This is a genomic window from Winogradskyella maritima (assembly GCF_042650215.1).
GTDB classification, from domain to species: Bacteria; Bacteroidota; Bacteroidia; order Flavobacteriales; family Flavobacteriaceae; genus Winogradskyella; species Winogradskyella maritima.
The window spans coordinates 57,672-109,285 of the sequence record NZ_JBHSAT010000002.1 but is presented as its reverse complement, the minus strand read 5'-3'; the positions used below and the strand labels follow the sequence as shown (position 1 = coordinate 109,285).

The following is a 51,614-nucleotide window of genomic DNA, read 5'->3' as shown; positions in this document are numbered from 1 at the left end:
CACAAGATGAGATTTCTTTAAAGGGTCGTGGAAGATGACCACGTCGATAGGCTACAGGTGTAAAGGCAGCAATGTCATAGCCGAGTAGTACTAATAACCCATAGGCTTATTGTACGGCCGTTTTTTTTATAGGTTACGCAACAGATCATGTATAGTTTTCAATATGTTAAGATATTAGCGCGAATGCGCGGTATTTAGATGTTTTTATAGTAGTCAGTGTATACTGAATACTATTTACTAAACACTATTTACCAACCTTTTAAGGTGGTTATAGCGACGGGGCTCACCTCTTACCTTTCCGAACAGAGAAGTTAAGCCCGTTAGCGCCGATGGTACTGCTTACTGTGGGAGAGTAGGTCGCCGCCTTTTTCAAGGACTCAATCTAAAGATTGGGTCCTTTTTTGTTTTAGGCTTTTTTTGTATAAATTTTATGTGAGAAAAAGTAATTCTGTGGAGCCGATTAAACCCTATTACTTCCCAAATAGACTTTTCATTATAGTATTGATACCTTTAAAGAGAAGAAAAATAGCCATAATGCTTAACAGGCCACCAAGTATTAATAAAGGAATGCAAAGGGGTTTGTCGTTATTGGCAAAGGCTGTATGTAACAGAAACGGTCCTGCAAACATACAAAGCAAACAGCCGAGCATTACTTTTAAGCCTTTAACGAGTATATCTTTATCTGTCCGTTTCGTTTCCATGAGTTTTGTAATTATCTACAGCGAGTCTTACACTGCCATAGGATTCTAATAGGTTAGAGGCTTCTTCATAAGAAACGTTTAAGGCTTCAACAATCATACGAATGCCACGGTTCACCAATTTATCGTTACTCAATTGCATATCCACCATTTTATTGCCCTTAATTCGGCCTAATTGTATCATGGAAGTTGTAGTAATCATATTTAAAACGAGTTTTTGAGCTGTACCGGCTTTCATGCGTGAACTGCCAGTGACGAATTCTGGACCGACAATGACTTCTATGGGATATTGCGCTTCTAAACTTAATGGACTTCCAGCATTACAGGTTATACAACCCGTTGGAATATTATTGTCGTTACAAGCTCTTAACGCATGAATCACATAAGGTGTTGTTCCCGAAGCGGCGATGCCGATTACGATATCTTTTTCTGAAATATGATGCGCTTCCAAATCTTTCCAACCTTGAGTTGTAGAATCCTCAGCATTTTCTACTGCTTTTCTAATGGCAGTATCACCACCTGCAATCAAACCGATAACCATATCATGAGAAACACCGAATGTCGGTGGACATTCCGATGCATCCAAAATACCCAAACGACCACTTGTACCAGCACCCATATAAAATAAGCGTCCCCCTTGTTTAAATGCTTTAACGACTTGTTCTGTTAAAGCTTCAATTTGTGGCAAGGCTTTTTCAACAGCATTTGGAACGGTTTTATCCTCTGAATTGATATTAGTCAATAAGTCATTAAGAGACATCGACTCTAATTCATCATAATTAGAATCTTGCTCTGTGGTTTTAATAAAATCCATGCTTAAATGTAATGATTATTCCACAGTATAAATAACCTCGTCAACTTCAGACAGTCTAAAATAACCGAATGGAAAATTATCCGAATCAGTTGTGTTTACCACATTACCACGTACCGTTGCTGGTTGAGTTTCGAAGGGACCACCACCATCATCACTGCCTTGTTGTAGAAGGATGAACATAAACTCGTAAAACCGTTCTGAAACCCCATGGTTTCTAATGGTAACGATGTCTCCTGACTCTAAATCTTCTTCGGTATAAAACCCAAAAATTTGATTACCATCTGTAAAACGATCTTCATAAACTTCTAGAGTAGGGACAACAGGTATATCACTGATAAATTCAAAAAAATAGTAATTTTCTTCGTTTGGTGGGTCTGTATAAAAAGCTTTCAATTCTATATCCTCTCCAGTAAATCCACCATCATTTTTCTGTTCAATAAAATCAATAGATGATACGGGAAGTAGGCTTTCTGTCGCGGTGTAGGTTTGCGACTCGTAGATTATTTCGAGCGAATAGGTTTCATTCAATTCGGGTTGGAAAGTGTCCGTTGAATAAATACCTATTCCGGATTCTTCAGAAAAAATAAAGACATCATTCAAACTATTTCTAACAATAACACTGGCTCCTGTTGCAACTTGCACATTATCTTCAAAAAAAGGCGAGGTCAAAGTTAATTTTATGGATTGCTCATTTCCCGTTGTGCCTTTTACCCAGTTTATGGAAGCATCCACCACAAGTCGAGGAGGTGCCGTATTTAAATCCACGTCAATGGGGTCTTCGCATTGAAACAAAAAACTACTTAGGATAAATACTAAAACTATCTTTTTCATTTTTTCTACCATTTAAAATTATAAGCAACCGACGGAACTATTCCAAAAATGGCCAATCGGGAGGCTTCGTTTCGGCCAGTCATTCTATTCTCCCTAAAGGTAATACTTGTGGCATTCCTACGATTATAAACATTATAGATTCCAAATACCCATTCGCCTTTAAAGCGTTTTTCGCTGTTTGGATTTGGGTTATAATTTGCCGAAATATCCAAGCGGTGATAGGTGGGTAATCTACTTGAATTTCGAGCTTCAAATACTGGCACCGTAATACCGTTGTATTGATATTGACCATTTGGAAAGGTCGCTGGCAAGCCCGACTGTAAAAGGAAATTGGCATTAAATGTCCATTTATCGTTTAAATCATACGTTCCAGTAAAACTGATGTCATGCGTTTTGTCGTAAGGCGTACGGTACCATTCGCCATTATTGATACCTATTTCTTCGGCTGTTCGTCCAGGTGTGCGTTGTTCGGATTTTGACAAGGTATAAGCCAGCCAACCCTTAAATCGACCTTCATTTTTTCTTAATAAAACCTCTAATCCATAGGCGCGTGCTTCGCCATTCAGAATAACTTGTTCTATGGCGTTGTTAGCAATAAGGTTGGCGCCGTCGATATAATCGATTCTGTTCTCAATAGTTTTATAGAAGGTTTCCACTTCCAAACTGTAGTTGTCATCGGCGATGGTTCTAAAATAACCCAATGCCACTTGGTCCAATAACTGTGGTTTTACAAAGAGGCCACTCGGCGTCCAAACATCCAATGGTGTTGGGGAACTTGTGTTTGAGAGCAAATGTAAATACTGGCTCATCCTATTATAACTTGCCTTTACGGACGATTTTTCGTTGAGTTGGTAGGCTAAAGATAGTCTCGGTTCTATATTTGAGAACGATGCCAAAACATCACTGCGTTTAAACGTTTCTGTCCCAATAGGGTCCGCTTTTTCGTAGACTTGAAGGTCTTCATTAAATTGAACAGGATTATTATCTTCGTAGACATTTAATTCGTCTTGCCCCAAACGATGAAATAGGCTAAACCGCGCACCATAAGACACGGTCAGCTTATCGGATAACTTATGTTCAGCATCGACATATATGGCATTTTCAAAGGCATATTTATCGGTCAATTTGAAGAAATTTATACCAGACGTCTCCGTCGTTGGACTGATTTCACCCGGATTGAATTTATAGTAAATACTGTTTAATCCATATTCGAGCTTGAAGTCCGAACTGATGTAATGCTTCAAATCGTATTTAATATTGAAATTTCTTATGCCCGATGTCCAATCAAACTCCACAAAATTCAATTTTAAATCATAGTCGTAGTCTGAAAATATTAAAGACAAGTTAGAAAACAGCTTATCACTAAAGAGGTGATTCCAACGGAAATTAAATACCGCATTGCCGTAAGTGTTTTCAAAACTATCGGCAATTTCAAAAACATCACGGCCGAAATAGCCCGATAAATAAATACTGTTATTTGCATTGAGTTTGTAACTCAATTTGGTATTTAAGTCGTAGAAATATGCGACGTTATCTAAATCAAACAACGGTAAAAACAAATGCGCATAACTGCTACGACCTCCAAATAGAAAAGAACCTTTTCCCTTAGTTATAGGGCCTTCGAGCAATAAACGACTTGAAATTAATCCTATTCCACCATTGACTTTAAAGCGGTCGTTATTTCCTTCTTTCTGATAAATATCCAAAACGGAAGATACACGTCCACCGTACTTTGCGGGAATCCCACCTTTGTACAGTTTAAGGTCCTTGATAGCATCTGGATTGAAAACCGAGAATAATCCAAACAAATGCGACGAATTAAAAATCGTTGCCTCATCTAAAAGAATCAAATTCTGGTCAACGGCACCACCACGAACGTTAAAACCTGATGAGCCTTCGCCAGCATTAGTGACGCCAGGCAAAAGTGTTATGGATTTTATAACATCCACTTCACCCAAAACCACGGGCATTTGCTTAATGGTTTTTATAGACAGTGCATTGACACTCATCTGTGGTTTCTTAATATCTAATTTTTCGACATTTTCAGTGATGACAACTTCATTCAGGGTTTCGGCAGATTCAGAAAGTTTGAAGTTTTTGGTTTGGTCTGTTGTTAGAACAATGGTTTCTGAAATGGTTTTGTAACCGAGGTAGGAAATCTGAAATTTGTAAGTACCCGAGGGAACGGTCAAAGAATAGAAACCATATTCGTTGGTCACTGCTCCTGCGCTAATACTTGGTATAATAATGTTTACCCCAATAAGGGTTTCGGTGCTTTCAGAATCACTGACCACACCACTAAGAGTGACTTTGTCTTGAGCTAAGAGCGACTGGGTTAAGGCAATGAATAATAAAAGTGGAGCAAATCTAAATTGCCTCATGCAATGCTTTTTTTAGTAAAATTAAAAAAAGCTCCAGAATTCTGAAGCTTTATAAAATCATTATTTGACGATATCGTTGAACGTTGGACTTGGTCGCATGGCATTGCTGACCAAGATTTCTACAGGCTTGTAGTAGCCTCCGATATCTACAGATACACCTTGAATAGTGTTTAATTCGTCAACGATGTCGGTTTCCTTAGCTTGAAGGTTTTTGAAGACTTGAGCAAATTCATGCTTTAAATCCAAGTCACTTTCCTGATTTGCCAAAGCTTCCGCCCAATAAAGTGCTAAGTAGAAATGACTGCCTCGGTTATCGAGTTCATTGACTTTTCGGGATGGGCCTTTATTGTTGGCCAATAATTTTTCTGTGGCATCGTCTAAGGTTTCACCCAAGACTTTAGCTTTTGAATTTCCTGTATATTCAGAATAATGTTCCAATGATACAGCCAAGGCTAAAAACTCGCCTAAAGAGTCCCAACGTAAGTGGTTTTCCTCTACAAATTGCTGTACGTGTTTCGGCGCTGAACCTCCCGCACCAGTTTCAAACAAACCACCACCATTCATTAATGGTACAATGGATAACATTTTGGCACTGGTTCCCAATTCTAAAATAGGGAAGAGGTCGGTTAAGTAATCACGTAATACATTTCCGGTAACCGAAATGGTATCTTGTCCTGCCTTAACGCGTTCTAATGTAAACTCCGTTGCTTTTATAGGAGATAAAATTCTAATATCCAAACCATCAGTATCGTGGTTTGGTAAATAAGCATTGACTTTTTTGATTAATTCAGAATCGTGGGCTCTGTTCTCGTCTAACCAAAATACAGCCGGAGTTTTAGACGCTCTTGCACGAGTCACGGCTAATTTTACCCAATCTTGTATTGGCGCATCTTTTACCTGGCACATTCTCCAAATATCACCTTGCTCTACATCATGACTTAATAAAATCTGACCATCAGAATCAATGACTTCCACTTTTCCAGCAGACGCCATTTCGTAGGTTTTATCATGTGAGCCGTATTCTTCAGCTTTCTGAGCCATCAATCCGACGTTTGGTACAGTTCCCATAGTCGTTGGGTCGAAGGCACCGTGCTTTTTACAGAAATTAATGGTAGCAATATAAACTCCAGCATAACTGCTATCTGGAATAATCGCTTTGGTGTCTTGTTGCTCACCTTTCGCATTCCACATTTGTCCAGACGTACGAATCATCGCTGGCATTGACGCATCAATAATCACATCACTAGGCACATGAAGGTTGGTAATTCCTTTATCTGAATTTACCATTGCCAAATCAGGACCATTTTCCATAGCTGTTTTTAAATCGGCTTCGATTTCAGAACGCTTGTCGGCTGGTAATTCTTCAAGTTTTTCAATTAAGTTTCCTAGTCCGTTATTCACATCTACACCAAGTTCTTCAAAAGTGTCATTATGCTTTTCGAATAGGGATTTAAAGTAAGTACGCACAGCATGACCGAAAATGATAGGGTCTGAAACCTTCATCATCGTGGCTTTCATGTGTAATGACATCAAAACATCTCGGTCTTTTGCATCAGCAATTTCACGCTCAAAAAAGGCCAATAACTTTTTACGATTCATCACCGTCGCATCAATGATTTCATCCTTTTGCAAGACAAGGCCGTCCTTAAGAGTCGTTGCATGACCATTCATATCTGTGTGAACTATTTTCACAGTGGTGGCTTCAGCTATGGTTGTTGACTTTTCATTATGGGCAAAGTCGCCTTCGCTCATCGTGGCCACGTGTGTTTTGGAATCGCTAGACCAAGCACCCATACGGTGTGGGTTGTTCTTGGCGTAATTCTTTACGGCCTTTGGTGCGCGACGGTCAGAGTTGCCTTCTCGCAACACAGGGTTTACAGCCGAACCCTTGATTTTATCGTAACGTGATTTTATGTTTTCATCTTCGTCGGTTTGTGGTTCTTCCGGATAATCTGGAAGCGCATAACCTTGAGACTGTAATTCTTCAATAGCGTTGGTTAACTGAGGAATCGACGCTGAGATATTTGGCAACTTAATAATGTTGGCTTCTGGCTTTTTGGCCAATTCGCCTAATTCTGCCAAAGCGTCTGGAACACGTTGCTCCTCGGTTAAAAACTCTGGAAAGGCAGACAGGATTCGCCCCGCCAAAGAGATATCCTTAGTTTCTACATTGATACCAGATGATTTTGTAAAGGCCTGAACTATAGGAAAAAAAGAGCGTGTAGCCAACGCTGGCGCTTCATCTGTCTTGGTGTAAAATATCGTTGAAGAATTTGTCATTTATGGTCTAGTTATTACGTTAAACGTTGCTTTTAAGGAGTGCAAATATACAAAAAAGTCAGGCTGTAAACAGCCCAAAGCGTAAAGTGATTGACTCAATTCAGGGCTTAATGTCTAACTGAAAATGGCGCAATAAACCGTCTAAGGTGTGTTTGGAAAATTTGGCTCCTTTCATAGAATTCTTAGCTGGATTTATTAAAAAATCCTTGGCTGATGTAAAGTCTGAATGCTGTAAGTCAGTATGTTCGAAAATTGCGTTGGATAAGATGCAATCTTGAAACTTTACATATTGTAGAATGGCATCTGTAAAGTCTGAATGTTTCATTTGACAGTTTGAAAACACAAAGCCTTTTAAATTCAAACCTGAAAAGTTAGCATAGTCCAAGACGCAGTTGTCGCAAGAAAAATCCATGAGCATGGTATTGCATCTTGAAACATCCACACCGAGCATTTTACAATCATTAAACGTCACTGCGTTAAACGTGCAGTGTGTTACATTGGCGTTGGACATGTTACAGTCGATAAATTCACATTCTAGAAATGATGCGTTGGAGATATCGCCTTGTTCAAAGTTGCAATTTACAAAGGTACAATTATCATATTCTGCTTTTTGGAGTCGGGTAGAGGTGTAGTCTTTTTGGGTAAAGGTTTGGTCGGAGATAAATGGAAGATTCATAGGTGCAATTTATGAAATCTTGGGGTTTTCGTCATTGCGAATCATGCCCAAGCGTGGTGCGGCAATCTGTTGGTTTGTAATTCTTAATTATGAGATTACCGCGTCGCTCCTTGCTGTCGCTCCTCGTAATGACGTTGTAATGTATAATTTTGAATTCATTTAGTAATGCATCGTCATTGCGAATCACGCCAAAGCGTGATGTGGCAATCTCATGATGTGAAGTTCTAATTATGAGATTACCACGTCGCTCCTTGCTGTCGCTCCTCGTAATGACGTTGTAATTTATGTTTTTGAATATAATTAATATATACCGTCATTGCGAATCACGCCCGAGCGTGATGTGGCAATCTTTTGGTATGTAGTTCTCATCATGAGATTACCACGTCGCTCCTTGCTGTCGCTCCTCGTAATGACGTTTCTATTTGTTGATTTCAGTCGAAATAAAACAGCCAACCTTCAGATAAATCATTCCATTCTGGATTATCCTTATTAATCAAATTTTCCTTACGTTTTCGGTTACCTTTTTTTATTTGTTTTTCTCTTGAAATAGCGTCTTCAATGGAGTCGAACTCTTCAAAGTAAACAAGTTTGTCACAATTATACTTTGCCGTAAAACCTTTGAATACTTTCGTTTTATGCTGATAAACTCTTTTAACTAGGTTAGATGTGGCACCAACATAAATTGTCGTATTATTTTTATTGGCCATGAAGTACATGTAAGATTTATTCATTCCAAGAGTTTTACATCATGAGATTACCACGTCGCTCCTTGCTGTCGCTTCTCGTAATGACGATGTTATAAATGCAAACGTATAAAAATCAAAAAGCCATATCCTTCAGCAATTAACTGAATTGACATGGCTTTTTTTTGAAATCGTTCTACTCGACCTAGTTAGCTTGCACCAACACTGTTTAGACTTTAACCAAAACATATTCGGACTAAGCGATTACAGATTTCAACGAAATGCTAGTACCTTTCAAAATGTATTGACCTGATACTTCCACATTTCTCAGACTTGTCATTTTTGATAATTCCCTTTCAGTTACCTCGTTGAAAAACTAACCTGCAGAGCCTCATTGTTCATCCTTTTCGTGTTCCCTTTCGTTCCCACTACTTTTTCAAAACTTTCAACTTAAATCAGTGCTACCTACTTGCGTATTTAACGCCTCACCTAAGTCTCATGGTTATTATACTTCACTTGCCTACACAAGTAGCTCCTAACCTCAAATCACAAATCTTATATAAAGAACGTTACTTTATTACAATTTAACACAAATCTGAAGAAAACTTCAAAACCAAACGAGGTTTGTTGTTAATTGTTATGTAAATATAGGTTGGTTATTGAGAAATCCAAAAAATATTGGCAATTAGATACTCACAGTCTGTCCACAAGGGTTATTAACAATTGTTGATAAGGTGGGGGACGGTTCTCGATACTCCTGACGCTTCGGGACTTCATACTTCGGAATCACTCTCCCGAAGCGTCGGGACTGACGTCCATTTCAAATGAAAGCATTAAAAAAGCCTTTTGTATCACTACAAAAGGCTTTGTTACTTTATCAGAGGTTAGTTTATTTTCTAACTTCCTTGATTCTAGCTTTCTTACCAGTAAGACCTCTAAAGTAGAATATACGTGCTCTACGTACTTTACCTCTTTTGTTAACTTCAATTTTTTGAAGGGCTGGCAAATTCACTGGGAAGATACGCTCTACACCAACGGTTCCAGACATTTTACGGATGGTGAATGTTTCACTGCTACCGCTTCCTTTACGTTGTAATACAACACCTTTAAAGAACTGCGTACGTGTTTTGTTACCTTCCTTAATTTCATAGTATACAGTGATGGTATCACCAGCACCGAATTCTGGGAAGTCCTTACGGGTTACAAATTCGTCTTGTACAAATTTTACTAAAGAATTCATTTTGTTTTGTTTATGGTTATTCCAAATCAACATTCACGTACTTCGCCAGAGGTTAATCCAAAATTGGGTGCAAAGATAATTAAAACTTTGTGTTTGCAAAGTTTTAAATCCAAAGTTTATAGTTTTTAGTTCCAAGTTTTTTCAATTAAAATTTGAAGAACCCATTGAAAGCTATTGGTCTTTGGAATTTAGAGTTTGAAAATTACGAGAGGTTACTCGAGTAAATCCGGTCGTCGTTCCTTAGTGCGTTTGTAGGCTTGTTCTTCGCGCCATTGTTCTATTGCGCCGAAGTTACCACTGAACAAGACTTCTGGAACTTTCATACCGTCGTACTCCCGCGGGCGTGTGTAAATGGGTGGTGCCAACAGATTATCCTGAAAGCTATCCGTCAAGGCCGAGGTCTCATTGCCCAAAACGCCAGGAATCAACCGAATCACGGCATCACATAACACCGCAGCTCCCAATTCGCCACCAGACAGTACATAATCGCCGATGGAAATTTCACGGGTGATGAATTTATCACGCACGCGCTGGTCCACGCCTTTGTAATGGCCACAAAGGATAATGATGTTTTCTTTTAGAGAGACTTGGTTAGCGATACTTTGGTTAAGGCGCTCACCATCTGGCGTCATATAAATAATCTCGTCATAGTTGCGCTCGGCTTGTAGCCCTGTAATACATTTATCAATCGGTTCTATAAGCATCACCATACCGGCGCCACCTCCAAATTGGTAGTCGTCCACCGACTTGTAATTATCCGTGGTGTAATCTCGTAAATTATGAAAATGAACCTCCACCAAATTAGCCTCAATGGCGCGCTTTAAAATAGACGCCTCAAAAGGGCTTTGTAATAATTCTGGAAGGACGGTGATGATGTCTATACGCATTTTGCAAAGATGCGATTATTCTTTGGGAATTGAAATAGGTGGCTGTTTAATGGGGAAATTGAGAAAGTATGTTTTTACAGCGTATAGGGAATCATTTCTGTTTATGGTTACTCATAAAATTGTGGTTTACTATAAAAATAATTTTTTAATTGAACACTGAAGAATTAAAAATGCTACGCAACAAAAATTTAAACCGTTATTAATTAAATACATTAATAGTTGTAGGCATTACTCAATACTAATTACATTTTCATTTCCGAACCATTCTTTTGCCTTATTTATAACTTGATCACTTGGGCTATGAAAATAGACTGCTAAATTCTCTTTTGCCCTCGTACAACAAACATAGAATATCTTTTGTGTTCTATTCTTTACAGATTCTGAGGCTGTACCTAAAAACATTTTCTCAAAATTGTAATTATTCCAACCGCCATTATCCAGAATTACAAGGATATTATCAAACTCAGCTCCTTTGGTTTTATGTTGAGTTGAAAACGGTGTTTGACCTTCTAAGTATTCATATAGCTTTTGAAATTCTGTAAACTTTACGTCTTTAACACGATTATATATATATTCTTTTTTCTCTTTAAATTCAATTAGCTTATCATCAATTATGCAAATGCCCTTTTCATTGGCATCAGTAATTACTTCCTCAATAGTTTTCTCGCCAACTTCAATAAGGCTTTCAATATTTTCTTTTAAAGTTCTTTTGCTTGCTATGGTTGTAATTTTATAACGAAAGTCTACGGCTCTCAAAAATACATTGTATTTTTTATTCTGATAAAGAGAGATATTAGTTTGGATTTTGAACAAATGCTTGATAAGATTATCTCTTTTTGAGTCCTTTTTATTGTCGTCATCTTCATCCTTTTTTTTATCATCAAGTAATTGATCTTTATCTACGTATGCTTTAGAGAATGACGAGTAATTTAAGGATTTAGCATAATTGTATAATTCTTCATTTTCATCAATGAAGTTCTGCATTCCATTGGTTGGACTCACTTTGTTCAAATCCTGTCCACTTTTTCCTTTTTGTAAAGATTCAATTACTTCACCAAATGTATTTTCTGAAAAATCAGTAGTAATGTTATTATCTTTTATATACTTCTTAATTCTATCCCTAAAACTTAATATGTTGTCTTTATCGTAAATATTCATTAGTGTCCTAAACCCTGCTTTATCTGCGATTAAATTATGAGTAAGGTTCAGCTCCTTTGTTTCTTTTGAATTATTAAAGTCCCAATCATAATTATCCTCCAGATATTTTTCAACCTTAATTATATCATCATCATTAGAATGCAAAAACAGTAATTTACCTTGCTTTATTACACCTTCTTCCATATTGGGTGCATTGGGGTCATTAGAAGATTCCTGAATGATACCGTCAGTACGAAGTTTATTTGCCAAATCAATAATAAGTTGGGGATTTCTTCTATTCTGTTTTTTTGTAATTTTTTTCACGTCATTTTCATCATATGCATCTAAATTACCAACAGTGTTAGGATAAATATTTTGCATAGCGTCGCCAAAAAAACCTATTATATTTTTTCTTTCACTTGTTTTAAAATGAGTAAGGAATGTTTCTACAACCATCTTACTAGTATCTTGATACTCATCTATAAAAATGAATTTGTATTTATCTTTTACGATACTATTAAGCTTAGGGTATTTTTGAAAAAGATAATGTGCAACAATAATTAATTCGTCATGAGAGATTATCCCTTCTCTTATCCGAACAAATTCTTTATATTTTATTTTTTCTTCTAGGTCATCGAAAAAATTATCTGGCACAGGACTTAAATCATTAATTTTTATTTTAGTAACATTTTCATCGTTTGCTAGTATTATTATTGCCTTTTTAAGCTCTTTTTGAAAGTGCTTAATATTGTCCCATAGGAAATCATGGATAGTTGAGACATTAAGATTATTATGATTTACTCTTTCCTCAATTTCCTTTACTGCAGCATTGGTGTATGTCATACAGGCAACTTTAGCAGTTGGATTTTCAGCTATTACCTGACGGATAACGCTTACCAAAGAATAGGTCTTACCACTTCCTGCACCACCACTTAAAAGAAAGTTTTTTTCCTCATCAATTGATTTAAAAATTTCCTGTACTTCGGGCTCTAATTCTAATCTTCCTTCAACCATAATAAGCCATTTTTTATGTACTCTGGAATATTCCAATTACTAAAATTCTCATTGCTGTGATATAGAATATCTAATGCAAAATGAGTTTTCTTTTTAATACATGAATCAGCTAACACATAGGCATTATTTGTACCATCATCAAATAACTTTCTGTGTTGTAAACCTTGAAATTCGTCTTTCTTACCAGCTATATATGCTCGATTTATATGAATGAATGCATCTTCAAAGCTCCTCGCATGATATGCGTCTTCTTCTTGTTGATAACATAAACATAGTTTTGCACTCCCTAGTTTGATTGTTCTATCTTTAGCTGTTAAATTCTTTAAATCCTTCCAATCTACAGTTCCTAAAAAGTGTTTAATTGCAGAATTACTTGTCGCTGTTCCTTTAACGACCTCACAAGCCTCAATTATTGGTTTCCCTTTCTTGTCTTTATTTCCTAAATCACCAACAGAATCTATATCAGTAAGAACTAAAGATTTAATACCTAAAAACTCTATAAACTTCTTGAAAATTTGAGAATAAGCACCAACTTCAATCGTAGATATATTTTGTGACAACAGTGGCAGAAAGTCATCAACTTTACCTTCTGCTTCTAATCGAGTAGCTTCCTCAATGTCAACTTTTCGCATAAAAGTCGGTATCAGTATTCTTTCCGTATCTCCTTCAATAAGAACCGCTTTATCTGCAAAAAATATTTCTGCTCTACTTATTGTCAAATATTGTTTAAGAAATTGATATTGGTTTGTGTCAGTATCATACTCTTTCTTTAAATCGATGAGATTTTTTGATACGACATTATTTTTATCTTCAATCTTTAAGTACTTAATATCATTGAAATCACTATCGGCAACTATATGAGATGAATGAGTGGTAATTATGTATTGCAGAGGTTTATTTATTCCATCCTCACGCATGATACCTTCTGCAAGCAAGCTTTTGATGTTTTTAATAAAAACGTATTGCATTTGAGGATGTGTATGAGCTTCTGGCTCTTCAATTACTAATAAATTAATATCAGCTGGTTTTTCTTCCTTTTTTCTTTTGAATTCTTGTCTAAGTATTTCAATTTCAAAAATCATACTTATCAAATTCATATAACCAAGTCCATTGTATTGTTCAGGCAGTTTGTCAATATCGTGAGTGTAAACTACTGTGGTGTTGCCCTCAAGTAAATCTCGATGTTGAAGTGTCGAGATTATATCTATGGTAGTTTCATTAAGTTTTACACCTCCAAAAGTGCTCACGTTTTTTAAAACATCTTTAAATAAGTCAGAATAAATACCACTCAATGTTCGATCAGTTTCAGAAAGTTGATCGATAAAATCTTCTGTTGCTTGTGCTTTTTCTTCACTGTCTTCATTTTTACTGTATAAACTTGAAGTTTGTTTAGAAAGAGTATTGTCTTTATCCTTGTTTGTTACGTCTCTTCTAGCAGGAATATATTTGAAAGATATAATGTCTTTTATGCTAATTTTTTCCGAGTCTAAATTGATGTAATTAAATTCATTGACTTTTTCTGTAGTTAAATCATATTCAAATGATAATCTTTGTGTAGTAAAATATTTATCCAAGCCTTGTTTTAAAAATTCTTTAAGACTTCTAACTTCTTTTATCTTTTTTTCTGCAACTTTTTGCTTTTCCTTTTTATCAAAGGCATTGTAATCATTTCTCAATTTTAAAAATTCTGTATAAGTAAGAATATACTCAAAACCTAATACGATTTTGTTATTGGCTGGATCAAGATCCATTAATACTCTACTTACATTTGATAAATTATCTTTATCATCATAATCAATAAAGATTTTCAATTTTATTCCTTTAGGAAGAAATTCTTCTGGAACATCAGCCAACTTTATTAATCCTTCTAATTCTTTTTTGAAGTCAATGTTGAAATCATCGTAGGAGAACTTGTTTTTTTCGTTTAAGAATTTATTAAGAACCGAAAGAATAGACGTTTTACCAGTATTGTTTTTTCCTATGACTAGAGAAAGTTCCTTTTCCAAATCCATTGAAAATTCTTTCAGTAATCTAAAATTCTCAACTTCTAATTTTGTTATTTGCATAATTTTAAAAAATCCTAGATGATTGTAGGTTTAAAGTTGGCGTGAATATATAATTCTATTTTAATGAATTATATCTTGTCAAGGCAAGTTATGCTTTCTAAATAGCATTATCAATACGTAGTCCTACGTATATTTACCTCACGCACAGATCCAAAAAAAATGCAAATCCCCATCCGGCTCAAACCCTAAACGCTGGTATAAGTGTTGCGCACGGTTATCACTTTCGGTTTGTATGGCTAGGCCTTTTTGGCCTTCGGTTTTACATAGGGCTTTGGCTTTGTTGATTAAGGCTTCGCCGATACCTTGGCTTCTATAGTCGGGATGGATGTATAAGTCGTTAAGCAAATACATGGGTTGCATGGAGACGCTGGAAAATAGCGGGTATAATTGTGTAAAGCCAACAGGCGTTTCGTTTTTATAGGCGATAAAGATGACGGCATCCTTTTTTGCGAGACGCTCTTGTAAAAAGATTTTGGCGCCGTCTAGGTCTGAGGCTTGGCGGTAGAAGCTGCGGTAGCCGTCGAATAGGGGCGTTAGGTCGTGGAGGTGGGTTGTGGTGGCGTGGGTTATGGTTAGCATTGTATATTGTTTGTCGTTAAGTCGGTTCGTCGTTAAGTCGTTTGTTGTTTGGTTGTCCTCCTTCGCTGAAGCTTCGGAGGGTGTGGATTTGTTTATTCGTTTATCTGCGGGTATAAAAAAATCCGTAATGTTTTAAAATTACGGATTTACTTTTTAGTGCCCTTCTCCCGACGTTTCGGGAAAGCTCAGGGTGACATCGTGTATGATTTACACTTTCTAAGACTTCTGCTTATTGAGTTCGTCTTGCAGTTGGCGACGAACTTTTTGTTCGCGCTCAAGGGCCACACGGCGGTGTTCGTCAAACTCGTGTTCTACTTCGGCGAGTTTACGTTTAGCGTCTTGCGTTGAAGAGTTAGAATTTTTAAACTTATACATAAAGAATAGGAGTAAGGCTAATAATCCGCCTGCGATACTCCACATTAATATATTATAACTGGTCTTACTCATTTGTAAACCAAAAAGGGACATGCTATCTTTTTCGAGATTGGTTTCGTCTAGCGTCGATTGCGTGCTTCCTAAATTGGATTTTAATGTTGTGATTTCTTCGGCTTGGTTAGAGACATTGGCTTCGAGCTCATCAATACGCGAGTAGCTCTTTTTCAAGGAATCGGCTACGTTGGCTCTAACTTTTAAAATGTCACTTTGCTTTACAGCTTCGTACATAGAACCGTTGGTGCCTCTAAAGTTTCCGGATTTCTTCAAAATGTATTCAAACTGACTATCTAGCGTCCCTTCATTAAGGGATAATTGTTCGGTTTCGGTCTCTTGCTCTTGGGCTATTCCGAAGTTAAAGGTCAAAAACAATAAAGCGAATAAAGCTAAGGCTGTGTTTTTCATGTTGAAATTCATAGGTTTTTTAAGTCTGTTCGAAGATAGGAATATTTTCATTTTTATAATTCTCCCACAAATGTTGTTTTTAACATGTTATGAAGGATAATCGATATTGTATAAACAAATAGCCCTGCAAATTATTGCAAGGCTATTGATATACGTTGGGATTTTACGTTTGGATGTTCCTAATAGTAAGAATAGCGTCTTACTTTAGAAATGTACTTCGCCAAGCGGATGACTTGGTGGCTGTAACCATATTCATTATCATACCAAATGTAGAGCACAGCATTTTTTCCGTCAGCTCTAACTATTGTTGCTTTACTGTCATAGATGGATGGTGCAGAACTTCCAACGATGTCACTAGATACCAATTCGTCGCTCATTTCATACTTAATCTGCTCCACCAAATCACCTTCTAAAGCGTACTTTTTTATGATGGTGTTCATGGCCTCTACGGAGGTTTCTTTTTCCAACTCTAAATTCAAAATGGCTAATGACCCATTTGGTACAGGAACACGAATGGCGTTAGACGTCAACTTTCCTTCTAAAGACGGTAAGGCTTTGCTCACTGCTTTACCAGCACCAGTTTCTGTAATGACCATATTTAAGGCTGCCGCTCTTCCACGACGGTATTTACTATGGAAATTATCCACCAAATTTTGGTCGTTGGTGTAGGCATGAATGGTTTCCAAATGCCCAGAAACCACACCGTACGAATCATCCACAGCTTTTAATATCGGGGTAATGGCATTGGTGGTACAAGACGCTGCTGAGAAAATATCAATCTTATCCGGATTATTTTCCATGTGGTTCACACCATGTACAATATTTGGAATGCCTTTTCCTGGCGCAGTCAATAATACTTTATGTGCACCTTTGCTGTTTAACAGTCTGGTTAAGGCTTCCTTATCTCTAAAGGCACCAGTGTTATCAATAATCAAAGCATCATTGATACCATATTTGGTATAATCAATATCTTCTGGAGCGTTGGCCGAAATCATTTTTACGGTCGTCCCGTTAATGATTAGTGCTTCGTTTTTAATATCTACAGTAACGATACCTCCAAAATCACCATGAACAGAATCGTTACGTAATAAGGACGCACGCTTTTCTAAAACTGTTTCGTTTATAGCACCTCGGGTAACGATAGCACGTAAACGCATCTGATTGCCTTTTCCGGCCTTAGTCATCAACTCTCTGGCTAATAAACGTCCGATTCTACCAAAACCATAAAGAACAACGTCTTTTGGTTTTATGGATTTATAGGCTTTAGCGTCTTTTAATTTGTTGGATACAAATGCTAGGGCGTTGCCATACTTTTGGTCTTCCAAATGGTACTCGTAGGTCAATTTCCCGATGTCTAATTTGGCTGGTGGTAAATATAATTGGCTGATCGCTTTGGCGATTTCCACAGAATCAAAAATGGAGATTGGTTTTTGGACAAATTCCCCAGCATATTCGTGCAGATTTAAAATGTCGCTGACGGTACGGTCGATAAGAGGATTTCTAAAAATGACCAGTTCAATGGCTTTGTCATACCAAAGGTCGCTGACAATTTTAATAAATTCAACCGTAGCTCGGCGTCTGTCTGCTTGGAATGCTAATTCCTTTTCATAAGTTCCGTTAAAACTCATTGTGTTGTGTTTTTGTTTTTAGTGATTTGAAGGACTGTTTACCTTCAAAATTTGCGGCAAAAATAATATATTTCAAACGTTTTCGTAGTGGATTTTGAAAAAGAATTACAGTCTTTTTTTTCTCAATCCAATCCCTATTCCAGCATTAAGAATCGTAAAAGAAAAACCCTCCAAATCCTTAGATGTTGGAGGGCATTGCTCTTAGTAAAGAACAAAATCGGCATTTTTAGCGGAAGATGACTTCTTTGCGCTCTAATCTTCCGTTGAGGTATTCAATTTTATTAAGGTTATCGATAAAATCATCACCATATTTTGCTTTTAAGGCGCGGATGTCCTCAACGCTTTCAATTTTCACATCGTTGATTCCCGTAATAATGTAACCACGACCAATGCCAACTTTATTACGTAACCACGAGTTATTGTTTTCTTGAATCAGCACCCCATTATTAATGTCGTATTTCTTTTTAACGGAAGGTGCAATGTCCCGAAGCGTCATATCCATAAAGGTCTCCGTTAAATCTTCTTTTTTGGTTAATCTAACAGGTACCACACGCAAATCATCATCCCTTAAAATGGTGACATTGACCACTTCGTCTGGACTTTTAGATTTTAAATAGCCCGTCAGTTCGGTAAACTTATTGACTTCTATATTATCTAAACCTTTGATGATATCACCACTTCTAATTCCTGCTACAGCTGCACCAGAATCCGGACTAACATCACTTACGTAGACGCCTTCAATTTGATCCAAGCCTTGCTTTTTAGCTTCCGCAGCGTTTAGGGATACAATACCCAGCATCACATCTTGTACATCGCCAAACTCCATAATGTCTTCCACAATCTTGCGCGCAATATTACTCGGTACGGCAAAAGAATATCCGACATACGATCCCGTACGTGAGGAGATTGCCGTGTTTATACCTATCAGCTGCCCTTGGGTATTCACCAAAGCGCCACCTGAGTTTCCTGGATTTACAGCGGCATCAGTCTGAATAAACGACTGCTCTGCCCGGCCAGATAAATCCCTGGATTTTGCAGAAATAATACCTGCTGTAACGGTAGAAGTTAAATTAAAGGGATTACCCACAGCTAAAACCCACTCGCCAATCTGTGCATTGTCCGAATCGCCAAATGTGACAAACGGCAAATCATAATCCGCATCGATTTTTAGTAAGGCAATGTCTGTTCTTGGGTCTGTCCCCACAACATCTGCTGTATAAGTTTTATTATCGTTAAGTGTTATGGATAATTCCGTTGCGCCTTTAATCACATGGTTATTAGTGATGATATGACCGTCTGATGAAATAATAACACCAGAGCCTGCACCAACAATCTGCTTGCGTTCTTGGCTACGGCCATAAATGAGGTCTTCAAAGCTCGACGGTCCTTTACTCACCTGTGCATTCTTAACGTGTACAACGGCGTCAATGGTTTTATTGGCGGCCTCTATAAAGTCGGGCTTTTCCATAGCCAAAGCCGAGTTCGAAACGGTACTTGTTGGAATAAAGAATGAATTATCGGTTGTGTTGCTTAGTTCAGTGTTTGCTGTCGTCGGTTCCTCTATAAAAAGTTTATAACCGCCTAGGGTTAAAAGACCTCCTAAAGCCGAGACAAACATCAGGGTTAACATCTTTCTCATAGTGTTCAGTTTAAGTTTTCTTTTTAACGTTGAATTTAATTGTTTTATTGAGGGCGATTTTCAACTTTAACGACGATTTAACAGCGCGTATTCCTTAGGAATAATGTTATATTTGCTTCGGTTTATGACACACACCTTTTACAAATACCAAGGCACCGGAAACGACTTTGTTATCATTGACAATCGCTCACTTAAATTCGACAAGAATAATGCCAAAATGATTGCGCATTTGTGTGACCGACGATTTGGCATCGGCGCTGACGGACTCATACTATTAGAAGACCATAAAACTGCTGATTTTACTATGGTCTATTATAATGCCGACGGCAATGAAAGCAGTATGTGTGGCAATGGCGGTCGCTGTATTGTGGCGTTTGCCAATTTTCTCGGATTGAATAAATCTGAAGCTAAATTTGAAGCCATTGACGGTATGCATAAAGCCATTATTAGAGATGGGTTAGTACATCTTCAAATGCAAAATGTGTCAGTTATTGAAACGTTTGACAACCATCAGTTTTTAGATACAGGTTCTCCACATCATGTGGAGCTCGTCAGCGAGATTCAGAATTGTGATGTAAAAGGCAAAGGCCGAAGCATCCGTTATGGCGAACCATATAATGAGGCTGGAGCCAACGTGAATTTTGTAGAACAGGTTTCCGAAGATACTTTCGCCGTACGGACTTATGAACGTGGTGTTGAAGATGAAACTCTGTCATGCGGTACAGGCGTTACAGCTGTTGCTTTGGCCATGCATGCTTCAAATAAGTTTAATGGTGACGCTGTTAATTTGAAGGTGCAAGGAGGCGAACTAAAAGTATCTTTTACAAAAACCAAAAATGGTTATGAGAATATTTGGCTAATTGGTCCAGCGACTCAAGTGTTTAAAGGCGAAATAGCATGGTAACTCTTAAAGGAAAACAAGTTTATTTAAGAGCTTTAGAGCCTGAGGATTTAGAATTTATTCATGCTATTGAAAATGACGAATCCCTTTGGGAACTTAGTCATACGCAAACGCCGTATTCAAAATATCTTATTAAGCAATATCTGGAAAATGCCCATCAAGATATTTACGAGGCCAAGCAATTGCGCTTAGTCATTTGTTCTAAAGATGATGAGGCGTTAGGGCTTATCGACTTATTTAATTTCGATTTTAAAAATAAGCGTGCTGGTATTGGTATTCTTATTCAAAATAAAGCCAATAGAGGTAAAGGATATGGTAAAGAAGCCCTATCCTTACTGGTTGATTACTGTTTTTTGCAGTTGCAGTTACACCAATTATACTGTAATATCAGTGAAACAAATACAACGAGTTTGCGTTTGTTCAAAAACGAAGGCTTTGTTGAAATTGGCGTTAAAAAGGAATGGAACCATACGCCAAATGGTTTCGTAAATGAAGTATTATTACAATTGATTTCAGACTAATATGTACATTAAAAAAATACTTTGGGCTACTGCCTTGATTGGACTGCTCATTTTTGCCTATGTTGCCTACTATATCTATGGTGCTATGTTCGCACCGAATACGGCTTTTGAAAAAGAAATTGCTTATATCACAATACCTTCGGATGCAAATTACCTACAGGTTCGTCAGCAACTCGAACCGCTTTTAGAGGATATCGATAAATTTGATGCCCTGGCAAAACAGAAAAAATACGTTTCCTATGTAAAACCAGGTCGATATGCCATTTCCAAAGGAATGAGTAATAACGACATCATCAATTCCATTCGAAGCAAGAATATACCTCTGATGGTATCTTTCAACAATCAGAATACTTTAAAGGGATTAGCGGGACGAGTGGCAGAGCAAATTGAAGCAGACAGTCTAGAGTTATTATCGGCCATGAGCGACGAGACCTTCTTAAAGGAAAATGGGTTTACTCGAGAAAGTGCTATCGGGATGTATTTACCTAACAGTTATGAGTTCTTTTGGAACAGTACGGCTGAAGATTTTAGAGACCGCATGCTCAAAGAATACAAACGTTTTTGGACTCAAGAAAGATTGAAAAAAGCCGAAGCCATAGGCATGACCCCTAATGAAGTGATGACCATGGCTTCAATTGTATATGAAGAATCCAAGCAAAAATCAGAGCAACCTCGTGTGGCTGGCGTTTATGTCAACCGAATCAGGATTGGAATGCCTTTGCAAGCCGACCCTACCATAAAATATGCGGCCTATCAATTACCTGAATACGAAAACACCATCATCCGTCGTGTGTTGAATAAGCACATGGAGATTGATTCGCCATACAATACCTATATGTATCGAGGCTTACCTCCAGGACCTGTGGCCATGCCTGAACTTTCAGCGATTAATGCAGTCCTTAATTATGAAAAGCATGATTACCTTTATTTTGTAGTGGATGCCCGTAATGTGGGGTTCCATAAATTCGCAAAGTCGCTCAGTCAGCATAACGCCAATGCGCGGGAATATCATCGCTATTTGAATGAGCAAGGCATTCGCAAATAAGTGAAACGCGCTTGGCCCATATCGATTCTGATGTTCATAATGCTTCAAAGTGCATTTGGACAATCGGGATTGAATCATTTTCTCACACCAAGCGATACCTTAAATAAACCTCGAAGAAACGCCGTCATCATAACCGAAGCCTCTTTGGCCACGGCGACATTGCTGGCCTTGGACCAATTATGGTATGCCGATTTTGAACGCTCTAGTTTTAAAACCACCAATGATTCAGGGGAATGGCTACAACTCGATAAGATGGGACATGTGTTTTCTTCCTACCAATTAGGTCGATTAGGTGCCGATGCCTTAAACTGGGCTGGCGTTTCCAAAAAAGACCAACTCATTTACGGCGGAACTCTTGGTTTTTCGTTTTTAACTGCTGTTGAGGTATTGGATGGTTTTTCCGAAGAATGGGGCTTTAGCTGGACAGATATGTTGGCCAATGCATCGGGAACTGGATTGTTCATTGGGCAAGAATTGCTATGGGACGAACAGCGCATCACCATGAAATATTCGTTTAATAGAACCGAATTCGCTTCTCAAAATCCTTCAAAATTAGGCGATGGACTTTCTGAAGAATTTCTAAAAGATTACAATGGACAGACCTATTGGTTAAGTTTCAATTTGAATAGTTTTCTGAACACCGATTTTATCCCCAATTGGTTGAATTTGGCTGTGGGCTATGGCGGTACCGGAATGCTCACCGGAAATGAGAATAATCCGCTCTTTCCAAACCAGAATCACAGACGTCAGTATTACCTTAGTTTGGACGTTGATTTAACCCGGATTAAGACCAATTCTGCATTTCTAAAATCGGTGTTTAGCGTTTTTAACACGATTAAAGTACCATTTCCTACTTTGGAGTACACCGATAAAAGTGGTTTCAGACTGCATTATATCTACTTTTAAGAGCGTTTTAACGTTTCAAGGGCTATATCCTTTTTTATGTCGTATATTTGCACCCGAATTTTACGAGGTCATTCTAATTGATTGATTTTGAACAAAATTTAAGGTTATGAGAACAAATTTTTTAAAGAATTTAATCCTGCCTTTTGCAATATGTTTTTGCATTGCATTAGCCCTTTATCCTACACCAGAATTAGACCCAGAATCCTACTCTGTCGATGGTCTAGAATTAAACTACAATTTGGACCAAGATTTGGCAATGGCTTCACAGCCGAAACCAAAGCAAGAGACTAAGCCATTTACACCTTATTTAGGTAAGTCGTTTGAAGGTTTTAAGGAAGCCTTGGCTTTTAAAGAATCGCAAGGGAATTATTTTAGGGTAAACACTTTTGGTTATTTAGGAAAATACCAATTTGGTGCTGAGACCCTGAAAATGATTGGTATTTATAATCCAACATTCTTTTTACAGACGCCAGCTTTACAGGAAAAAGCTTTTATAGCAAACGCTAAGCGTAACAAGTGGATTTTACGACGTGAGTTTAAAAAATACGTCGGAAAAACCATTGGGGGCGTTAAAATCACAGAATCAGGAATTTTGGCATCTGCCCATTTAGCTGGGGCAGGTAGCGTGAAAAAATTCTTAAGAAGTGGTGGCGGTAACAACTTTGCGGATGGGTATGGTACTACGGTAAAGTGTTATATGAAGAAATTTGCAGGATATGACGTGTCTTTCATCACTGCCGATAGGAAAGCCAAAGCAAAACTTCGCGCTTAATCCTTTTTAATGATAAAAATTGCCGGTCGTTTATGGAGGTCTTCTTTATTGGATTTCCATTCCGAAGCATTTTTAGTGCGAATGAACTCCGTAGGTAAGGTTAAATCACAGGCCACACAAACTTTGGTATTGGCTTGAAGCGTACTCGCCAAATCCTTAAGCATCTTCATGTTCCTATACGGCGTTTCAATAAACAATTGCGATTGGTCTAAATCTGAAGACCGACGTTCCAAGGTTTTTATAGCCTGTTTGCGCTCTTGTTTGTCAATCGGTAAGTAACCATTAAATGCAAAGTTCTGGCCATTCATTCCTGAGCCCATCAAAGCCAATAGAATAGAAGAAGGACCAACCATAGGTACAACCCGAATGCCTTTTTCGTGCGCCATGGCAACGATTTCAGCACCAGGGTCTGCGATAGCTGGACAACCAGCTTCAGACAAAAGCCCGATGGATGCACCAGCGACGCACTGGTCTAAAAAACGTTGTTTTTGTTCTTCGGTGGTATATTTATTCAGGGTTTTAAAATGTAAAACCTTTTGCGATTTTTTTGGAGAAACACGTTTAATAAAGCGTCGCGCCGTCTTTTCATTTTCTACGATATAATTATCCAGTCGCTCAACAATTTTGGTCACGGACATCGGAAGGACTTCCAATGGAGGATTATCGCCTAGTCGTGTAGGTATAAGGTATAATTTGCCTTTTGCATTCATGTCTTAAAGGTACGTGATGTATTTCAAATTTATGAATTCAAGTTTTCCGCAATATGCTCGCAGGTATCATTTAATATTCGATATACGTAATCAAAACCATCGTCGCCACCGTAGTAAGGGTCGGGGACATCTTTATCTCGAATATCAGGATTTTCGTTCAGGATGAGTTTTACTTTGGCTTTGTCTGCTTCAGAGGTTGCTAGTTTTAGGATATTCTGATAGTTTGAAGCATCCATGGCGTAAATCAAATCAAACCTTTCGAAATCTTCACGTTTGAATTGTCGTGCGGATTGTGTAGAGATATCCAAACCGTGTTTTCGCGCTACGGCAATAGACCTTGGGTCTGGTGGGCTTCCGATGTGATATGAGGCGGTTCCGGCGGAATCAACATAGAATTTATCGGCATCTAATTTTGAAGCCAAGATACCATGTGCCAATGGCGACCTGCAGATATTTCCGAGGCAAACCATTAAAATTTTAGTCATGATAAACGGGAATTACATAGACAGCTTCTTCGCCAAATCCTCAACATACTTACGGAATTGCTTGTCCGTAGAAGACAAATTGTCTACGGTCTTACAAGCGTGTAATACCGTAGCATGGTCGCGTTGCCCGATTTGAGAACCGATACTCGCCAAAGACGCTTTGGTGTACTTTTTGGCAAAGAACATGGCCAATTGTCTGGCTTGTACAATATGACGCTTACGTGTTTTGGATTGTAACGTGCTGACATCCATCTGGAAATAGTCAGAAACTACTTTTTGAATATAATCGATAGAGACTTCACGCTTCGTATTCTTAACGAACTTCTCAACGATGTCTTTGGCTAAGCCAAGTGTGATTTCTTTTTTATTGAACGAGGATTGCGCAATTAATGAAATGATAGCACCTTCAAGCTCGCGCACATTGGTTTTAATATGCTTGGCAACGTATTCTACAATATCGTCTGGCATTTCAACACCATCACGATACAATTTGTTTTTCAAAATAGACACTCGTGTTTCAAAATCTGGACTCTGCAATTCGGCAGATAAGCCCCACTTAAAACGGGAGAGTAAACGTTGCTCAATATCTTGCATGTCTACAGGCGCTTTGTCACTGGTTAAAATGACCTGCTTTCCATTTTGGTGCAAGTGATTGAAAATATGGAAGAACACATCTTGCGTTCCTGTTTTTCCTGAGAAGAATTGAACATCATCAATAATCAATACATCGATGATTTGATAGAAATGGATAAAATCATTTCTGTTGTTCTTCTTAACCGAATCTATATACTGTTGCGTGAATTTTTCAGCAGAAATATAAAGCACGGTTTTTTCAGGATACTTGTCTTTAATATCCACACCTATAGCGTGTGCCAAGTGTGTTTTCCCTAAACCAACACCACCAAAAATCAATAATGGATTAAAGGATGTGCCACCAGGTTTGTTGGCTACAGCAATACCGGCGTTTCTGGCCAAACGGTTTGAGTCACCTTCCAAAAAGTTTTCAAAACTATAACTTGGATTCAGTTGGGATTCAATCTTAACGTTTCTAATGCCAGGAATGACAAACGGATTCTTTAATTCAGGATTCTTATTATTGAAGGGCACATCAACATCTTGGGATTTCACCGCTGTTCTGTTAGAACTTGGGATTTTCTCCGTAAACGGTTGTTTGTTCCCATAGGTGTTTTCCATCTTAATGACATAAACCAATTTGGCGTCTTCACCAAGTTGCTTGGTCAAAGCTACTTTAAGGATTTTTACGTAGTGCTCTTCTAACCACTCATAGAAAAATTTACTGGGTACTTGGATGCTCAACGCATTGTTTGAAAACTTTACGGCTTTAATGGGTTCAAACCATGTTTTATAGGCTTGGGGTTGTATATTATCTTTTATAAAAGAGAGACAATTGCTCCAGACCGATTGAGCCGTTACATCCATAGTATTTATTCCGATTTTCCTGTTAGTTGATTATGGCAAAAAATAGAGGACTGGAAATCCTCTGTGCATATCTTTTGCCTGACAAATATGTGAACAAAAAATTTAAAAAAAAAATCAAATTCAATAGAATTTTCAGAATTTTTTGTGCATGTTTAATTTTGAAATCTGTACAGTAATTTTTCTCACAAAAACCATCTAATATAATGAATATAAATGAAACCGAAATCAGGGTACGTTATGGCGAGACAGACCAGATGGGCGTTGTGTATCATGCCAATTACGCCCAGTACTTTGAAGTCGGGAGAACGGAGTGGTTACGACAGTTTGGGATGACCTACAAAAAAATGGAAGAAGATGGTATAATGCTACCTGTAATTTCATTGTCTATAAACTACAAAAATTCAGCACGTTACGATGACCTTCTTAAAGTGAAAACTAGCCTAAAAAAAATGCCAACGGCGAGTATAGAATTTGATTATGAACTGCTCAATTCTGAAAACCAAATTTTGGCAATTGGGCATACAAAATTGGCGTTTATCAATATGGCTCAGAATCGTCCTACGCGATGCCCAAAATACCTTTTAGACAAATTGCAGGATTCTTCGTTATAATTCTGTGAGTTTTATATCGTGATAAGCCTCAAATGCGGTTTTTACATCTTTGGATTTGCTTTTTCTAATACTAATTTGCATTTCGCAGGCTAATTCTAAAGTTTGGGATTCTATATGAAGTTGCTTTTCTTTTATGATGCGCATTACATTATTCATGTCCTTGTAAGCAAACTCAATTCTAAAATGTGTGTCAATGGTTTTTTCAATGATTTTAGCCTCATCCAAACTTAATTGCGCTACCGTTCTGTAAGCGTTAATAAGTCCACCGACACCCAATTTTGTACCTCCAAAATAACGAACAACGGCTACCAATACATTAGTGACATCGTAGGATTGAATTTGTCCATAAATCGGTTGCCCCGCACTATTGTTAGGTTCACCATCATCATTGGCGCGGTATTTTAAGGCGTTACCATGTCCCAGTTGATAAGCATAGCAACAATGGCCAGCTGAAGGATGTTGGCTTTTAATGAGTTCCAAAGCTTCTTTTACAGCATCTTCGGAAGTCACAGGAACGGCAAATCCATAAAACTTACTATTTCGGTCTTTAAACAGAATCGGTTCGGTGGCTTTGGCTATGGTTTTTAAAGTGTCTTTTTCCATTAAGCCAGTGTGATTAAGGTTATGGACACCAATGCCAAACCAATACCCATCCAATTGATTTTTGAAATACGTTCCTTAAAAAGTACCAATCCAACTAAGGTTGAAAAGGCTACAATCGCGACGTTGTTTACCGTGAATATGGTGGAACTTTCGAGGCCTTCAAATTGAAGGGCTTTCAAAAGGAAGTAGATGGAGCAGTAATTTATCAAGCCTAAAGCAATACCAAATGGAATGCTTTTTAGTTCGAATTTCATATTCTGAAAAAGCATCTTGTAGACAATAATTGCAATACCAATGAAACCTGCAAAACCAAAAATAGTGCCTGAAAACACCGGAATACCGTTTTCTGCAACATAGGTTGTTTCCAGATATTTTATAGAGGTATCGATAACGCCCGACCCAAAAAACAACAAAATTGGTAGCAGAAGTGCTTTGCCCAATTTGGCATCCGATTTTGGTTTTAAAGAACTCAAGTATACGGCCAAAAGTGCTAGCACAATCCCGATGAGTTTTTGAGCCCCCATACTTTCCTTGTAGACATATAGCCCGAAAATGACAGGAATCACAACGCTCATTTTACTCGCCACCGAAGCCACAGATAGTCCATTGCGTTGGGAGGTCAAAGCGATAACATTAAAAATGGCAATGAACAAAAAGCCCAAGGCAACTGCACCGTAAAACCAGCCGGAACTGGTAATGGCATTTAAACTTATCTCGCCATCATAAATCAGGAATCCCGTAAAACAAGCCGTAATGTAATTCATCACAATCACCTGAAGTGTGTTTATCTTGAACGATTTTAGCGTTCTAAACAATATAAAAATCCCAGTGGAGGAGAGGATGCTTAGAATTAGGTATATCAAAACAAGTCGGATTTAACTTTGAATACGTCTGCAACGTCTTCTAGGGTTTCATCAATATTCCATGTGTGCAAACCCAATCGCTCGGCCATATCAGTATTGTCTTTGGTATCGTCAATAAATAGGCATTCCTCAGGATTTAGGTGGTTTTCGTTCAGCACAAATTTATAGATGTCAGCATTTGGTTTCCGTAAACGAATTTCGTGCGATAGGTAGAAGACATCAAAACAGCGTTTGAACTCTTCATAAAACGGCACATTGTTCTTTATATATTGAATATGAAGTGCATTGGTATTACTCAGCAGAATCAATTGATATTGACCTGAAGCTTTTAGATTTTGAATAAACTTAAGCCGATGTTCAGGAAAATCCCTGATAATATAATTCCAAGCATATACAATCTCATCCTGATTCAAATTCGGGAATTTCTTCTGATAGAATGCCAAGAATTCCAAAGTAGAAATGGCACCAATCTCATAGGCAATGTTAGTTTTAAGCATGTCGTCTTCAAATTCTATTAAACCAAAAAGTTGAAGCGCATTGTCCATAGCGCCTTGCTTATCTAAATTGATAAACACATCGCCAAAATCGAATATGAGGGTATTAATTTGGGGCATAATAGTTTAAGGTGTCGGTTGCTACGGTAGTTGATTCGGTAAGTTGTCCGTTCAACTTTGGGGCTTGTGTGCCGTCATTCAATATCATCTTGCTTGTAAAAACACGTGCTTCATCCCAAAGTTCTTCGTCTATAAAGGTTTGAAGGGTTTTTGCGCCACCTTCTATAATCATAGAATTGATGTCGTTTTTATGCAATGTGTTGCAAATTTGTTCGGCAATGTTTGGCTTTTTCCAATCCAGCGCATTTGAATCCAAATGAATCGTTTGGGCTTCATTATTAAAAACTGCATAAGATTTATCTAAACGATTATTAGGGTCTAACACTACCCGAATCGGATTATTGCCTTTCCAATCGCGCGCAGTCAACATCGGGTTGTCTTCAATAATGGTATTTGTTCCTACTAAAATGGCCTGTTCTTCCGTACGCCATTTGTGGACGAGCTGTCGAGACACTTTACTCGTTAGCCAAACCGGCCGATTGTGGTCTTTGGTTTTTGGAGCGATGTAGCCGTCTTGGGATTGTGCCCATTTCAATATAATATAAGGACGCTTTTTATTATGAAAGGTGAAAAAGCGTTTATGATGTACTTTGCATTCTTGTTCTAATACACCAACGGTGACATCGATACCAGCATCTTTTAATTTGGCAATGCCTTTTCCAGCGACTTTTGGATTATCATCCACACAACCAATCACCACTCTTGGAATGCGATGTTGAATAATAAGGTCAGAGCAGGGCGGGGTTTTCCCAAAGTGACTGCAAGGTTCTAAAGTGGCATATAACGTCGCTTTCTCCAGAATGCTTTTGTTAGGTACATTGTTGAAGGCATTCACTTCGGCGTGAGGTCCACCATAAGGACTGGTGTAGCCTTCGGAAATAATTTTACCATCCACAACAATGACCGCACCAACCATTGGATTTGGGCGTGTAGTACCCAGGCCTAATTTGGCGATTTCTAGGCATCTAGACATATATGTGTTGTGGTTGGTCATTTTCTTAAGACACGAATTGTACTAATTTTCACTAATCCACATCGTTTTATTTGTGGGAATTCGTGCAATTCGTGTCTCACATTGTATTACTGTTTTCGTATCTTCATCCCGAATTTAAGCTGTAAAAATAAGACAATAAAGTGAGTTCAACAGACCCTATAATTCGAGAGATTCAAACCGAAGACAATCCTAAAATCGCGGAGGCCATAAGAGCTGTACTTATTGAGATGGGCGTACCCAAAGTCGGGACGGCTTATGAAGATGCATCGTTGGATATGATGACCGAAACCTATAATGCAGACCGCAAAGCTTATTTTGTGGTAGAAGAAAACGAAGCCATTTATGGTGGTGCGGGCATTTCACCTTTGGACAATTTTGAAGGCAATGTGTGTGAACTTCAAAAAATGTATTTTATGCCTCAAATTAGAGGCCGTGGTTTGGGTGCAAAAATGATGGACAAATGCTTACAGTTTGCAAAAGACGCTGGCTTTGACCAATGCTATCTAGAGACTATGCCGTATATGGACGATGCAAGAAAGCTCTACAGAAAAGTTGGCTTTACGGCCTTAGAAGCACCAATGGGCGATACTGGGCACTACAACTGTTCGGTATGGATGATAAAAAATTTGTAGGGTGCTTTTTAGTGATATCCAAAACATATTTCAGAAAGACCTTCAGAACCTTTTTCCAAAAGAAGAAATTGACCAGTTTTTCTTCATGCTGGTGGAGCATTATTTCAATATAGCGCGAATTCAACTCCACCTGGACTCTGAATTGACAAGTTCCAAAGATGAACAAGAGCAGTTATTTTCAGCCTTAGACCAATTAAAGGAAAGCGTCCCAATTCAATATATTCTTGGTGAAACTGATTTTTACGGCTTAACCTTCAAGCTGTCTGAAGCCACATTGATTCCACGGCCAGAAACTGAAGAATTAGTCGATTGGATTATAAAGGACAATACGTCGCATTCAAATCTGAAGGTTTTGGACATCGGAACGGGTTCGGGCTGTATCGCCATTGCTTTGGCAAAGCATCTCGAAAGCGCATCTGTATCAGGTGTCGACATAAGTTCGGAGGCCTTAAAATGTGCAGAGGTCAATTCAAACTTAAATAATACCAAGGTTCAATTTTCAAAATTCGACATTTTGAATGCTGAAAAAGATGCTAATTTCACTGAACAATTTGACATTATTGTGTCCAATCCTCCTTATGTTCGGGAGTTGGAAAAAGTAGAGATTCAGCCTAATGTTTTAAATCACGAACCGCATTCGGCTTTGTTTGTTTCGGACGATAATCCATTGGTGTTTTATGCGAAAATTTGCGAATTCGCTGTTGAAAACTTAAAACCAAATGGGCAATTGTATTTTGAAATTAACCAGTATCTTGGACAAGAAATGATAGCCCTTTTAGAACTTTTTGAGTTTGAAAACATTGAGCTCAGAACCGATTATTCGGGCAACGACAGAATGCTAAAAGCCATAATACCAATCCACATTTGAAACCATTAAAAAGCCTTGCCGTCTTCTGCGGTAGCAGTACCGGAAACGATGACGCCATAATTCAGCAATCCAAAGAATTAGGTCAAACCATGGCCAAACGTAATATGACTTTGGTTTACGGAGGTGCCCAGATTGGTATTATGGGAACGGTGGCAAAGGCCGTTCTAGATAACGGCGGAAAGGCCATTGGCGTGGTGCCTTATTTTTTGAGTACCAAGGAAATTGTAAATTCTAACCTCACCGAACTCATTGAAACCAAAACCATGCACGACCGTAAAGTGATAATGTACGATAAAAGTGATGGCTTTCTAATTATCCCGGGCGGTTTCGGGACGATGGATGAATTTTTTGAAATCGCGACCTGGGGCCAACTCGGCTTACATACCAAACCGATTGGCATATTGAATTCCAATGGCTATTACGATGCGCTGATTTCGCAATGCGAAACTATGGTCGCTAAAGGATTTCTGCCCGAAGCTAATTTTAAAGCCATTCAAACCGATACCACAATTGAAGGCTTATTAAATAAAATGCAGAATTTTACGCCACTACCAGCGCCAAAGTGGTTGAAAAAAGATAGATTATAAATGATTACCGAAGCATACATCAACGGTCTTAGAGACGAACTCCGCAAACACAATTATAATTATTACGTGTTGGATAAGCCGACCATAAGTGATTTTGACTTTGACAAAAAGTTGAAGGAACTTCAGGCGATTGAATCCGCGCATCCAGAGTTTTATGACCCAGATTCGCCAACCTTACGTGTTGGCGGTGCCATAACCAAGAATTTTAAAACCGTTGTGCATGATTATCGAATGTACTCGTTGGATAATTCCTATTCCAAAGACGATTTGTTAGACTGGGAAAAGCGAATCAAAAAAATGGTGGATGGGGAGGTTAGCTACACCTGTGAGTTGAAGTATGACGGTGCCTCGATAAGCCTTACCTATGAAAACGGACGATTGCTTAGAGCCGTGACTCGTGGCGATGGTGTACAAGGGGATGATGTCACGGCGAATGTAAAAACTATCAATTCTGTGCCCTTAAAGTTGAGGGGTGATTATCCACAACGCTTCGATATCCGAGGGGAAATTGTATTGCCTTTTGAAGGCTTTAATGCCATGAATGAAGCACGAATGGCCAATGGCGAAGAACCTTATCGAAACCCAAGAAATACAGCCTCTGGAAGTTTGAAACTTCAAGATAGTGCGGAGGTCGCTAACCGTCCCTTGCAGTGTTTGTTGTATAACATAAAATCGGATTACCGGTCAATTACATCGCAATTTGAAAGTTTGGAAAAAGCCAGAAGTTGGGGATTTAAAGTACCATCTGAAGCCAAATTGGCAACATCTATCGATGAAGTTTTGGAGTATGTGAATTATTGGGATGAAGAACGTCATAACCTTCCGTATGAAACTGATGGCGTAGTTATAAAAGTAAATAGCTTAGACCAACAAGCGGAACTTGGATTCACGTCTAAAGCTCCACGTTGGGCAATGGCCTATAAGTTTAAGGCAGAGCAAGTTTCTACAGTTTTAAATGAAATTACTTATCAGGTTGGGCGAACAGGAGCCATTACGCCAGTGGCCAATTTAGAACCCGTAGAATTAGCAGGGACTATCGTAAAACGTGCCTCATTGCATAACGCTGACCAGATTGAAAAACTGGACATTAGAGAGCGCGATACGGTTTATGTAGAAAAAGGCGGGGAAATCATCCCAAAGATTACTGCGGTGGATTTAAGTCAACGCCCTGCAGATTCTAAGCCAACCCAATATATTACTCACTGCCCAGAATGTGCAACGGAATTACAGCGTTTAGAGGGCGAAGCTAAGCACTATTGCCCAAATGAAGCCTCGTGTCCACCGCAGGTCATTGGACGTATTCAGCATTTTATTTCTAGAAAGGCTATGGATATTGAAGGTCTTGGCGGAGAAACGGTTGCGCTTTTGGTTAATGCCGGCTTGGTTAAAAATTACGCGGACCTCTACATCTTAAAAAAAGAAGATATTTTACCGCTAGAGCGGATGGCAGAAAAGAGTGCAGAGAATCTAATTGAAGGCGTACAGGCCTCTAAAACTATTCCTTTTGAACGTGTATTATTTGCCCTAGGTATACGTTTTGTTGGGGAGACAGTAGCAAAGAAACTTGCCAGACATTATAAATCCGTCGTGAATTTAAGTCAGGCGACAATTGAAGAATTAACGGCTGTCGATGAAATAGGTGAGCGCATTGCCCAAAGCGTTGTATCATTTTTTAATGACGAAGCTAATACAGAATTAGTGGGTCGATTAATTACTTATGGCCTTCAATTTGAAGTTGAAGAAAAAGTCGTAGAAGGGCAAACTGATAGACTTGCAGGAGAAACTTATGTGGTTTCTGGCGTATTCGAAAGCGTTTCCAGAGACGAATTGAAAGCTTTGATTGAGAAAAACGGCGGAAAAGTGGGTTCTTCTATTTCATCCAAGACGTCTTTTTTAGTTGCGGGCGATAAAATGGGCCCGAGCAAACGTACAAAAGCCGAAAAGCTTAATATTCCTATCATTTCAGAGGAGGACTTCTTATCGAAAATTCGGTAATCAGAGAAATTACTTACTAAATTTTATGTATTTCATCGATTAAACGCAATAAAATACGATTAATTGTAATTTAATTCTATATTTGTCATTGCTATTTAATTCAATATGTGATGATTATCAATAAATTACTCAAAATAATCACCTTAGCACTTGGCGTAGCTTATGTTACGGTACAAGCTATGGAGTTAGAACATATCGGTTTAGGATTGAGTTCTTTAGCCTTGATTTTAATTCTAATCTTATATTACAGGGTGGTTAAAGAGAAAAAGAAATTCTTTTTTGCCTTCTTGGTGTGTTTCACTGTTTCCCACATTTCAGGATTTATCAGTTACTTTTTTATTTTAGACTATAATGATATTGACTATATGTATTATATAGGGAATTTGCTATATATACTTTCCTATGCTTTTTTGATTTTCCAAATATTGTACCCACTGAATTTTAGAACTATTATTTCAAAATTCGCAGTATCAATTTTTATCCTTTTGGTATTGGATATATTCGCTGTGACATTGGTAACGGAAACTGCCCAAAGTGCATTGGAGATTTCAGAATATGTTATGGAATTCTTTTATAATGCCGTTATAATGGTGCTTTTGTCAGTAGCTCTTATCAATTATATGTACAGGGACGACAACAAATCCATGTTGTTTTTGGTCGGTTCTATTTTTATTTTCTTTTCCGAAATTATTATGTTGGCGGATTTTTATATTGCCCAAAGTCAATATTTAAGCGCTACATATTCTGCCTTTTTGGTTATGGCTTTTCTATTTTTATATCTCCAGTCTCGATTACAACATACTGGTCCGGTCGAGGAATACGTAGAAGAGGGTATAAGTGCCTAACTGAAAAAAGGAGACTCTTTTCTATAGTAAATAAAAGTTGCTAAACTCAGTAAAAATGTAGCTACTGCAGTGTAGAACAAGACGCCACCGTCACCTTTAACGTCTATACCTAATTGTGTGAGATGCATAAAAATGGCACCTGCCATTAATCCTGTTGCTAAAAGTGCTCCCATCCAAATGGTTCTAGGGATAAGTAATAAAATACCAGCAATCAATTCTAAAACACCAATACCTAATCTTCCGTAAGGTTCTAAGCCAACCGTTTCAAATATGTAAACAGAATCTGGATGTGCTGTAAATTTGAATCGCAACGTTTGAATTAATATCACTGCAATTGCAATACGTAGGATAAGAAAAATGGTTTTAGTTTTCATGATGTTTTGATTTAAGTTAGTAGTTGAACTAATGGTCGTATTAATTCAAATAGCATTACACAGATGTTTAAACCAAAATCGTTCGGCTATGGCATTCTGGTGCTTTGCCCTCTTCAAAATAAAAGTCGAGTCGTCCGAGATATAAACCGTAACATCCCACTTGATTCACTAAAACATTCTTTCCAACGCTGTTTTTTTCAATCGTTGGTTTTGGTAAAAAGGTGTGGGTGTGACCACCGATAATTAGGTCTATATCTTTTGTGGCTCTCGCTAAATTAAGGTCACTCACACGGTCTGGACTACTTTTGTAATAATAGCCGATATGTGAAAGACAAATCACTAAATCGCACTGCTCGGTTTCTTTGAGCTCGCGAGACATGTCTTGGGCAATTTCAATAGGGCTGTGGTATACAGTTTCCTTATACATGTTTTTATCTACCAAGCCTTCAAGCTCAATGCCGACACCAAAAACACCAATCTTAATACCGTCCTTTACAAAGATTTTATAAGGTTTTACTTGGCCATCCATAACGGTATTGCTGAAGTCGTAATTAGCGGATACAAAATCGAATTTCGCATGTGGTAATTGGGCATAAAGTCCGTCAATGCCATTGTCGAAATCGTGATTTCCAATAGTAGCCACATCGTACTTAAGCATGCTCATTAGTTTGAACTCTAATTCGCCACCGTAATAATTAAAGTATGGTGTACCCTGAAAAATATCACCAGCATCAAGGAGTAAGGTGTTTGGATTTTCTTTTCTAATCGCTTCTACCAAACTTGCTCGTCTTGCCACTCCACCTTTGTTGGCGTTTCTGCCGTCATCTGGCCCAAAAGGGTCAATGTGACTGTGAACGTCGTTGGTATGTAAAATGGTTATGTGCTTTGGTTTCGACGCAAAGGAAAGCGTATTTAATCCACCAAGACTTGCTAGTGCCATGGCTGAGGTGGATTGTTGTATAAATTGACGTCTTTTCATGCTTAGTTGTTCAGTTTGGTAAAACGGTCGTCTCGGACAGGTTGTAGCGTATCTATCTTTTTAAAGTAGTCGATAAGGACATTTCGGATTTTATAATCCAACACATACAAACTATCGTTGGGGTGGAAGAAAGTCATTCTATCGCCACCGTTGTATAAATAGTCGTTAGTAGCGACGTGATAGGTTTTATCGAGATTAAGAGGCTCGCCACCAATCAAAACTTCATTCACAGTGCTATCTGAATTAAGCGTTAGCTTCATGCCCGAAATAGGTTGCGCTTTAGTACTTTCTCTTAAGTAATCCACCATCAATTGTACTTGTTTCCCTGGAAGCTGAACGACCACCACTGAGTTTTCAAACGGCATCACTTCATAAGCCGTTCGGGCCGTGATATCGCCTTTGGAAATGATGCTTCGTATTCCGCCATAGTTTAAAATAACCATATCAATGTCTTTTCCTGTACGTTGTTTAAACACAGGATTCGATTCTTGTAAAACCGCATCGGCCATAAAATTCCCGATGGCAGTATTGTACTCGCCGTTCGTCTTAGAATACGTTAGAGGCGCATAGGCAATAACGCTGTCTAAATCGTTGTTGACATGGTCTCTAAAGGGTTTTATAAAGGCTTCAATGTCTGGGTCGCCAACAAGACTGTCGGAAATGGATAAGCGTTCGCCCTTAATTTTATTGAGATGAACCTCTTGTTTACAAGCAAAAATGCAAAGGATAATGAATAGTGGAAATAATCGTTTAATAAGCATGGAATAACTTCTAGATTCTTAACAAAAAGTTGTGTCCCCTTTTGCTAAATTTGCACAAAGGTTAAAGATAAATGATTTTAAAAGCATTTAAGGAAAAATCCAATCAAAAATATGTTGAAGCCCTACTGAGCGCTAGGACGAACAACGTTGGCACCAATAAAGTGGTGTCTATTGGAGTGCTTTTAAATGCTGAGGAATTTGATAACCAGGAGGCATTTCAGAAATATTTTAAAGCCTTGGAGTTGCATTCACCAAAGCATAAAATCTTAACCTATTCACAAGATGATTCTGTTGTGCATTCGCAATGGGATACCTTTTACGGCCCAAAAGATTTTGGCTGGAAAGGAAAGATAAAAAGTCTCGACTTAGAGACCTTTATTGATACGGATTTTGATGTGCTGATTTGTTATTATAAAGCAAATACTATAGAATTGAATCAAGTGGCCGTAATGTCCAAAGCTGAATTGAAGGTGGGACTATCTAACAAAGACGAGCGATTATACGATTTGATTATTGATGTAAAACCATCGCAATTTGAAGTCTTTAAAACAGAATTTAAAAAATATTTAACCATACTAAATAAATTATAAATGAACCAATTCATTGGTACGGGTGTTGCCTTGATTACACCATTTAACGCAGATTTATCAATTGATTTTGAAGGCCTTTCAAAATTAGTAAATCACAATAATGAAAACGGTACAGAATACTTAGTTATTAGCGGTACAACGGGTGAAAGTGCTACGATTACGTTTGAAGAAAAACAGGACATCGTTAAGCACATTGCCAAAGTCAATAACAAGCGCGTGCCATTGGTTTTAGGGATTGGCGGTAATAATACAAGTGCGGTTATTTCAGAAATTGAAGCGACGGATTTATCAGAGATTGACGCCTTACTTTCCGTATCGCCATACTACAGTAAACCAACACAGGAAGGCATTTACCAGCATTTTAAAGCTGTATCTGAAGCCTCACCATTACCCATTATTTTGTATAACGTTCCTGGGAGAACATCGTCTAATATGCTACCCGAAACAACCTTGCGTCTAGCTCGGGATTTTGAAAATGTCATCGCAGTAAAGGAAGCTGGAAACAAAATGAGTCAATATTTTCAATTGATAAAGGACAAGCCAGAAGGATTTCATATCATATCTGGTGATGATGACCTTGCATTACCAGTGGCGCTTGGTGGAGGCTCAGGCGTGATTTCAGTGATTGGACAAGCTTTCCCAAAGTTATTTTCACAGATGATTAGAGATGGTATCGCCGGAAAAGCAAAAGAATCGTTTGATGCGCACTACAAATTGATGGAGGTGACGAGTCTTATTTTTTCTGAAAATAATCCAGCCGGAATCAAAGCAGTATTAGACAGCCTCAACATCACTAAACCACATGTGCGTTTACCCTTGGTTGAAGCGTCGGACGCGCTGAAAGCCAAAATCAAAAACGAAGCCCAAAAAATCGGCTAAAGTTAAAGTTTCTTTAAAGCGAGATGTAGTGCTGAATAAGCCCCTATTTTAGCATGCAATATTTGTTTTTAAAATCCGTTTATAATGCCTACTTTTGCATCCTGTTTAAAATTTATGAAGAAATTAATTTATAGCCTTTTAGCCTGTGCGGTTTTGGTGTCTTGCAGTGATTTTCAGAAAGCCTTAAAATCTGAAGATACGGCAATGAAATTCAAACTCGGAACAGAATATTACGATGCAGGGAAGTGGAACAAAGCACATCGCTTATTTGCACAGATTGTCCCTAACTATGCAGGGAAGCCACAAGCGGAGAAATTGATGTATATGTACGCTATGACGTCTTACAATATGGAAGACTACTTTACTTCGGGATACAGGTTAGAGCGTTTTGTAAGTTCATACCCATCAAGTGAAAAGCGCGAAGAAGCGTTGTTTTTGTCGGCAAAAAGTTATTACGAATTGTCACCAATTTTTTCAAAAGAGCAGAAAGAAACAATTGAAGCCCAAGAGAAGTTGCAATTGTTTATCAATGCCTATCCTACGTCTCAATATTTGCCTGAAGCGAATAAGATGATTAAGGAACTCGATTTTAAACTTGAAAAAAAGGCTTTCGAAATTGCAAAACAATACAACACCATTAGGGATTATAAGGCTTCTGTAAAGTCATTCAATAATTTTTTGTTGGATTTCCCTGGAGCGACTTTAAGAGAAGATGCTTTGTTTTACAGGCTTAAAGCGGAGACCAACTTGGCAACAGCGAGTATTGAAGCATTAAAAGAAGACAGAAAAGAGATAGGTATTTCCTACTACAATGCCTTGGTAAAATCCTTTCCAAATACAAAATATTTGGATGAGGCCAACGAGATGAAGGCACAGTTGGAAAACCTTCAGATTAAAGAAGATTCAAAAAAATAATTAATATAGAAATGGATTTAAAAAAGACCGATGCGCCAGTAACTACGGTTACTTACAATAGAAATGAGATTGATGCGCCAACAGATAATATCTACGAGGCAATTTCTGTAATTTCTAAACGTGCTGAACAAATCAATACAGATATTAGACGTGAGTTGATTGACAAATTGGAAGAATTTGCAACTTACAACGATAGTTTGGAAGAGATTTTTGAAAACAAGGAGCAGATTGAAGTCTCTAAGTTTTACGAAAAATTACCGAAGCCACACGCTTTAGCTGTAAAGGAGTGGTTAGACGGACGTATCTATCATAGAAATACTGAGGAGCCGACTCAGGACTAAGTTTCAATGTCTATTCTAAAAGACAAAAACATTTTACTGGGCATCACTGCGGGCATTGCCGCCTATAAGACAGCGAGCCTGGTAAGATTATTCATAAAAGCGGGTGCCAACATTAAAGTAGTGATGACACCCGCTTCTAAGGATTTTATCACCCCACTCACCTTATCCACCTTATCTAAAAACCCCGTTTATTCTTCGTTTACTAGTGAAGAGGACGAAAACGAAGTGTGGAATAATCACGTAGAATTAGGCCTTTGGGCCGACTATTTTGTTATTGCACCCGCAACGGCAAATACCTTGTCTAAAATGGCCAATGGTGTTTGCGACAATCTATTGATGGCTACGTATTTGTCAGCTAAATGCCCTGTGTATTTTGCGCCGGCGATGGATTTGGATATGTACAAGCATCCTTCAACTAAAAATTCATTTGAGAAATTACAATCTTTCGGAAATGTAATGATACCAGCTACTAGCGGTGAATTGGCTAGTGGATTAGTAGGTGAAGGACGCATGGCAGAACCTGAGGATATCATTGATTTTATTGAAAAGGATATTCTTAAGCAATTGCCCTTACGTGGCAAAAAAGTACTGATTACGGCTGGTCCAACCTATGAAGCCATTGACCCGGTGCGTTTTATCGGTAATCATAGTAGTGGTAAAATGGGTTTTAAAATTGCCAACGCCGCCGCTCAATTGGGCGCTGAGGTGATTTTAGTTTCAGGGCCTTCAAAAGAAAAGGTGTCTCACAGTTTCATAGAAGTAATTCCTGTGGTCAGTGCTCAGGATATGTATACTGCGGTTCACGAGCATTTTGCATCTTGTGATATAGCCATTATGTCGGCCGCTGTTGCAGACTATAGGCCAAAAGAAATTGCGAACCACAAAATAAAAAAGAAGGAAGAGACGTTTTCCATTCAGTTAGAAAAAACAAAGGATATCCTTAAATCGGTAGGTGAGATTAAAACAAATCATGTTTTGGTTGGTTTTGCATTAGAAACCAATAATGAATTAGAGCATGCCAAGAGAAAACTAAAATCCAAGAATTTGGATTTGATTGTACTCAATTCCCTAAGAGATAAGGGCGCTGGTTTTGGTGTATCCACAAATAAAGTTACATTTATAACCAAATCTAACGAGGTTATTGAAAACGCGCTTAAGTCCAAAGCTGAGGTCGCTAAAGATTTAATGCAACTAATACTCAAAACACACTATGCGTAAGCTAGCATTACTGCTTGTAGCCCTTTTTGCTTCAATTCAAATTTTTGCCCAAGAGCTCAACTGTACGTTAACTGTGGTTGCCCAACAAACGGGGAATGACAATAATGTTGTGTTTAGAACCTTGGAGCGTCAGTTGACAGAATTTATAAACAACACAAAATGGACTAACAAAACCTACAAACCTTTAGAGCGCATTAATTGCAGTATGGTGATTAATGTGACGTCTTACGATAATGATTCGTTTAACGCCACGTTGCAAGTCCAATCCTCAAGACCGGTTTTTAATTCGTCTTATAAAACACCATTATATTCCTATAACGATAAGGACTTTCAGTTTCAATATTTAGAATTTCAGAATTTGGTTTACAATCCTAACCAATTTGAATCTAATCTGGTGTCGGTTTTAGCCTTTCATGTCTATATGATTTTAGGAATAGATGCAGATTCTTTTAAGTTGAATGGTGGTGACGAATACTTTGTACAAGCACAAAACATTACTAATTACTCGCAATCGGGTAATGCGTCGGGTTGGAAGTTGTCAGATGGGTTACAATCGCGCTTTGTATTAATAGATAACATGCTCTCACCAACTTTTAAGGAGTACCGTCAGACGATGTACAATTACCATATCAATGGATTGGATTTAATGTCTGAAGGCGCCAAAAAAGGCAAGGAGAATATTGCCATTTCCATTAATGAATTGTCTAAAATGAATTCTAGACGGCCAAATTCATTCCTGCTTCGTGTATTCTTTGATACAAAGGCCAATGAAATTGCGGATATTTTCAAAGGAGGACCAAATGTCAATGTTACTAAATTGATTGATATTCTCAATAAGATTTCGCCATTGAACGCTTCAAAATGGCGTCAAATAAAATTCTAGAAAATTTAAATCTTTTCTTTGCATATTGTAGCTTTGTGAGACACTCATAAACAGCACTGTGCTTCATTCACTTTCCATAAAAAACTATGCCTTAATCGATGAGCTCCATGTGGAGTTTAAAGAGGGTTTGTCTATTATCACGGGTGAAACTGGTGCAGGAAAATCCATTTTGCTGGGCGGTCTGTCCTTGGTTTTAGGTAAGCGTGCAGACCTTTCGCAGGTAAAGGACAAGACCAATAAGTGTATCATTGAAGCGGTTTTTAATGTGAATGGTTATACTATTAAACCCGTTTTTGAGCAATACGATTTAGATTACGAACCTTTGACGATTATCCGTAGGGAGATATTGCCTTCAGGAAAATCTAGGGCATTTGTCAACGATTCCCCCGTGAATTTGGAAAGTTTGGGCGCTTTAAGCAGTTACCTTTTAGATATCCATTCGCAACACCAAACCATACAATTGGTGGATGATACCTATCAATTTCAGGTGATTGATGCTTTGGCAAACAATTCGGTATTATTGACTGATTTTTCAGAAAAATTAAAAAATTTAAAAGGCTTACAACAGGAATTGATTGCTCTTCAGACTGAAAAAGCCAATGCCTTAAAAGAACACGATTACAACGCGTTTTTATTGAAGGAATTGACGGAGGCCCAACTGATTCCTGGCGAGTTGGAAGATTTAGAGGAGACCTACAATCAGTTGAGTAACGTAGAAACGATTTCTGAAAAGCTAAATGAATCCCAAGATATTTTGAATGCCGATGACCTTGGCGTGACGGAACGTTTAAATACTGTGAAGCGGAACTTGGGCAGTATCAGTGGATTTAGTAAAACCTATGAATTGTTTTACCAGCGTTTAGAAAGTGTTATCATTGAACTTTACGACCTTTCTGAGGATATTAATAATGCCAATGACAGCTTGCAATTAGACCCACAAGAATTTCAGAAAGTCTCCGATAAGTTGGAAACAGTGAATGGCTTATTGAAAAAACATATTGTGTCTACAACAGATGAACTTTTAGAAATTCAGGAAGCGCTTGAGCAAAAAGTAACGGCGACGACACATCTTGATGAAAAAATTGAAGGGATATCAAAGGATATAGTGCAACTAGAAAACGAATTGAAGACGACTGGTTCTACAATAAACAAAAATCGTAAGGTTGTTGTTCCTAACTTCATTAAAGAACTTCAAACTATATTGTCCGATTTGGGAATGCCCAACGCCCGATTTGATATTAAAATTGAAAAAGCAGAAGCCTTTAAGTTTAATGGTATGGACGAGCTTCAATTTATGTTTACCGCCAATAAGGGCTCTGACTTTACCGAGTTAAAGAAAGCCGCTTCAGGTGGAGAGTTAAGCCGTATTATGTTGGCTATTAAATCTATTTTAGCCAACTATATTAAGTTACCAACCATAATGTTTGATGAAATAGACACAGGAGTTTCAGGGGCTATTTCAAACAAAATGGCGTCGATTATGAAAACCATGAGTCAAAAAATGCAAGTATTTTCTATCACGCATCTTCCTCAAATTGCCGCTAAAGGCGATTGGCATTTTAAGGTTTTTAAAACAGATGTCAATGATAAGACTGAAACCCAGATAGAACAGTTGCAATATGATCAGCGTATTGTGGAAATTGCTCAAATGTTAGCGGGAAGTAAGGTCTCGGAATCGGCTTTGGTGCATGCTAAGGAATTATTGAATTAACATGAAAAATAAAAGGAGCTGGGAAATAGTCACATGTCTAGTTTGGATGACTTTCGGAATTGTTGCGGGAATAGATTATTATTCTAGAGAATCTTACGGCATCGTCATAGTAATGGCTATAATTACTTTAGTGTACACCGTAAGGCTAATCATGCTTATCATGGCTATAAAATAGCGTATTGAATTATTGAATTAGTACTATATTTGCTCTAATTATTCATACTAACCATTAGAAAAACTCATATACATGTATAATTTATTAAAAGGAAAACGAGGCATTATTTTCGGTGCTTTAGATGAAAATTCCATCGCTTGGAAAACGGCAGAACGCGTTCATGAAGAAGGTGGAACATTTGTTTTAACCAATGCCCCAATTGCCATGAGAATGGGTCAAATCAATGAGCTTGCAGAGAAAACAGGATCACAGATTATTCCTGCTGACGCTACCTCTGAGGAAGATTTACAGAACTTGGTAGAGCAGTCTATGGAAATTCTAGGGGGTAAATTAGATTTTGTATTGCATTCTATTGGAATGTCGGTTAATGTACGTAAAGGAAGACCATACACGGATCAAAAATATGATTGGACCCAAAAAGGAACTGATGTTTCTGCCATGTCCTTTCACAAAGTAATGTCTACATTGTACAAGGCCGATGCCATGAACAAGTGGGGAAGCATTGTGGCTTTAACGTATATGGCGGCGCAACGCGTATTCCCAGATTATAATGATATGGCGGATAATAAGGCATATCTAGAAAGCATTGCGCGCAGTTTCGGTTACTTTTTCGGTAGAGATAAAAAAGTTCGCGTCAATACCATTTCTCAGTCTCCGACACCGACAACGGCGGGTCAAGGCGTAAAAGGTTTTGACGGTTTTATATCCTATGCAGAGAAGATGTCACCACTTGGTAATGCTACAGCTTTAGATTGTGCAAACTACACGGTAACACTTTTTAGCGACCTTACAAAGCGTGTGACGCTTCAAAATTTATTTAATGATGGAGGCTTTAGTAACATGGGTGTAAGTGATGCCGTGATGGAGAAATTTACCGAATCTTAGCGGTTTAGGGATAAAAGAATGAATGTTAGAAAACTGCGTTGTGATTCATCGCAGTTTTTTTATGTATTTTGTCGCAATTAACGGTCGTATATCGAAATTTGTTTTTTTTCTAAAATTTCACAAGATTTTAACGTAATTTTTTGGTTTATAATTAAAATTTAACGTTTATGAAAAAAATTACTTTTCTTCTTTTTTTATGTGGTTGTTGGTTTTACGGGTTTTCCCAATGTATAAATACGTCCAAATGGCCAACTAATGATGTGACGGCAAATAATTCTGGCAATGTGGCAAATACCACAGCTTGCGCCTATTTTGGTGATTATTCTGTACTTGTTGGTCTTAACGTAAATGACGGCTATGAGTTTTCAGTGTCAAGTGGGGGCTTTATTACTCTTGTATCCAATGCTGATGGAACAACAGTTTTGTCGAGTGGCTCAACACCTATACAATGGACAGCGACCTCAACTTCAGTTCAAATTCATGTCAACATTGATTCTTCTTGTGGTACAGATACTAGCTGTCACACTATTAGCTATCAAAATTTAACTCCACCACCGCCGCCAGATCCTCCAGCGAACGATGAATGCGTCGATGCCATTGTTTTGACGGTAAACTCAGATGATAACTGTACCAGTACTGCATCAGGAACAGTTCTGGGAGCAACAGATTCTGGAGTAACAGGTTCTGGTTGCTTTGGAACGGCTGACGACGATGTTTGGTTTAGTTTTGAAGCAACTGCAACATCTCATGACATTGCATTATTAAACATCAGCGGCGGTACTGCGGATTTATATCATGCGTTATACGATGGAGCATCTGGATGCACTAGTTTGGGAACAGCAATCAAATGCTCCGATCCTAATAGCAGTACAACGGATAATTTAGTTATTGGAAACACTTATTATCTTCAGGTTTATTCCTATACAAGTTCTGCTGGACAGACTACAGCCTTTGATGTCTGTGTATCTACAACACCGCCACCACCAGATCCACCTGCAAACGATGACTGTGGCAATGCTATTGCTTTAACTGTCAATCCAGATGTGAGTTGTTCTAATAGTACATCGGGTACAGTGGCTGGCGCAACAGATTCTGGAGTTAGTGGATCGGGTTGTTTCGGAACCGATGATGATGACGTTTGGTTTAGTTTTGTAGCAACAAACACGGAGCATACTATCAATCTTCTTAATATAACGGGGAATACTACAGATATGTATCATGCGATTTATGACGGTGTCTCGGGCTGTGCGACTTTAGGAGCGGCATTAAAGTGTTCTGATCCAAACGCAAGTGTGACCTCGGGACTCACAATTGGTAATACCTATTTGGTTCAAGTGTATTCGTATACGTCGACACCGGACCGCGATACTACCTTCGATATCTGTGTTGGAACTTTGCCCCCACCCCCGATCAATGATTTATGCGGTTCAGCAATTGCATTAACCATAGGGACTCAATTTACAGATAATGCGGTAGGAGGACAAACCAACGCTTCCGCCTCGGCTTCAGGAGAGCTTCCTGCTCCTAGTTGTGCAAGTTATAGTCCTTCAGGAACAGCAGGAGGTGACTTATGGTACTCGGTTGTTGTCCCTGCAGATGGACGTATTACCATAGAAACTCAAGCCGACCCATCTGGAAATGGAGGCGATTCTGGTATGCAAATTTATTCAGGTAGTTGTGGAAGTTTAGTAGCCGTAGAATGCGATGATGATGATAGTTCAGATGGAGCATATTCATTGGTTTCTGTTGATGACATAAGCTTGGCTGGTCAAACCATTTATATTCGTGTTTGGGAGTTTGGAGGGAACAACATTATTAATTTCCAAGTGTCTGCCTACGTTTCTCCATTAAATGATATGTGCGCTGATGCTACACCAGTAAATCTTGATGAGGATATCGTAGGCGACAATACGGCTGCTACGTATATAGCCATTACCAACGATTGTTTTAACGGTACAAAAAGTGATGTTTGGTATTCGTTCACCGCACCATCTACAGGCGAGATCTTTGCTTCCATAACATCGGGCTTTCAATATGGTTTCTATAGTGACTGCTCTGGCTCACAAGTGGGAGAATGCAATACGAGTCCTGTAACCGGATTAACGCCAGGTGTCACATATTACTTCCGAGTTAATGATGATGGTACAAGTCGCGCGCCGGGCGTCTTCACTGCTCGTCTTTCGGGAATGGCGCTCTCAACGACTGATTTCGATGTGGGCCTTAGATTGAGTTTTTATCCTAACCCTACAGCCTCTATGCTTTATATTAATGCTAATGAAAATATAGATCATTTAAAGGTTTTCAATTTGTTAGGGCAACAAGTTATGCAAATGTCCCCCAAGACAAGTGAAGTGACTTTAGATATGAGTCAACTTTCCGACGGGAATTACTTTGTAAGACTAGAAAGTGACGATCGTACCGACACCATTAAGGTCATAAAGAAATAAAAAAATCTTTTTATCAATAAATACGCCACCTCAAGGGTGGCGTATTTTATTGATTATGTCTTATATTTAAGTCATGACACGATCATTTATGTTTCTACTGTTATTGGCTGTTGCGCTAGAATCGAGCGGACAGATTTATTTTGCAAATGAAGCAACAAACATCGGTGTTACCGATCACACTGGTCTGACGGAGCTTGGTAACAGTCTTAGTGTTGCTGATTATAACAATGACGGATGGGATGATATCACCATCACTTCCGGAGAAAATGTACCCTTGAGATTCTACAAAAATTCTCAAGGGCTTTTTTTTGAAGAAGTCCTCATTGATCCACCGATACTTTACCAAACCCGTTCTGTGAATTGGGTAGATTATGACAATGATGGGGACAAAGATTTGTTTGTTACCAGTGATACTCATGGTAATCGATTGTTTCAAATGACGGACTTAGGTCTTATTGATGTGACTATTGCTTCGGGTTTAGATACATCGATTCAAGCGACATACGGAGCCTCTTGGGGCGATGTAAACAATGACGGTTGTTTGGACGTCTATATTTCCAATAGAACAGAAAATACGTCTGTCAGCAATTATTTCTATCAAAGCAACTGCGATGGTACGTTTACGGATAAAACGGTAGAAGCAGGATTGGCAAATACACCCGAATTGACTTTCTGTTCTGGTTTTTTCGATTTTAATAACGACGGTTGGCAAGACCTTTACGTTTCTAACGATAAATTCGCCCCTAATTTCATGTATCAAAATAACGGCGATGGAACGTTTACTGATGTTAGCGAAGTTTCAGGCACCAAGCTAGTTATTGATGCTATGTCAGTTACGGTAGATGATTACAATGCAGACGGATTCTTGGATATTTATGTCACCAATACTCCAGATTTTATAAGCACCATGACTAAAGGTGGTGTACTACTGAAAAATAATGGTGACGGCACTTTCACGGATGTCTCAGAGCAGGCGGGCGTTAATCTGAATAGTTTTGCTTGGGGATCTAATTTTTTAGATGCTGACAATGATGGGGATTTAGATTTATATGTAGGCTGTTCTTTTGATGGCTCCGAGGGTTACCCGTCTTTTGCATTTTATGAGCGTGTGGATCGTGATTCGTTTTCACAACCTGTAAATATTGGTTTTGCGGGCAATCAGAAACGCACGCATGGAACGGCGATTTGTGATATCAATAACGATGGTAAAGTGGATATTGTAGCAGTTAACAATAGCAATGAACCACCGTTTATCTGGAATAATCAAACCAGCAATTCAAATAATTATTTAGCAGTTCGGCTTCAGGGGACAATAAGTAATAGGGATGCTACTGGCGCACGAATTGAAATATCGTCCAATGGAAAAATCCAGTATAGAGTCCTACTGAATGGGGAAGGCTATATGTCGCAAAATTCCACTAAAGAAACCTTTGGAATAGGAGACGCCAACATAGTGGACTATATAAAAGTTACATGGCCAAATGGAATTACTCGAACCTACTTTGATATTGCCGTAAACCAAACGGTAAGTTTTGTGGAAGACCAAACATTAGATACGAATACTTTTGAAGATTTGGTTTTTAATATTTATCCCAATCCAGTAAATGAAAAATTATTTATAGTATCTAAAGAAGGCATTGACCAACTTGAAATTGTAAATATGACTGGGCAAAAGGTTCTTGATTTTAAATACTTACATAATAGAAATCAAGTTGATGTGTCTTCATTATCTTCAGGTGTTTATAGTATTAGAGCAACGCTTAGAGAGGCTTCTAAAACCATAAGATTTATAAAGGAGTAGCAAGAATTTGTGATGATATTACACAAAAAGAATACTTACATTTGCTGTGATGCAACATAGATCTTATTCTTTTGTAATTCCCGTATATAATCGCCCTAATGAGGTTTTTGAATTGCTCGAAAGCTTTCAAAACTTAGAAGGAAATTTTGATTATGAAATCGTCATTATCGAAGATGGTTCTGCAGAAAAGTCGGATGCTATCATCGCCAAGTTTCCAGAATTAAATGTATCGTATTTTTTTAAAGAAAATTCTGGTCCAGGCGATTCACGGAATTATGGTATGGCGCATGCCAAGGGCAATTACTTTATTATTTTAGATTCCGATGTGTTGTTGCCACCTCAGTACCTAAAAACTGTTGATGACTTCCTTAGTCAAAACTTTGTGCATTGCTTTGGTGGACCTGACGCAGCTCACCCATCATTCAGTAATTTACAAAAGGCTATAAATTTTGCGATGACGTCGTTTTTAACAACAGGTGGAATTCGTGGCGGTACACAGCAATTAGAAAAATTTCAACCTCGAAGTTTTAATATGGGTTTATCTAAAGAAGCATTTGAGACCACAAAAGGCTTCGGAAAGATTCATCCAGGAGAAGACCCAGATTTAACCTTGCGTCTTTGGGCATTAGGCTATAAAACAGCCTTGATTGAAAATGCTTTTGTGTATCATAAACGTCGTATTTCGTGGTCAAAGTTTAAAACTCAAGTCCATAAGTTTGGTATGACCAGACCTATTCTTAATCATTGGCATCCTAGTTCCAAAAAGTTGATTTTTTGGCTTCCGACGTGTTTTATTCTTGGATTTTTCATTTCAATATTACTCTTGGTATTCGGGTTTAAATGGCCTTTACTTGTATACGCGTTTTATAGTTTAGTAGTTCTGCTAACGGCCTTTTTTAAAACCAAAAGTATCCTCATCGCTTTGCAAAGTACCATTGCAGTTTTTATAATGTTTTACGGCTACGGTATTGGTTTTCTTAAATCGAGTTTAAAATTGTGGCTATCGAATAAAACACCTGAAGAACTTTTCGCTAAATTGTTTTTTAAATGAAGAAAGGCATTAACATAGGGAAATACCGCTTTTTTAAGGGTAAGAATATTAAGGGCTTTAGTTTTTTTGTCATTGCCGCTTTTGTATTTTTAGTATTAACGAAATTTTCGGAAACCTATTCAGAAACTCTGAAAATTAAGGTGGAATTGACCAATCTTAAAGAAGAAATTGCTTTATACGAAGACTCTACATATTATGTCAACGTACTGGTGAAATCCCGAGGTTTCAATTTAGCACCTTTTATATTTGAAAAACCAAAACCTATCCTACTAAATGTTTCCGAAGATACCAAACTGAAAAAAACATCATATCAATGGGATGTTATTGGTGATATTCATGTCATTGAATCTGCACTTGGAAAACGTTTTGAAGTCATCAATGTTGAGCCCGATACCATGAATTTTAATTTTGAACTTTTGGCATCAAAACTATTGCCTATTCAATTGAATAAGGAACTTCAGTTCGTTCCAGGATACGATATAAAAGGAGAGATACGACTTTCACAAGATTCGGTTAAATTAGTCGGAGCCAAAGATGAACTTGAAGCCTTAGAATTTGTAGAAACAGAACTTTTAAAACTCAATGACATTCAAGAAAATATAAGCGGGACTATAGGTTTGTTAAAGCCCGAGGTGTCTAATGTGAAATTGTACCCGTCAAAAGTGGATGTCGAAGCTACGGTAAAGCGATTTACCGAAGGCAAAATTACATTGCCTGTAGAATTAAAAAACGTGCCAGAACAGCAGAGAATCAATTACTTTCCCAAAGAAGTAGAATTGACTTATTATGTGGATTTAGATACTTACAATTCTATTAAAGTAGATGATTTTAAAATTGAATGCGATTTTAAAAATTTGCAAAATGCCAATCAGAATTTTTTGGTTCCAGAAGTAACAAAGCAACCAGAATCCGTAAAGTCATTGCGTTTGAAGCAAAACCGCATTGAAATCATAGTCCTAGAAAATTAAGCATGAAAATTGTTGGTATTACAGGTGGTATAGGTAGCGGCAAAACAACAGTCTGTAGTTTTTTTGAAAGCTGGGGTGTACCTGTTTATTATGCCGATAAGGAAGCCAAAGCACTCATGAACCGCTCTAAAGTGATTAGAAGAAAACTGACGTCGCTTTTTGGCGAAGCGTCCTATGTCAATGATGAGCTGAACAGAGATTTTATTCGTAAACAGATTTTTGAAAACGCAGGACTCCTCGAACAGATGAATTCAATTGTGCACCCAAAGGTGGCCTCAAACTTTAAACGCTGGGTTAAAAAGCAGGATGCACCATATATTCTCAAAGAAGCCGCCATAATTTTTGAAATTGGTCAGGAACACGCTTATGATGCCGTAATTTTAGTTGTAGCTAATGAAGACGAACGTATTAAACGTGTCATAAAGCGCGATTGCAAAACAGCAAAAGAAGTCAAAGCCATAATTGAGAACCAATGGCCTGATTCAGAAAAGGAAAAAAAAGCAGATTTTACTATAACAAACAATAGATTGGATAAGGCTGAAAAAGAAGCTCTTGCTATCCACAAAACTCTCCTGAAAAATTAAGTCAGTTCCCGAATTTTAACATTTGTGTTAATGTAAGGTTAAACACAATTTCGGCTAAATGTTAAAATGTTAAATTTGACCGATGGGCAAAAAGCTATTCGTCGTTTTAGTCATTTTGATGAGCCTTTCGCTCATTGGTATCATTTTCGTTCAGTCTTACTTTATCAATAAAAGCTTAGAGAATGAAAACAAAAATTTTACCCTTAGTGTAAAACGGTCTTTAAGCCAAGTGTCACGAGCCATTGAAAATATTGAGTTTCGGAATTTTAT

The 51,614-nt window shown here is 38.1% G+C and carries 50 protein-coding genes and 2 rRNA genes (1 of these 52 only partly in view); 27 read left to right on the top strand and 25 right to left on the bottom strand.

Features of this window, described 5'->3' with window-relative positions:
• Positions 1-114 (top strand): 23S ribosomal RNA (locus ACFOSX_RS01125); the annotation flags it as partial.
• A gap of 146 nt (positions 115-260) precedes the next feature.
• Positions 261-369, top strand: a 5S ribosomal RNA gene (rrf, locus tag ACFOSX_RS01120).
• A 101-nt stretch (positions 370-470) separates the two neighbouring features.
• Here rrf and ACFOSX_RS01115 read toward each other — a convergent pair.
• The 15 genes from ACFOSX_RS01115 to ACFOSX_RS01045 all read right to left on the bottom strand — a co-directional run bounded on the left by ACFOSX_RS01115 (position 471) and on the right by ACFOSX_RS01045 (position 19,390).
• A complete protein-coding gene (locus ACFOSX_RS01115) occupies positions 471-701 on the bottom strand; it encodes a DUF6095 family protein (protein ID WP_386096159.1) in 231 nt (76 codons plus the stop codon).
• Positions 679-1,512: an N-acetylmuramic acid 6-phosphate etherase gene (gene murQ / locus ACFOSX_RS01110; RefSeq protein WP_386096157.1), complete on the bottom strand. Its 834-nt coding sequence runs from the start codon at positions 1,510-1,512 to the stop codon at positions 679-681. Before murQ ends, ACFOSX_RS01115 begins: the two co-directional genes overlap by 23 nt.
• Before the next feature lie 15 nt (positions 1,513-1,527).
• On the bottom strand, positions 1,528-2,343 hold the full coding sequence (locus tag ACFOSX_RS01105) for a DUF4249 domain-containing protein (RefSeq protein WP_386096155.1): 816 nt from the start codon (positions 2,341-2,343) through the stop codon (positions 1,528-1,530).
• Positions 2,344-2,348: 5 nt separating this feature from the next.
• Complete coding sequence (locus ACFOSX_RS01100; RefSeq protein ID WP_386096153.1) at positions 2,349-4,724, bottom strand: TonB-dependent receptor; 2,376 nt, start codon at positions 4,722-4,724, stop codon at positions 2,349-2,351.
• A gap of 60 nt (positions 4,725-4,784) precedes the next feature.
• On the bottom strand, positions 4,785-7,004 hold the full coding sequence (locus tag ACFOSX_RS01095; RefSeq protein WP_386096151.1) for an NADP-dependent isocitrate dehydrogenase: 2,220 nt from the start codon (positions 7,002-7,004) through the stop codon (positions 4,785-4,787).
• Positions 7,005-7,104: 100 nt separating this feature from the next.
• Positions 7,105-7,680 (bottom strand): pentapeptide repeat-containing protein, encoded by a 576-nt coding sequence (locus ACFOSX_RS01090; RefSeq protein ID WP_386096149.1) that lies wholly within the window; start codon positions 7,678-7,680, stop codon positions 7,105-7,107.
• A 431-nt stretch (positions 7,681-8,111) separates the two neighbouring features.
• A complete protein-coding gene (locus ACFOSX_RS01085) occupies positions 8,112-8,411 on the bottom strand; it encodes a GIY-YIG nuclease family protein (protein ID WP_386096147.1) in 300 nt (99 codons plus the stop codon).
• Between the two features lie 841 nt (positions 8,412-9,252).
• On the bottom strand, positions 9,253-9,603 hold the full coding sequence (gene rplS, locus ACFOSX_RS01080) for a 50S ribosomal protein L19 (protein WP_386096145.1): 351 nt from the start codon (positions 9,601-9,603) through the stop codon (positions 9,253-9,255).
• Positions 9,604-9,815: 212 nt separating this feature from the next.
• Positions 9,816-10,490 carry a tRNA (guanosine(37)-N1)-methyltransferase TrmD gene (gene trmD / locus ACFOSX_RS01075; RefSeq protein WP_386096143.1) on the bottom strand — a complete coding sequence of 225 codons (675 nt, stop codon included), beginning with the start codon at positions 10,488-10,490 and terminating at the stop codon, positions 9,816-9,818.
• Between the two features lie 228 nt (positions 10,491-10,718).
• Positions 10,719-12,641: a UvrD-helicase domain-containing protein gene (locus tag ACFOSX_RS01070; protein ID WP_386096141.1), complete on the bottom strand. Its 1,923-nt coding sequence runs from the start codon at positions 12,639-12,641 to the stop codon at positions 10,719-10,721.
• The gene (locus ACFOSX_RS01065) at positions 12,623-14,707 is read right to left on the bottom strand and encodes an ATP-dependent nuclease (RefSeq protein ID WP_386096139.1); all 2,085 of its coding nucleotides are present in this window, start codon (positions 14,705-14,707) and stop codon (positions 12,623-12,625) included. Before ACFOSX_RS01065 ends, ACFOSX_RS01070 begins: the two co-directional genes overlap by 19 nt.
• Positions 14,708-14,845: 138 nt before the next feature.
• Positions 14,846-15,286 (bottom strand): GNAT family N-acetyltransferase, encoded by a 441-nt coding sequence (locus tag ACFOSX_RS01060; RefSeq protein ID WP_386096137.1) that lies wholly within the window; start codon positions 15,284-15,286, stop codon positions 14,846-14,848.
• Between the two features lie 216 nt (positions 15,287-15,502).
• Positions 15,503-16,123: a tRNA (guanine-N1)-methyltransferase gene (locus ACFOSX_RS01055; RefSeq protein ID WP_386096135.1), complete on the bottom strand. Its 621-nt coding sequence runs from the start codon at positions 16,121-16,123 to the stop codon at positions 15,503-15,505.
• Between the two features lie 179 nt (positions 16,124-16,302).
• On the bottom strand, positions 16,303-17,751 hold the full coding sequence (locus ACFOSX_RS01050) for a glyceraldehyde-3-phosphate dehydrogenase (protein ID WP_386096133.1): 1,449 nt from the start codon (positions 17,749-17,751) through the stop codon (positions 16,303-16,305).
• Positions 17,752-17,977: 226 nt separating this feature from the next.
• Positions 17,978-19,390: a trypsin-like peptidase domain-containing protein gene (locus ACFOSX_RS01045; protein WP_386096131.1), complete on the bottom strand. Its 1,413-nt coding sequence runs from the start codon at positions 19,388-19,390 to the stop codon at positions 17,978-17,980.
• A gap of 124 nt (positions 19,391-19,514) precedes the next feature.
• Between ACFOSX_RS01045 and dapF the strand changes: the two genes are divergently transcribed.
• From dapF to ACFOSX_RS01020, 5 genes are all read left to right on the top strand, one after another.
• Positions 19,515-20,294 (top strand): diaminopimelate epimerase, encoded by a 780-nt coding sequence (gene dapF, locus ACFOSX_RS01040; RefSeq protein ID WP_386096129.1) that lies wholly within the window; start codon positions 19,515-19,517, stop codon positions 20,292-20,294.
• The gene (locus ACFOSX_RS01035) at positions 20,288-20,812 is read left to right on the top strand and encodes a GNAT family N-acetyltransferase (RefSeq protein WP_386096127.1); all 525 of its coding nucleotides are present in this window, start codon (positions 20,288-20,290) and stop codon (positions 20,810-20,812) included. Before dapF ends, ACFOSX_RS01035 begins: the two co-directional genes overlap by 7 nt.
• A gap of 1 nt (position 20,813) precedes the next feature.
• Positions 20,814-21,857: an endolytic transglycosylase MltG gene (gene mltG, locus ACFOSX_RS01030; protein ID WP_386096125.1), complete on the top strand. Its 1,044-nt coding sequence runs from the start codon at positions 20,814-20,816 to the stop codon at positions 21,855-21,857.
• 39 nt (positions 21,858-21,896) lie between these two features.
• Complete coding sequence (locus ACFOSX_RS01025; protein ID WP_386096167.1) at positions 21,897-22,763, top strand: DUF2279 domain-containing protein; 867 nt, start codon at positions 21,897-21,899, stop codon at positions 22,761-22,763.
• Positions 22,764-22,869: 106 nt separating this feature from the next.
• Entirely contained in the window at positions 22,870-23,535 is a 666-nt protein-coding gene (locus ACFOSX_RS01020) for a peptidoglycan-binding protein LysM (RefSeq protein ID WP_386096123.1), read from the top strand.
• Here ACFOSX_RS01020 and ACFOSX_RS01015 read toward each other — a convergent pair.
• From ACFOSX_RS01015 to dnaA, 3 genes are read right to left on the bottom strand one after another with little or no spacing between them, the layout of a single operon-like run.
• Entirely contained in the window at positions 23,532-24,245 is a 714-nt protein-coding gene (locus ACFOSX_RS01015; RefSeq protein ID WP_386096121.1) for an SAM-dependent methyltransferase, read from the bottom strand. The genes ACFOSX_RS01020 and ACFOSX_RS01015 overlap by 4 nt on opposite strands.
• 29 nt (positions 24,246-24,274) lie before the next feature.
• A complete protein-coding gene (locus tag ACFOSX_RS01010) occupies positions 24,275-24,730 on the bottom strand; it encodes a low molecular weight protein-tyrosine-phosphatase (RefSeq protein WP_386096119.1) in 456 nt (151 codons plus the stop codon).
• A 12-nt stretch (positions 24,731-24,742) separates the two neighbouring features.
• Positions 24,743-26,170 carry a chromosomal replication initiator protein DnaA gene (gene dnaA / locus ACFOSX_RS01005; protein ID WP_386096117.1) on the bottom strand — a complete coding sequence of 476 codons (1,428 nt, stop codon included), beginning with the start codon at positions 26,168-26,170 and terminating at the stop codon, positions 24,743-24,745.
• 203 nt (positions 26,171-26,373) lie between these two features.
• Here dnaA and ACFOSX_RS01000 point away from each other — a divergent pair, with 203 nt between their 5' ends.
• A complete protein-coding gene (locus ACFOSX_RS01000) occupies positions 26,374-26,781 on the top strand; it encodes an acyl-CoA thioesterase (RefSeq protein ID WP_386096115.1) in 408 nt (135 codons plus the stop codon).
• Here ACFOSX_RS01000 and ACFOSX_RS00995 read toward each other — a convergent pair.
• From ACFOSX_RS00995 to ribD, 4 genes are read right to left on the bottom strand one after another with little or no spacing between them, the layout of a single operon-like run.
• The gene (locus tag ACFOSX_RS00995; protein ID WP_386096113.1) at positions 26,776-27,384 is read right to left on the bottom strand and encodes an IMPACT family protein; all 609 of its coding nucleotides are present in this window, start codon (positions 27,382-27,384) and stop codon (positions 26,776-26,778) included. The genes ACFOSX_RS01000 and ACFOSX_RS00995 overlap by 6 nt on opposite strands.
• The gene (locus ACFOSX_RS00990) at positions 27,384-28,247 is read right to left on the bottom strand and encodes an EamA/RhaT family transporter (RefSeq protein ID WP_386096111.1); all 864 of its coding nucleotides are present in this window, start codon (positions 28,245-28,247) and stop codon (positions 27,384-27,386) included. The genes ACFOSX_RS00995 and ACFOSX_RS00990 overlap by 1 nt, the downstream gene beginning before the upstream one ends.
• Complete coding sequence (locus ACFOSX_RS00985) at positions 28,244-28,861, bottom strand: HAD family hydrolase (protein WP_386096109.1); 618 nt, start codon at positions 28,859-28,861, stop codon at positions 28,244-28,246. The genes ACFOSX_RS00990 and ACFOSX_RS00985 overlap by 4 nt, the downstream gene beginning before the upstream one ends.
• Positions 28,848-29,855, bottom strand: a complete 1,008-nt coding sequence (ribD, locus tag ACFOSX_RS00980) for a bifunctional diaminohydroxyphosphoribosylaminopyrimidine deaminase/5-amino-6-(5-phosphoribosylamino)uracil reductase RibD (protein WP_386096107.1) — start codon at positions 29,853-29,855, stop codon at positions 28,848-28,850. Before ribD ends, ACFOSX_RS00985 begins: the two co-directional genes overlap by 14 nt.
• A gap of 140 nt (positions 29,856-29,995) precedes the next feature.
• Here ribD and ACFOSX_RS00975 point away from each other — a divergent pair, with 140 nt between their 5' ends.
• The 5 genes from ACFOSX_RS00975 (at position 29,996) to ACFOSX_RS00955 (ending at position 34,782) form a co-directional block, all read left to right on the top strand.
• Positions 29,996-30,487, top strand: coding sequence for a GNAT family N-acetyltransferase (locus tag ACFOSX_RS00975; protein ID WP_386096105.1), 492 nt, complete (start codon positions 29,996-29,998; stop codon positions 30,485-30,487).
• 1 nt (position 30,488) lies between these two features.
• Positions 30,489-31,355, top strand: a complete 867-nt coding sequence (gene prmC / locus ACFOSX_RS00970; RefSeq protein WP_386096103.1) for a peptide chain release factor N(5)-glutamine methyltransferase — start codon at positions 30,489-30,491, stop codon at positions 31,353-31,355.
• On the top strand, positions 31,352-31,942 hold the full coding sequence (locus ACFOSX_RS00965; protein ID WP_386096101.1) for an LOG family protein: 591 nt from the start codon (positions 31,352-31,354) through the stop codon (positions 31,940-31,942). The genes prmC and ACFOSX_RS00965 overlap by 4 nt, the downstream gene beginning before the upstream one ends.
• Positions 31,943-33,937: an NAD-dependent DNA ligase LigA gene (gene ligA, locus ACFOSX_RS00960; protein ID WP_386096099.1), complete on the top strand. Its 1,995-nt coding sequence runs from the start codon at positions 31,943-31,945 to the stop codon at positions 33,935-33,937.
• Between the two features lie 110 nt (positions 33,938-34,047).
• On the top strand, positions 34,048-34,782 hold the full coding sequence (locus tag ACFOSX_RS00955; RefSeq protein ID WP_386096097.1) for a hypothetical protein: 735 nt from the start codon (positions 34,048-34,050) through the stop codon (positions 34,780-34,782).
• Here ACFOSX_RS00955 and ACFOSX_RS00950 read toward each other — a convergent pair.
• The 3 genes from ACFOSX_RS00950 to ACFOSX_RS00940 all read right to left on the bottom strand — a co-directional run bounded on the left by ACFOSX_RS00950 (position 34,779) and on the right by ACFOSX_RS00940 (position 36,896).
• Positions 34,779-35,156 (bottom strand): DoxX family membrane protein, encoded by a 378-nt coding sequence (locus ACFOSX_RS00950; RefSeq protein WP_386096095.1) that lies wholly within the window; start codon positions 35,154-35,156, stop codon positions 34,779-34,781. The genes ACFOSX_RS00955 and ACFOSX_RS00950 overlap by 4 nt on opposite strands.
• A gap of 67 nt (positions 35,157-35,223) precedes the next feature.
• Positions 35,224-36,135 carry a metallophosphatase gene (locus ACFOSX_RS00945; RefSeq protein WP_386096093.1) on the bottom strand — a complete coding sequence of 304 codons (912 nt, stop codon included), beginning with the start codon at positions 36,133-36,135 and terminating at the stop codon, positions 35,224-35,226.
• Positions 36,136-36,137: 2 nt separating this feature from the next.
• Positions 36,138-36,896, bottom strand: coding sequence for a 5'-nucleotidase C-terminal domain-containing protein (locus ACFOSX_RS00940; RefSeq protein WP_386096091.1), 759 nt, complete (start codon positions 36,894-36,896; stop codon positions 36,138-36,140).
• Between the two features lie 71 nt (positions 36,897-36,967).
• Here ACFOSX_RS00940 and ACFOSX_RS00935 point away from each other — a divergent pair, with 71 nt between their 5' ends.
• The 14 genes from ACFOSX_RS00935 to ACFOSX_RS00870 form a co-directional block, all read left to right on the top strand.
• Positions 36,968-37,486, top strand: a complete 519-nt coding sequence (locus ACFOSX_RS00935; protein ID WP_386096089.1) for a DUF6913 domain-containing protein — start codon at positions 36,968-36,970, stop codon at positions 37,484-37,486.
• Positions 37,487-38,365 (top strand): 4-hydroxy-tetrahydrodipicolinate synthase, encoded by an 879-nt coding sequence (gene dapA / locus ACFOSX_RS00930; protein WP_386096087.1) that lies wholly within the window; start codon positions 37,487-37,489, stop codon positions 38,363-38,365. It begins immediately after the preceding gene.
• A 114-nt stretch (positions 38,366-38,479) separates the two neighbouring features.
• Entirely contained in the window at positions 38,480-39,280 is an 801-nt protein-coding gene (locus ACFOSX_RS00925; protein ID WP_386096085.1) for an outer membrane protein assembly factor BamD, read from the top strand.
• 11 nt (positions 39,281-39,291) lie between these two features.
• Entirely contained in the window at positions 39,292-39,621 is a 330-nt protein-coding gene (locus ACFOSX_RS00920) for a DNA-directed RNA polymerase subunit omega (protein WP_386096083.1), read from the top strand.
• A gap of 6 nt (positions 39,622-39,627) precedes the next feature.
• Entirely contained in the window at positions 39,628-40,839 is a 1,212-nt protein-coding gene (gene coaBC, locus ACFOSX_RS00915) for a bifunctional phosphopantothenoylcysteine decarboxylase/phosphopantothenate--cysteine ligase CoaBC (RefSeq protein WP_386096081.1), read from the top strand.
• On the top strand, positions 40,832-41,722 hold the full coding sequence (gene porD, locus ACFOSX_RS00910; RefSeq protein ID WP_386096079.1) for a type IX secretion system protein PorD: 891 nt from the start codon (positions 40,832-40,834) through the stop codon (positions 41,720-41,722). Before coaBC ends, porD begins: the two co-directional genes overlap by 8 nt.
• A gap of 58 nt (positions 41,723-41,780) precedes the next feature.
• Positions 41,781-43,433 carry a DNA repair protein RecN gene (gene recN, locus ACFOSX_RS00905; RefSeq protein WP_386096077.1) on the top strand — a complete coding sequence of 551 codons (1,653 nt, stop codon included), beginning with the start codon at positions 41,781-41,783 and terminating at the stop codon, positions 43,431-43,433.
• A 247-nt stretch (positions 43,434-43,680) separates the two neighbouring features.
• Complete coding sequence (locus tag ACFOSX_RS00900) at positions 43,681-44,493, top strand: enoyl-ACP reductase FabI (protein WP_386096075.1); 813 nt, start codon at positions 43,681-43,683, stop codon at positions 44,491-44,493.
• A 167-nt stretch (positions 44,494-44,660) separates the two neighbouring features.
• Positions 44,661-46,940: a T9SS type A sorting domain-containing protein gene (locus ACFOSX_RS00895; protein ID WP_386096073.1), complete on the top strand. Its 2,280-nt coding sequence runs from the start codon at positions 44,661-44,663 to the stop codon at positions 46,938-46,940.
• Positions 46,941-47,013: 73 nt separating this feature from the next.
• Positions 47,014-48,741: an FG-GAP-like repeat-containing protein gene (locus ACFOSX_RS00890; protein ID WP_386096071.1), complete on the top strand. Its 1,728-nt coding sequence runs from the start codon at positions 47,014-47,016 to the stop codon at positions 48,739-48,741.
• A 49-nt stretch (positions 48,742-48,790) separates the two neighbouring features.
• On the top strand, positions 48,791-49,792 hold the full coding sequence (locus ACFOSX_RS00885; protein WP_386096069.1) for a glycosyltransferase: 1,002 nt from the start codon (positions 48,791-48,793) through the stop codon (positions 49,790-49,792).
• The gene (locus tag ACFOSX_RS00880; protein WP_386096067.1) at positions 49,789-50,760 is read left to right on the top strand and encodes a CdaR family protein; all 972 of its coding nucleotides are present in this window, start codon (positions 49,789-49,791) and stop codon (positions 50,758-50,760) included. The genes ACFOSX_RS00885 and ACFOSX_RS00880 overlap by 4 nt, the downstream gene beginning before the upstream one ends.
• A gap of 2 nt (positions 50,761-50,762) precedes the next feature.
• The gene (coaE, locus tag ACFOSX_RS00875; RefSeq protein ID WP_386096065.1) at positions 50,763-51,344 is read left to right on the top strand and encodes a dephospho-CoA kinase; all 582 of its coding nucleotides are present in this window, start codon (positions 50,763-50,765) and stop codon (positions 51,342-51,344) included.
• A gap of 82 nt (positions 51,345-51,426) precedes the next feature.
• Positions 51,427-51,614 carry the 5' portion of a sensor histidine kinase gene (locus ACFOSX_RS00870; protein ID WP_386096063.1) on the top strand. It continues 1,378 nt past the right edge of the window, so only the first 188 of its 1,566 coding nucleotides appear in the window; its start codon is at positions 51,427-51,429; its stop codon lies beyond the right edge, outside the window.

Bases quoted from the DNA above. Each gene is read 5' to 3' on its own strand.
- ACFOSX_RS01115 (WP_386096159.1), bottom strand. From the start codon at position 701: ATGGAAACGAAACGGACAGATAAAGATATACTCGTTAAAGGCTTAAAA.
- murQ (WP_386096157.1), bottom strand. From the start codon at position 1,512: ATGGATTTTATTAAAACCACAGAGCAAGATTCTAATTATGATGAATTA.
- ACFOSX_RS01105 (WP_386096155.1), bottom strand. From the start codon at position 2,343: ATGAAAAAGATAGTTTTAGTATTTATCCTAAGTAGTTTTTTGTTTCAA.
- ACFOSX_RS01100 (WP_386096153.1), bottom strand. From the start codon at position 4,724: ATGAGGCAATTTAGATTTGCTCCACTTTTATTATTCATTGCCTTAACC.
- ACFOSX_RS01095 (WP_386096151.1), bottom strand. From the start codon at position 7,004: ATGACAAATTCTTCAACGATATTTTACACCAAGACAGATGAAGCGCCA.
- ACFOSX_RS01090 (WP_386096149.1), bottom strand. From the start codon at position 7,680: ATGAATCTTCCATTTATCTCCGACCAAACCTTTACCCAAAAAGACTAC.
- ACFOSX_RS01085 (WP_386096147.1), bottom strand. From the start codon at position 8,411: ATGAATAAATCTTACATGTACTTCATGGCCAATAAAAATAATACGACA.
- rplS (WP_386096145.1), bottom strand. From the start codon at position 9,603: ATGAATTCTTTAGTAAAATTTGTACAAGACGAATTTGTAACCCGTAAG.
- trmD (WP_386096143.1), bottom strand. From the start codon at position 10,490: ATGCGTATAGACATCATCACCGTCCTTCCAGAATTATTACAAAGCCCT.
- ACFOSX_RS01070 (WP_386096141.1), bottom strand. From the start codon at position 12,641: ATGGTTGAAGGAAGATTAGAATTAGAGCCCGAAGTACAGGAAATTTTT.
- ACFOSX_RS01065 (WP_386096139.1), bottom strand. From the start codon at position 14,707: ATGCAAATAACAAAATTAGAAGTTGAGAATTTTAGATTACTGAAAGAA.
- ACFOSX_RS01060 (WP_386096137.1), bottom strand. From the start codon at position 15,286: ATGCTAACCATAACCCACGCCACCACAACCCACCTCCACGACCTAACG.
- ACFOSX_RS01055 (WP_386096135.1), bottom strand. From the start codon at position 16,123: ATGAAAAACACAGCCTTAGCTTTATTCGCTTTATTGTTTTTGACCTTT.
- ACFOSX_RS01050 (WP_386096133.1), bottom strand. From the start codon at position 17,751: ATGAGTTTTAACGGAACTTATGAAAAGGAATTAGCATTCCAAGCAGAC.
- ACFOSX_RS01045 (WP_386096131.1), bottom strand. From the start codon at position 19,390: ATGAGAAAGATGTTAACCCTGATGTTTGTCTCGGCTTTAGGAGGTCTT.
- dapF (WP_386096129.1), top strand. From the start codon at position 19,515: ATGACACACACCTTTTACAAATACCAAGGCACCGGAAACGACTTTGTT.
- ACFOSX_RS01035 (WP_386096127.1), top strand. From the start codon at position 20,288: ATGGTAACTCTTAAAGGAAAACAAGTTTATTTAAGAGCTTTAGAGCCT.
- mltG (WP_386096125.1), top strand. From the start codon at position 20,814: ATGTACATTAAAAAAATACTTTGGGCTACTGCCTTGATTGGACTGCTC.
- ACFOSX_RS01025 (WP_386096167.1), top strand. From the start codon at position 21,897: ATGCTTCAAAGTGCATTTGGACAATCGGGATTGAATCATTTTCTCACA.
- ACFOSX_RS01020 (WP_386096123.1), top strand. From the start codon at position 22,870: ATGAGAACAAATTTTTTAAAGAATTTAATCCTGCCTTTTGCAATATGT.
- ACFOSX_RS01015 (WP_386096121.1), bottom strand. From the start codon at position 24,245: ATGAATGCAAAAGGCAAATTATACCTTATACCTACACGACTAGGCGAT.
- ACFOSX_RS01010 (WP_386096119.1), bottom strand. From the start codon at position 24,730: ATGACTAAAATTTTAATGGTTTGCCTCGGAAATATCTGCAGGTCGCCA.
- dnaA (WP_386096117.1), bottom strand. From the start codon at position 26,170: ATGGATGTAACGGCTCAATCGGTCTGGAGCAATTGTCTCTCTTTTATA.
- ACFOSX_RS01000 (WP_386096115.1), top strand. From the start codon at position 26,374: ATGAATATAAATGAAACCGAAATCAGGGTACGTTATGGCGAGACAGAC.
- ACFOSX_RS00995 (WP_386096113.1), bottom strand. From the start codon at position 27,384: ATGGAAAAAGACACTTTAAAAACCATAGCCAAAGCCACCGAACCGATT.
- ACFOSX_RS00985 (WP_386096109.1), bottom strand. From the start codon at position 28,861: ATGCCCCAAATTAATACCCTCATATTCGATTTTGGCGATGTGTTTATC.
- ribD (WP_386096107.1), bottom strand. From the start codon at position 29,855: ATGACCAACCACAACACATATATGTCTAGATGCCTAGAAATCGCCAAA.
- ligA (WP_386096099.1), top strand. From the start codon at position 31,943: ATGATTACCGAAGCATACATCAACGGTCTTAGAGACGAACTCCGCAAA.
- ACFOSX_RS00955 (WP_386096097.1), top strand. From the start codon at position 34,048: ATGATTATCAATAAATTACTCAAAATAATCACCTTAGCACTTGGCGTA.
- ACFOSX_RS00950 (WP_386096095.1), bottom strand. From the start codon at position 35,156: ATGAAAACTAAAACCATTTTTCTTATCCTACGTATTGCAATTGCAGTG.
- ACFOSX_RS00945 (WP_386096093.1), bottom strand. From the start codon at position 36,135: ATGAAAAGACGTCAATTTATACAACAATCCACCTCAGCCATGGCACTA.
- ACFOSX_RS00940 (WP_386096091.1), bottom strand. From the start codon at position 36,896: ATGCTTATTAAACGATTATTTCCACTATTCATTATCCTTTGCATTTTT.
- ACFOSX_RS00935 (WP_386096089.1), top strand. From the start codon at position 36,968: ATGATTTTAAAAGCATTTAAGGAAAAATCCAATCAAAAATATGTTGAA.
- dapA (WP_386096087.1), top strand. From the start codon at position 37,487: ATGAACCAATTCATTGGTACGGGTGTTGCCTTGATTACACCATTTAAC.
- ACFOSX_RS00925 (WP_386096085.1), top strand. From the start codon at position 38,480: ATGAAGAAATTAATTTATAGCCTTTTAGCCTGTGCGGTTTTGGTGTCT.
- ACFOSX_RS00920 (WP_386096083.1), top strand. From the start codon at position 39,292: ATGGATTTAAAAAAGACCGATGCGCCAGTAACTACGGTTACTTACAAT.
- coaBC (WP_386096081.1), top strand. From the start codon at position 39,628: ATGTCTATTCTAAAAGACAAAAACATTTTACTGGGCATCACTGCGGGC.
- porD (WP_386096079.1), top strand. From the start codon at position 40,832: ATGCGTAAGCTAGCATTACTGCTTGTAGCCCTTTTTGCTTCAATTCAA.
- ACFOSX_RS00900 (WP_386096075.1), top strand. From the start codon at position 43,681: ATGTATAATTTATTAAAAGGAAAACGAGGCATTATTTTCGGTGCTTTA.
- ACFOSX_RS00895 (WP_386096073.1), top strand. From the start codon at position 44,661: ATGAAAAAAATTACTTTTCTTCTTTTTTTATGTGGTTGTTGGTTTTAC.
- ACFOSX_RS00890 (WP_386096071.1), top strand. From the start codon at position 47,014: ATGACACGATCATTTATGTTTCTACTGTTATTGGCTGTTGCGCTAGAA.
- ACFOSX_RS00885 (WP_386096069.1), top strand. From the start codon at position 48,791: ATGCAACATAGATCTTATTCTTTTGTAATTCCCGTATATAATCGCCCT.
- ACFOSX_RS00880 (WP_386096067.1), top strand. From the start codon at position 49,789: ATGAAGAAAGGCATTAACATAGGGAAATACCGCTTTTTTAAGGGTAAG.
- coaE (WP_386096065.1), top strand. From the start codon at position 50,763: ATGAAAATTGTTGGTATTACAGGTGGTATAGGTAGCGGCAAAACAACA.